Annotated in this window: 55 protein-coding genes (1 of these 55 running past the window's edge); 30 read left to right on the top strand and 25 right to left on the bottom strand. The window is 58.2% G+C overall.

Annotated features, from left to right (window positions below; genetic code table 11):
* The 5 genes from HJC00_RS28360 to HJC00_RS28340 form a co-directional block, all read right to left on the bottom strand.
* Window positions 1-328 carry the 5' portion of a YcaO-like family protein gene (locus HJC00_RS28360; RefSeq protein WP_221164992.1) on the bottom strand. Its footprint begins 860 nt before the window's first position, so only the first 328 of its 1,188 coding nucleotides appear in the window; the start codon lies at window positions 326-328; its stop codon lies off the left edge, out of view.
* 42 nt (window positions 329-370) lie between these two features.
* Window positions 371-583 (bottom strand): hypothetical protein, encoded by a 213-nt coding sequence (locus tag HJC00_RS28355; protein ID WP_085779099.1) that lies wholly within the window; start codon window positions 581-583, stop codon window positions 371-373.
* A 20-nt stretch (window positions 584-603) separates the two neighbouring features.
* Window positions 604-2,448: a peptide antibiotic resistance protein gene (locus tag HJC00_RS28350; protein ID WP_221156456.1), complete on the bottom strand. Its 1,845-nt coding sequence runs from the start codon at window positions 2,446-2,448 to the stop codon at window positions 604-606.
* Window positions 2,449-2,457: 9 nt separating this feature from the next.
* On the bottom strand, window positions 2,458-2,883 hold the full coding sequence (locus HJC00_RS28345; protein WP_210630264.1) for a helix-turn-helix domain-containing protein: 426 nt from the start codon (window positions 2,881-2,883) through the stop codon (window positions 2,458-2,460).
* 164 nt (window positions 2,884-3,047) lie between these two features.
* Window positions 3,048-3,680 carry a bifunctional 2-polyprenyl-6-hydroxyphenol methylase/3-demethylubiquinol 3-O-methyltransferase UbiG gene (locus HJC00_RS28340; protein ID WP_184453866.1) on the bottom strand — a complete coding sequence of 211 codons (633 nt, stop codon included), beginning with the start codon at window positions 3,678-3,680 and terminating at the stop codon, window positions 3,048-3,050.
* A 223-nt stretch (window positions 3,681-3,903) separates the two neighbouring features.
* Between HJC00_RS28340 and HJC00_RS28335 the strand changes: the two genes are divergently transcribed.
* Both HJC00_RS28335 and HJC00_RS28330 read left to right on the top strand, forming a co-directional pair.
* On the top strand, window positions 3,904-4,092 hold the full coding sequence (locus HJC00_RS28335; protein WP_210630262.1) for a hypothetical protein: 189 nt from the start codon (window positions 3,904-3,906) through the stop codon (window positions 4,090-4,092).
* A 116-nt stretch (window positions 4,093-4,208) separates the two neighbouring features.
* Window positions 4,209-5,078, top strand: a complete 870-nt coding sequence (locus tag HJC00_RS28330; RefSeq protein ID WP_247241711.1) for a DUF6030 family protein — start codon at window positions 4,209-4,211, stop codon at window positions 5,076-5,078.
* Window positions 5,079-5,096: 18 nt separating this feature from the next.
* Here HJC00_RS28330 and HJC00_RS28325 read toward each other — a convergent pair whose 3' ends face one another.
* Window positions 5,097-5,471, bottom strand: coding sequence for a hypothetical protein (locus HJC00_RS28325; RefSeq protein WP_210630258.1), 375 nt, complete (start codon window positions 5,469-5,471; stop codon window positions 5,097-5,099).
* A gap of 202 nt (window positions 5,472-5,673) precedes the next feature.
* On the opposite strand from HJC00_RS28325, the gene HJC00_RS28320 reads away from it, so the two are divergent.
* From HJC00_RS28320 to HJC00_RS28265, 12 genes are all read left to right on the top strand, one after another.
* Window positions 5,674-6,747 (top strand): endo-1,4-beta-xylanase, encoded by a 1,074-nt coding sequence (locus HJC00_RS28320; protein WP_221164990.1) that lies wholly within the window; start codon window positions 5,674-5,676, stop codon window positions 6,745-6,747.
* Window positions 6,748-6,778: 31 nt separating this feature from the next.
* Window positions 6,779-7,930 carry a glycosyltransferase gene (locus tag HJC00_RS28315; protein ID WP_210630255.1) on the top strand — a complete coding sequence of 384 codons (1,152 nt, stop codon included), beginning with the start codon at window positions 6,779-6,781 and terminating at the stop codon, window positions 7,928-7,930.
* Window positions 7,930-8,436, top strand: coding sequence for a DapH/DapD/GlmU-related protein (locus tag HJC00_RS28310; RefSeq protein WP_064804382.1), 507 nt, complete (start codon window positions 7,930-7,932; stop codon window positions 8,434-8,436). The genes HJC00_RS28315 and HJC00_RS28310 overlap by 1 nt, the downstream gene beginning before the upstream one ends.
* Entirely contained in the window at window positions 8,433-9,347 is a 915-nt protein-coding gene (pssM, locus tag HJC00_RS28305) for an exopolysaccharide glucosyl ketal-pyruvate-transferase (protein ID WP_210630253.1), read from the top strand. Before HJC00_RS28310 ends, pssM begins: the two co-directional genes overlap by 4 nt.
* Before the next feature lie 130 nt (window positions 9,348-9,477).
* Window positions 9,478-10,980 (top strand): lipopolysaccharide biosynthesis protein, encoded by a 1,503-nt coding sequence (locus HJC00_RS28300; RefSeq protein WP_221146907.1) that lies wholly within the window; start codon window positions 9,478-9,480, stop codon window positions 10,978-10,980.
* A gap of 31 nt (window positions 10,981-11,011) precedes the next feature.
* Window positions 11,012-12,043, top strand: coding sequence for a polysaccharide pyruvyl transferase family protein (locus HJC00_RS28295; RefSeq protein WP_210630251.1), 1,032 nt, complete (start codon window positions 11,012-11,014; stop codon window positions 12,041-12,043).
* A gap of 11 nt (window positions 12,044-12,054) precedes the next feature.
* Window positions 12,055-12,876, top strand: a complete 822-nt coding sequence (locus HJC00_RS28290; protein ID WP_210630249.1) for a galactosyl transferase — start codon at window positions 12,055-12,057, stop codon at window positions 12,874-12,876.
* Window positions 12,877-12,957: 81 nt separating this feature from the next.
* Entirely contained in the window at window positions 12,958-13,896 is a 939-nt protein-coding gene (locus tag HJC00_RS28285) for a glycosyltransferase family 2 protein (RefSeq protein ID WP_221164989.1), read from the top strand.
* A gap of 24 nt (window positions 13,897-13,920) precedes the next feature.
* Window positions 13,921-14,805 (top strand): glycosyltransferase family 2 protein, encoded by an 885-nt coding sequence (locus tag HJC00_RS28280; RefSeq protein WP_221164988.1) that lies wholly within the window; start codon window positions 13,921-13,923, stop codon window positions 14,803-14,805.
* Window positions 14,802-15,785, top strand: coding sequence for a glycosyltransferase family A protein (locus HJC00_RS28275; RefSeq protein WP_221164987.1), 984 nt, complete (start codon window positions 14,802-14,804; stop codon window positions 15,783-15,785). Before HJC00_RS28280 ends, HJC00_RS28275 begins: the two co-directional genes overlap by 4 nt.
* Before the next feature lie 24 nt (window positions 15,786-15,809).
* Entirely contained in the window at window positions 15,810-17,150 is a 1,341-nt protein-coding gene (locus tag HJC00_RS28270) for an O-antigen ligase (RefSeq protein ID WP_210630241.1), read from the top strand.
* 138 nt (window positions 17,151-17,288) lie between these two features.
* Entirely contained in the window at window positions 17,289-18,308 is a 1,020-nt protein-coding gene (locus tag HJC00_RS28265; RefSeq protein ID WP_221164986.1) for an acyltransferase, read from the top strand.
* 252 nt (window positions 18,309-18,560) lie between these two features.
* Here the strand turns inward: HJC00_RS28265 and HJC00_RS28260 are convergent, their stop codons facing one another.
* Window positions 18,561-20,657 carry an acyltransferase family protein gene (locus HJC00_RS28260; protein WP_221164985.1) on the bottom strand — a complete coding sequence of 699 codons (2,097 nt, stop codon included), beginning with the start codon at window positions 20,655-20,657 and terminating at the stop codon, window positions 18,561-18,563.
* A gap of 224 nt (window positions 20,658-20,881) precedes the next feature.
* On the opposite strand from HJC00_RS28260, the gene HJC00_RS28255 reads away from it, so the two are divergent.
* Both HJC00_RS28255 and HJC00_RS28250 read left to right on the top strand, forming a co-directional pair.
* Window positions 20,882-21,343 carry a glucuronosyltransferase gene (locus tag HJC00_RS28255; RefSeq protein ID WP_210630236.1) on the top strand — a complete coding sequence of 154 codons (462 nt, stop codon included), beginning with the start codon at window positions 20,882-20,884 and terminating at the stop codon, window positions 21,341-21,343.
* Window positions 21,340-21,816, top strand: a complete 477-nt coding sequence (locus HJC00_RS28250; RefSeq protein ID WP_221164984.1) for a glycosyltransferase — start codon at window positions 21,340-21,342, stop codon at window positions 21,814-21,816. Before HJC00_RS28255 ends, HJC00_RS28250 begins: the two co-directional genes overlap by 4 nt.
* Window positions 21,817-21,856: 40 nt before the next feature.
* On the opposite strand, the gene HJC00_RS28245 is transcribed toward HJC00_RS28250, so the two are convergent.
* From HJC00_RS28245 to HJC00_RS28230, 4 genes are all read right to left on the bottom strand, one after another.
* Window positions 21,857-22,552, bottom strand: coding sequence for an SGNH/GDSL hydrolase family protein (locus tag HJC00_RS28245; protein ID WP_210630232.1), 696 nt, complete (start codon window positions 22,550-22,552; stop codon window positions 21,857-21,859).
* Between the two features lie 211 nt (window positions 22,553-22,763).
* A complete protein-coding gene (locus HJC00_RS28240; RefSeq protein WP_210630230.1) occupies window positions 22,764-24,071 on the bottom strand; it encodes an HlyD family type I secretion periplasmic adaptor subunit in 1,308 nt (435 codons plus the stop codon).
* Window positions 24,072-24,086: 15 nt separating this feature from the next.
* Complete coding sequence (locus tag HJC00_RS28235; protein WP_210630229.1) at window positions 24,087-25,850, bottom strand: type I secretion system permease/ATPase; 1,764 nt, start codon at window positions 25,848-25,850, stop codon at window positions 24,087-24,089.
* A 478-nt stretch (window positions 25,851-26,328) separates the two neighbouring features.
* Entirely contained in the window at window positions 26,329-27,948 is a 1,620-nt protein-coding gene (locus tag HJC00_RS28230) for a right-handed parallel beta-helix repeat-containing protein (RefSeq protein WP_221164983.1), read from the bottom strand.
* A gap of 687 nt (window positions 27,949-28,635) precedes the next feature.
* Here HJC00_RS28230 and HJC00_RS28225 point away from each other — a divergent pair.
* Window positions 28,636-29,343, top strand: coding sequence for an Ig-like domain-containing protein (locus tag HJC00_RS28225; RefSeq protein ID WP_210630225.1), 708 nt, complete (start codon window positions 28,636-28,638; stop codon window positions 29,341-29,343).
* Between the two features lie 160 nt (window positions 29,344-29,503).
* Here the strand turns inward: HJC00_RS28225 and HJC00_RS28220 are convergent, their stop codons facing one another.
* The 5 genes from HJC00_RS28220 to HJC00_RS28200 all read right to left on the bottom strand — a co-directional run bounded on the left by HJC00_RS28220 (window position 29,504) and on the right by HJC00_RS28200 (window position 36,253).
* Window positions 29,504-30,208: a hypothetical protein gene (locus HJC00_RS28220; protein ID WP_221164982.1), complete on the bottom strand. Its 705-nt coding sequence runs from the start codon at window positions 30,206-30,208 to the stop codon at window positions 29,504-29,506.
* Window positions 30,208-32,484, bottom strand: a complete 2,277-nt coding sequence (locus tag HJC00_RS28215; protein WP_210630221.1) for a polysaccharide biosynthesis tyrosine autokinase — start codon at window positions 32,482-32,484, stop codon at window positions 30,208-30,210. Before HJC00_RS28215 ends, HJC00_RS28220 begins: the two co-directional genes overlap by 1 nt.
* A 51-nt stretch (window positions 32,485-32,535) precedes the next feature.
* The gene (locus HJC00_RS28210; RefSeq protein WP_210631575.1) at window positions 32,536-33,246 is read right to left on the bottom strand and encodes a sugar transporter; all 711 of its coding nucleotides are present in this window, start codon (window positions 33,244-33,246) and stop codon (window positions 32,536-32,538) included.
* A gap of 83 nt (window positions 33,247-33,329) precedes the next feature.
* Window positions 33,330-34,541, bottom strand: a complete 1,212-nt coding sequence (locus tag HJC00_RS28205) for a polysaccharide biosynthesis/export family protein (protein ID WP_210630219.1) — start codon at window positions 34,539-34,541, stop codon at window positions 33,330-33,332.
* A 302-nt stretch (window positions 34,542-34,843) separates the two neighbouring features.
* Window positions 34,844-36,253 (bottom strand): O-antigen ligase, encoded by a 1,410-nt coding sequence (locus HJC00_RS28200; RefSeq protein WP_210630217.1) that lies wholly within the window; start codon window positions 36,251-36,253, stop codon window positions 34,844-34,846.
* A 303-nt stretch (window positions 36,254-36,556) separates the two neighbouring features.
* Between HJC00_RS28200 and HJC00_RS28195 the strand changes: the two genes are divergently transcribed.
* Window positions 36,557-37,156, top strand: a complete 600-nt coding sequence (locus HJC00_RS28195) for a transglutaminase-like cysteine peptidase (RefSeq protein WP_210630215.1) — start codon at window positions 36,557-36,559, stop codon at window positions 37,154-37,156.
* A 266-nt stretch (window positions 37,157-37,422) separates the two neighbouring features.
* Window positions 37,423-38,742 carry a UDP-glucose/GDP-mannose dehydrogenase family protein gene (locus HJC00_RS28190; RefSeq protein WP_210630213.1) on the top strand — a complete coding sequence of 440 codons (1,320 nt, stop codon included), beginning with the start codon at window positions 37,423-37,425 and terminating at the stop codon, window positions 38,740-38,742.
* A 190-nt stretch (window positions 38,743-38,932) separates the two neighbouring features.
* On the opposite strand, the gene HJC00_RS28185 is transcribed toward HJC00_RS28190, so the two are convergent.
* Window positions 38,933-39,724: a metallophosphoesterase gene (locus tag HJC00_RS28185; RefSeq protein WP_210630211.1), complete on the bottom strand. Its 792-nt coding sequence runs from the start codon at window positions 39,722-39,724 to the stop codon at window positions 38,933-38,935.
* A gap of 656 nt (window positions 39,725-40,380) precedes the next feature.
* Between HJC00_RS28185 and HJC00_RS28180 the strand changes: the two genes are divergently transcribed.
* Window positions 40,381-40,623 (top strand): KTSC domain-containing protein, encoded by a 243-nt coding sequence (locus tag HJC00_RS28180; protein WP_064804427.1) that lies wholly within the window; start codon window positions 40,381-40,383, stop codon window positions 40,621-40,623.
* Window positions 40,624-40,800: 177 nt separating this feature from the next.
* On the opposite strand, the gene HJC00_RS28175 is transcribed toward HJC00_RS28180, so the two are convergent.
* The 3 genes from HJC00_RS28175 to ung all read right to left on the bottom strand — a co-directional run bounded on the left by HJC00_RS28175 (window position 40,801) and on the right by ung (window position 43,186).
* Window positions 40,801-41,406, bottom strand: coding sequence for an alpha/beta hydrolase (locus HJC00_RS28175; protein ID WP_221164981.1), 606 nt, complete (start codon window positions 41,404-41,406; stop codon window positions 40,801-40,803).
* Window positions 41,407-41,416: 10 nt separating this feature from the next.
* Complete coding sequence (locus HJC00_RS28170) at window positions 41,417-42,349, bottom strand: VOC family protein (RefSeq protein ID WP_221164980.1); 933 nt, start codon at window positions 42,347-42,349, stop codon at window positions 41,417-41,419.
* A gap of 135 nt (window positions 42,350-42,484) precedes the next feature.
* Window positions 42,485-43,186, bottom strand: a complete 702-nt coding sequence (gene ung, locus HJC00_RS28165) for a uracil-DNA glycosylase (protein ID WP_210630205.1) — start codon at window positions 43,184-43,186, stop codon at window positions 42,485-42,487.
* 230 nt (window positions 43,187-43,416) lie between these two features.
* On the opposite strand from ung, the gene HJC00_RS28160 reads away from it, so the two are divergent.
* The 3 genes from HJC00_RS28160 (at window position 43,417) to HJC00_RS28150 (ending at window position 46,744) form a co-directional block, all read left to right on the top strand.
* The gene (locus HJC00_RS28160) at window positions 43,417-44,880 is read left to right on the top strand and encodes a phosphomannomutase (RefSeq protein WP_221156478.1); all 1,464 of its coding nucleotides are present in this window, start codon (window positions 43,417-43,419) and stop codon (window positions 44,878-44,880) included.
* Entirely contained in the window at window positions 44,877-46,304 is a 1,428-nt protein-coding gene (locus HJC00_RS28155; RefSeq protein WP_020922051.1) for a mannose-1-phosphate guanylyltransferase/mannose-6-phosphate isomerase, read from the top strand. The genes HJC00_RS28160 and HJC00_RS28155 overlap by 4 nt, the downstream gene beginning before the upstream one ends.
* A gap of 134 nt (window positions 46,305-46,438) precedes the next feature.
* Window positions 46,439-46,744, top strand: coding sequence for a hypothetical protein (locus HJC00_RS28150; RefSeq protein WP_210630202.1), 306 nt, complete (start codon window positions 46,439-46,441; stop codon window positions 46,742-46,744).
* A 25-nt stretch (window positions 46,745-46,769) separates the two neighbouring features.
* On the opposite strand, the gene HJC00_RS28145 is transcribed toward HJC00_RS28150, so the two are convergent.
* Window positions 46,770-47,726, bottom strand: a complete 957-nt coding sequence (locus HJC00_RS28145; RefSeq protein ID WP_221123068.1) for an endonuclease/exonuclease/phosphatase family protein — start codon at window positions 47,724-47,726, stop codon at window positions 46,770-46,772.
* 261 nt (window positions 47,727-47,987) lie between these two features.
* Here HJC00_RS28145 and HJC00_RS28140 point away from each other — a divergent pair, with 261 nt between their 5' ends.
* A complete protein-coding gene (locus tag HJC00_RS28140; protein WP_221164979.1) occupies window positions 47,988-49,004 on the top strand; it encodes an NAD-dependent epimerase/dehydratase family protein in 1,017 nt (338 codons plus the stop codon).
* Window positions 49,005-49,015: 11 nt separating this feature from the next.
* Here the strand turns inward: HJC00_RS28140 and HJC00_RS28135 are convergent, their stop codons facing one another.
* Window positions 49,016-49,402, bottom strand: a complete 387-nt coding sequence (locus HJC00_RS28135; RefSeq protein WP_221146891.1) for a hypothetical protein — start codon at window positions 49,400-49,402, stop codon at window positions 49,016-49,018.
* A gap of 183 nt (window positions 49,403-49,585) precedes the next feature.
* Window positions 49,586-49,738 (bottom strand): hypothetical protein, encoded by a 153-nt coding sequence (locus tag HJC00_RS28130; protein ID WP_009988813.1) that lies wholly within the window; start codon window positions 49,736-49,738, stop codon window positions 49,586-49,588.
* Between the two features lie 234 nt (window positions 49,739-49,972).
* Here HJC00_RS28130 and HJC00_RS28125 point away from each other — a divergent pair, with 234 nt between their 5' ends.
* The 6 genes from HJC00_RS28125 to HJC00_RS28100 all read left to right on the top strand — a co-directional run bounded on the left by HJC00_RS28125 (window position 49,973) and on the right by HJC00_RS28100 (window position 56,193).
* Window positions 49,973-50,677 carry a CerR family C-terminal domain-containing protein gene (locus tag HJC00_RS28125; RefSeq protein ID WP_221123071.1) on the top strand — a complete coding sequence of 235 codons (705 nt, stop codon included), beginning with the start codon at window positions 49,973-49,975 and terminating at the stop codon, window positions 50,675-50,677.
* On the top strand, window positions 50,674-51,687 hold the full coding sequence (hlyD, locus tag HJC00_RS28120; protein ID WP_221164978.1) for a secretion protein HlyD: 1,014 nt from the start codon (window positions 50,674-50,676) through the stop codon (window positions 51,685-51,687). Before HJC00_RS28125 ends, hlyD begins: the two co-directional genes overlap by 4 nt.
* A complete protein-coding gene (locus HJC00_RS28115; RefSeq protein ID WP_221146889.1) occupies window positions 51,684-53,429 on the top strand; it encodes an ATP-binding cassette domain-containing protein in 1,746 nt (581 codons plus the stop codon). Before hlyD ends, HJC00_RS28115 begins: the two co-directional genes overlap by 4 nt.
* Window positions 53,426-54,553: an ABC transporter permease gene (locus HJC00_RS28110; RefSeq protein WP_210630189.1), complete on the top strand. Its 1,128-nt coding sequence runs from the start codon at window positions 53,426-53,428 to the stop codon at window positions 54,551-54,553. The genes HJC00_RS28115 and HJC00_RS28110 overlap by 4 nt, the downstream gene beginning before the upstream one ends.
* 1 nt (window position 54,554) lies before the next feature.
* Window positions 54,555-55,667, top strand: a complete 1,113-nt coding sequence (locus HJC00_RS28105) for an ABC transporter permease (protein WP_221123074.1) — start codon at window positions 54,555-54,557, stop codon at window positions 55,665-55,667.
* Window positions 55,668-55,797: 130 nt separating this feature from the next.
* Entirely contained in the window at window positions 55,798-56,193 is a 396-nt protein-coding gene (locus HJC00_RS28100; RefSeq protein ID WP_210630185.1) for a DUF1236 domain-containing protein, read from the top strand.
* 134 nt (window positions 56,194-56,327) lie between these two features.
* On the opposite strand, the gene HJC00_RS28095 is transcribed toward HJC00_RS28100, so the two are convergent.
* Together HJC00_RS28095 and HJC00_RS28090 are read right to left on the bottom strand one after the other, a co-directional pair.
* Window positions 56,328-57,371, bottom strand: coding sequence for a Gfo/Idh/MocA family protein (locus HJC00_RS28095; RefSeq protein WP_210630184.1), 1,044 nt, complete (start codon window positions 57,369-57,371; stop codon window positions 56,328-56,330).
* Window positions 57,372-57,380: 9 nt separating this feature from the next.
* Window positions 57,381-57,671: ThuA domain-containing protein (locus HJC00_RS28090; RefSeq protein WP_221164977.1), on the bottom strand; the 291-nt coding region annotated here is incomplete at its 5' end.

The raw sequence follows: 57,671 nt of genomic DNA, 5'->3' as shown, positions 1-57,671 counted from the left end.
CGAGATCGGGTTTATGCATGGCGATCAGGCAGTTCAGCGTATCGATCTTGTGCCCCATCGCCTGCAGACCGAACGAGGTGCTGCGGACAAGATCGACGAAAGGTTCGCCGGCAACTGCCCGTTCAATGGCCTCCATGACAGTGGACACCTTGGCATCGAGATCGGTCAGGCCCTTTCCTTGAGCAATCACGATTGATCGCGAATTCGGAGTATAGGCGCACCAGACGGGAATTCCGACGTCATCAAGCCCGGTATGTCGCGCAACCCTCGTTATGCCGAACCGAGCCAAAAAAGGCTCGACGCGGGAAAGGGTTTCCCGCGGCGACAGGATCCTGTCGGAATACATGGACCGGTCCGTCAGAATGCCGGCTCAGCCGTCGACGTGACCGGAAAGCGCGACCTGCGCCGACGAAACGGCGACGGCTAAATCGACGCCCTTCACGAATATGCCGCCGGCTTTGCGCAGGCTGCTCGCAGTCGCCAATTCCCCCGTCGGATTGAGCGGCTTGACGGTGCCTGCGTCGAGATCGGCTAGCCAAAGACCTTCCTCGCCCGGTATTCCTATAATGACAGCTTTCGCCATGGTATGCCCCTCAGCTATTGTTAAAAACCAGCCTTCAACAGGCCCTCCCGATATAGCTCTTTTTGCCAGTGCTCCTTGAAGGGAACGATGGCGAGCCACTTCTCGACGTCGAACACCGGGTTGATGCTTTCGGCGCGCTGCCGATGGAAGAGTGCCCGTTTTCGATCGCCGATCATTGCGCAACTGGCCGCGGCGATACGATGGGCCGGTGCTTTGTCTTTCATCGCCTCGACATAGGCGATGGCCTCCTCATACTGTTCCAGGAAGAAACTTGCTCCCGCGGCACACCAGAGATAGGCGTCAGGTGCGATCGGATTGAGCGAAATTGCCTTTCTGATCTTGGCGAGCGCGTCGCCGGGGCGGGATGCATGCACGAGCGTGTCGGCATGACTGTAGATGACATCGGCAAAATGCGGACTGAGCTCTTCCGCCAGATTAAGGGCTGCGACGCTGGCATCCACATCACCCAGATAAAGTCTGGTGACCCCGAGCTCACGATGGCCCGCCGCCGATTCCGGATCTCGCTCGATTGCGCGAAGCGCATGCTGCTCCGCCAGGTGCAGCAGTTCATCGTTTCCCTGCGCCGTCACGAGCCACTCGCTGGTGAACGTTCTTGCCAGCCCCGTAAATGACGGGGAGAAATCCGACCTATGCGACAGCGACAGCCTGAATGCCTTCCTTGCCCGCCGGATATGCGGCAGCGTCAGCTTGCTCATCAGGCTCGAGCCGACGAGATAGGCGTGATAAGCCTCAGGATTGGCTTCGAAACGTAGCCGTTCCTCCTCGTTTTCAGCCAGCTCACGCGCCACCGACTCGGTCAATTGCTGGGCGATAACCCGCCTTTGACGCGGCAATATATCGGGGGTCATCTTAAAGCGATTGGCCCAGACGATCTCATCCGTGGGGAAATAGATCAACTGGGCGAACAATCCCTCTTCGGAAAGTCGGGTATCGAGAAGATAGGCGATCGAGTGCCTGGCGACCACCGCGGCTTTTTCGGAGTCGCGGCGGATCTGTCCGGCCGTGTGCGGAGCGACAATGGAAATATGCCGAAGCGCACAGAGTTCGATTGTGACGTCTTCGATCAGGGCGTTGGCAAGGGCAAGTCCGGCATCGGCGTGCTTCGCCGTCGGGGGAAGCAACACCAGACGGGGAAGGATCCGCGGGATCGGCGATATGCGTTCGATATCGGTCGACTGGCTGCCGGACTCGGGACGCTTCACCTCCACCCTTGCATGACCGCCGCCATCCGGCAATCTCTCGCCGAACGATGAGCCGCCGGATAGCCGATGCAGCAATGCCCTGACCTGCTCGTCATTTGGATCCCGCTCGAGGATTTGCAGGGCGGCGCTGGAAATGATGCGCGCCGCACCCGGCTTTTGCACATCGGGCACCGCCTCCAGCAATGCTTGCCGCAACTGCAGCGCATGGGCGTCACGCTGCGCCCTGATCCAAGCCTCTATCTGCTTTGTCGCCGGCTTGATATTTCCGATGAACCCGCGCTGGGTCGATTCGGCGATCGCCTGTAGTCGATCCAGCGGCGGGCCGCTGGCCCGAAAGACATCCAGATCGCTGGAAACCGCCTGCTTGTTGAGGCACACCATCGTGGCACTGAAATCGAAAGCTATTTCGGTGCGTCCGCCGTCCATCTCGCGGATGCGGGACAGCATTTTGCGCAAATTGAGCCGCGCCAACTCGGGCTCGACGTCGCTCCATAGAAACTGGGCCAGTTCATAACGGCTGAGTTCATGGCTCCCACCCGCATAGATATGGGCCATCATCAACAGACCTTTGATCGGATAGCGAACCGGCTCGCCATCCGATTCAGTCAGCCGCAGATCGCCGAATGTCTGCAGATGAAGCACGGCCCGTCCTCAGTTGTGTATAAAAGGATCCTGCAGGTCGCTGTCGACGTCAGGCAATCCCGTCATCGCCAGAGTTTTGGCCAAGGCGACCAGCTTCTGCCTGATGTTGGGATCCTCGATGGCGATGAACGCTTTATTGAGCGCGAGCCCTTCCTTCGAGGATAAAAACTTATTCAATTCGCTTGTCTCGCCTTCGATCGGCCCGGAACCACCGTTCTCGAAGAAGAAGCCGACCGGCACCCGAAGGATCTCGGAAATGCGCTGAAGGCGGCTGGCGCCGATGCGGTTCGTTCCTTTTTCGTATTTCTGAATCTGTTGGAAGGTGATGCCAAGAAGTTCGGCCAAACCATGCTGGGTCATCCCGAGCGTCTTTCGCCGAACTCTCACGCGGTTGCCAACATAGACATCGATGGAATTCGGCGATTTGGCCTTCATCTGCTTAAGTCTCCCGCTTCATCAGTACGCGCGCTGTATAATGGAGAGTTTAAGCAAGAATGCAACTAAAAGTAAATATTTCGTAACGTTTTTTTTCAGCACAGCATGCAGTAGAAACCAACCCTGAACTACTGCGGCGAACGACACGATGTCGCGCCGACTGGCTAAAGCGGCTTGTCGGCGACGGCGATCATTGATTTGGCGAAGGCAGGAATTCTTCCAACATATTCGAAACGGACGTTATCGAAGCCGGTCTCCAGCAACAGTGTGCGCAACGTGTTTTTCGACCAGAACTTGATATGCCCATGATCCTTCAACGGCATGAAGTGATCGTCCATTTTTCCCGTCGCAGCCAGTGCAAGATTCTTCAGATAGCCGTGATAGGGCGTCGATATCACCGCGATGCCGCCCGGCTTGACGAGATCAAACATCGTCGAGGTGAAGCTCTTCGGATCGTAGACATGCTCGACGACCTCCAGGCTGATAACGGCACTGAAACTGCCATAATCCCGGGACAGGTCGTCATAGGCCGAGCCAACGCTCAGCGCCAGCCCGGGATGACGGATATTGGCCTTTCCGATCCCGTCGCTGGAGGGATCGACGCCGACGACATCATATCCTGCTTTCGCAAGAGCCGCGGCGGCCCCGCCGGTGCCGCATCCGAGATCGAAGACGTCATTTTCCGCAGACCCGTCGAAATGATCCCCCAGTACATCGAAGATTTTGGGCAATATGTAGGAGTGTGCGGTTGTCGGTTTGGCGTGAATATAGGTGGTTGCGTCTAGCTCGATGGACATGGTCTCTCCTTTCTGCTGTTGCGCGCAAACCCTATCGATTAATACGTCGAAAATTTGATCGAATTCACCTAAATTCGTCAGCATATAAATATATGTTCTGAAAAACCTGGAGTTCGTTGGATAATTTTAAATGCTTTGCGCGAAAAAATTGCGGAAATTAAGCTAATTTACCTGATAAAGATATGAAATATCCAAATACTACCGACCGTTAGTTGAAATAAACATGTCAATTCAACAATCTTTTCAAAAAACTCGAATTTATTTCAATCCAGTTCCGAGAATGCCCGTTTATGCGATCACAGAAGCGGCAAGATCAGCGGCTACCTCTCGCGGAATTGCCGAACGCTGTGGTGGAATTCTCGGCTGGAATGCTGTTGAAGCGCTTTCGGCGAACCTGTCGCGCTTTTCATGAGGGCGCGGATGAAAGAGCGCGCTCGGTTGCAGACACGAAGCCAAAGATATTTAACCGGATCATGTATACTCCAGACAGACCAACGAAACCCTTCTCGCGTGCCGGAGAAGACAAGCTTGCCCGATAATTCGTCGCCCGCATATGCGAAACAGCCGGCAGGAAAACCGCGGATTCCCGTGATCTTCTGGTTGTTGCTGACGATTTCCCTCTCGCTGGTCATCGGAACGGTGCTTCTGTCCAACGACATGAAACATTTAAAGGCGGTTGGGCATTATTTCGGCTTCGACCTTTCCCCCCCTGAGGTTAAGCCGTCACCGCCCAAAACCCTTCCCCGACCGGCGCCGCCGGCAGTCTACAAGCTTCCCCTGCATGCCACCGAAGCGCCCATGGCACAGACCGCGTCGGCCTTTCTGCGCACATGGCGCATATCCGGGCCTGCAATGTGCGCGGCGCTGCGCCAAGCTGGCGTTCAGACCAGCGAATGGGCGGCGGCCAGCTTCAACGCCGGCACGTTCGAGTGCTTTTACGAGCACAGCGCCAAGCGCGAAAAGGATCAGCTCGCGAATTCAATCTTCGTCATTGTTCGTGGCGATGCCGCCGGCACGATCAGCAGTATGCGCGTGAAGGTCGTCAATCCCGGAACGGATCAGAACGGCCAGCTCGATCCGGCTATCCTGCGCATTTTCGAAACCATGCTGCGTCAACCGCAATGGCTCGATTTTCATGAGACCCTGAATGCGATAAAAAACCTGAAGGATGTCAAGGAAGACGGCTTCGGAGCCAACATCGCCTTCACCCACGAAGTGCTCAATCCGGAGCGCTACAATTTTACCCTCTCGCTGGATGCAACGTCGGGCCCCCAAAGAAGGGCGAGGAATTACTTTTCCGGCAGAACATGGCTTCCTGCGCCGGAGCCCACAATTGCGGCCAACCGCATGCAGCCGCAACTTCCCCGTCAAGAGCCGCCGGCAGAAAATCGCAATTAGAGCCGCGTGCGGCGCACTTCAGACGATGCGACTTGCATCACCGTGATATCTGGACAGGATCCTGTAAAGCTCCATCAAGCTGACTGAACCTGGCCGTTCGGCCCCTTCACCGCCGGCCAGACGCCAGAGACGCTCCACATTGAGGTCCTGAGTAGCCTGCGCAAGTTCGTCGTTGAGCGAGCGGATGACGCGTGCCGATCGACGCAATCGCAACGAGGTTCTGACGAGCGCGCCGAACAGGAGGAGAATGATGCCGACTACCCCGAGAGCAAACGTCGCGAACTGCCGATCATCAAGAAGGGATACGCCGCTGCGAACAGGCGCCATAAAAAAAGCGGCATTTTGAAATGCCATACAAAAATAGCTCATCAGGTAATTAAACCAATCTTTCATAGCGAGCTTCCTCCCGCAGCGGTTTGATATCTTGGATCATGCAGAAGAATCTGGAAATTACCGTTGTTATCCACATCGCTGAAAAGACATCGAAAGTTGTACCGATATCCTAATTAAGATCGACGTCGATGGATCGCAGTCCGCAAGCTTGACCCGTTGATTCCGCCGCAGACGTTAAACACAGCCAACAGTGAGAGAAAGAGTGAATAGAAGACGTTTCCTCGCCTCCATTCCGCTCGCCCTGTTATATGCCCGCGAGGGTCAGGCTTTGGCGCAGGTGCCGCCGTCCGCGGGGCTGCGCGCCCTTGCCGACAGAAAATCGTTTCGATTCGGTTCGGCGATCGATCCGGAGGATGTCGGCAATCCGATTGCGTCTCAGATATACATCGACAACGTCAATTCGATAACGCCGCGAAATGCGCTGAAGTGGAATGCAACGGAAAGGCGGCCAGGCGTCTTTTCCTTCGGGCCCGCCGATCAAATCGTTGCGTTTGCACGCAAAAACAACATGAGGGTTTATGGACACACGCTCGTCTGGTATCGCACGCCCGACTGGGTGTCCGCCATCACCGACGCTGAGACCATTCGGGCGGCGATGAACCGTCATATAAAACAGATTGTCGCTCGCTATAAGCAGTCGATCGATGCGTGGGATGTGGTGAACGAACCTTTGGAATATGATGCGCCGGATCTGCGGGACTGTATTTTCCGACGCCTTCTTGGCGACGACTATATCCGCATGAGCTTCGACATGGCACACGAGGCCAATCCCGACGCGGTGCTGGTTCTCAACGAGACGCACCTGGAGAAAAAATCCGGCGTGTTCGAACAGAAGCGTGCACGCATCCTGAAGATTGTCGAGGATCTCGTCGCCAGAAAGACGCCGATCGGCGCCGTCGGGCTGCAATCGCATTTCCGCCCCGGTCTTGATCGGATTGATCCGGAGGGAATGGGCCGATTCTGTGCAACGCTGAAGGATATGGGTGTCGGGGTCTTTATCACCGAACTCGATGCGTCCTGCCACTTCCTCAGCCGCGACACGAGCTCCACGCCGGTCTCCTATGCTGAGATTTTCGGTGACGTGATCACCATCGCAGCCGAGCGTGGTGACTTGAAAGGCGCCACCGTTTGGGGCATGTCGGAGAAATATGGCGGGCTTGACGAGAAGGACACCAAACCCGGCGCGACATGCACGAAGCGCGTTAATCTTTACGACGAAAACAACGATCCGAGAAGTTCGATTGACGGCATCAAGCGGGCAATAGAGGCAATGTGATCGCCAAGACAGTGGAGACGCGAACAGATTCATGAGAAAAGCCGTTATTTACGTGGAAAAATTTCTGCCTGCCAGCCAGGCATTTGTTCTCAACCAGGCAGTGGCGTTTCGCTCCTTCGAAGCTGAAATTCTTGCCGGTTCGCGAATCTCTTCCGCCCATACGAAAAAATCCACTGTCCCGGTTCATGACATCCGCCGGTCTCCGGTCGCGCGGGCCGGTGAGCTGCTTCTGAAAATCCCGCAGATCGGGCTGCCCTTCCTGTTTCCCGCGATCAGCCAAGCCGATCTTGTCCATGCCCATTTCGGCAAGAACGGCTATGTCATCGGTCCCCTGGCGCGGGCCGCCGGCAAGCCACTGGTCACGACATTTCACGGCTTCGACGCCACCTATCGCGGCGATCCGAAAAAGCCGGGCGGCTTCAATCAGGTGCGTTTCTTCGCCAAGGGCCGGAGCGAGATGGCAGGCTGGAACAGCTGGAACATAGCCGTTTCCGATTTCATCCGAGAGCGGCTGCTGGCGCTCGGCTTCCGCGCCGACCGCGTCTTTCGCCATCACATCGGCATTGATCTCGATCTCTTCAAAATGGAGCCGCGCCCCCGAAAAAAGGGATTGGTGGTTTCCATCGCCCGTTTCGTCGACTATAAGGGCCACCGCTTCATGATCGACGCGCTTTCACGCGTGGCGGCCGCCGGTACCCCGGTTGAATTCGTCATGGTCGGACAGGGACCATTGAAGGAGGAAATCGAGGCCTTGGCGCGCCGTTCCTTGCCAAGCGTCACGATCCATGAAAATCTGTCTCAGACTGAGATAAGGGATCTGCTCGCCAGTGCGGAACTCTATCTTCATGGCAGCGTGACGCTCGACAATGGTCATGCGGAAGCCTTCGGCCTCGCCAATCTGGAAGCCGAAGCCGTCGGTACTCCGGTCGTCGCATTCCGCTCGGGGGGCGTGGGCGAAGCGATCGAAGAGGGGAAAACTGGTTATCTCGTGGAGGAGCGGGATGTCGCGGGCATGGCGGAAGCGGTCGGAAGGCTGCTCAACGATCAGGCCCTGTGGACAGCCTTCAGCGCGCGAGCACCGCTTCTGGTGGCCGAGCGCTTCGACATATGTCGTCAAACGGGGATGCTAGAGGACTACTACAGTTCCGTTCTAGACGAATTTTCCAGCCGGGGTCGGACTTGATGGTGCAGACAGGAAAGAAGCCGAAATGGGGACTGAACGTATTTCGGCCGCTGCGGAACGGGATCGTTAAGGCCAAGTGGCTCTATTACACGAAATTCTGGGGTATGGACATCGATCCGACTGCCAGCTTTTCACTCAGCGTGCGCTTCGACAAGACCAATCCGAAGGGACTGCACATCGGCGCCGAAACCTACGTCGCCTTTGAAGCCGCCATCCTGACCCACGACCTCACGCGCGGGCTTTACCTTCACACGAGGATCGGCAAACGCTGCTTCATCGGCGCCCGCAGCATCATCCTGCCCGGCGTCGAGATCGGCGACGAATGTGTCATCGGCTCCGGCTCGGTGGTGACCAAGAGCGTGCCGCCGCGCTCGCTCGTGGCCGGCAACCCGGCCAAGATAATCCGCAGCGACATCAAGATCATTTCGCGTTACGGACGCATGGCCCGCGAGGACGAAACGGTCACGCAGATCGTGACGCACTTGCCGACTGGAGAAGCACGATGAAGATGTTTGCCTATCGCGGGAAACACGAGAATTTCGGCGACGAACTGAACCATTGGCTCTGGGAACGTCTGCTGCCCGGCTTCTTCAATGACGATGAGAGCCGACTCTTTCTCGGCATCGGTTCGATCCTCTACGACAATTTCGACCCGGACCTACAGAAGATCGTCTTCGGCTCGGGCTATGGCGGCTACACCAACGCGCCGAAGGTCGACGGCACCTGGACCTTCTACTTCGTGCGCGGAAAGAAGACTGCCGAGGCCCTCGGCATCGATCCGAGCTACGCCATCGGCGATTCGGGCATCCTCACGCGCAGTTGCTGGGATGCAAAGAGCGTTGAGAAGCGCTACCCCGTCTCCTTTATGCCGCACTACGAAAGCGCCATGTACGGCAGCTGGGACAAGGTCTGTGAGCTCGCCGGCATCCATTACATCGATCCCCGCTGGTCGGTGGAAAAGGTTCTGACCGAAATCAGCGCATCGCATAAGGTCGTCTCCGAGGCGATGCATGGCTGCATCATATCGGATGCGCTGCGCGTTCCGTGGCGGGCGATCCGGCCGATCGCACCAAGCAATCGCGCCAAGTGGTATGATTGGGCGAGTGCGCTCGATCTGGAGATCGACTTCGATCCCATCGGCCCTTCCAACCTCGTCGAGGCAGGCGCATCTTTGGTGCGGAAGAACACATATCTGTTGAAGAACATCACGTTCCGTCACCGCCGCATCCGGCAGCTGACCGGCAACTATGTGTTCGGCTCGACCGTCAAGACGCTGCAGCGGGTGGCTGAGAAGCCCGGACAGCTCAGCTCCGACGAGGCTATCGGAAGAGCGCACGAGAAAATGCTGGTCGAGCTGGATCGGCTGAAGCAGGATTTTTCCAACGGCCAGCGCCCTTTGATGTCGCAGACCCCGTGACGAGGCAATAAGGCATGATGCTTTCTAATTCCGCCAATATTCACCGCTCCCGCAAGGGCAAGAAGCACTCCGGATGGACCCGCAGCCCGCTGAAATGGTCAACGTCATCGACCTCAGGAGCCGTTCGCCCATGAGCAGTGTTACCGACCGGCTGATTCAGGGCAGCATGTGGCTGAGTTTGTCCCGCGCCATCGTCAACGGGCTCTCGGCGCTCAGCACCTTCGTGCTCGCCTGGTATCTGGTGCCGGCTGATTTCGGTCTCGTCGCCATTGCAACGACGATCCAGGTCATTCTGAGTTCGGTCACCGAACTCTCGCTCAATCAGGCGCTTATCCGCCACGAGTCGCCCAGCGAAACGCACTTCAGCGCGGTCTGGACCCTGAGCGTGACGAGAAGCGCGATATTGGCGCTGCTGTTTGCCGCCGCATCCTATCCGATCGCCGAGTTTTACAACGAGCCGCGGCTGACGAGCGTCATGCTCGCCTTGAGTTTCAGCCTGCTCTTGAGCGGTCTTGCCAATCCGCGCCGTGTCATGCTCCAGCGCGATCTGATCTTCTGGCAGGAATTCGTCCTCAACGTCTCGCAAAAGCTGGTCGGCTTCATCGTGACGGTGGCGATTGCGGCCATCTATCAGAGTTACTGGGCTCTCGTGATCGGCACCCTCGCCTATCAGGTGACCAATATCATCGTTTCCTATACCGTCCTGCCGTTCTGGCCGCGCATCACCTTTCGGCATGCACGCGAATTGTTTTCGTTCTCGGTGTGGCTCACGGCCGGACAGATCGTCAACACGCTGAACTGGCGGATCGAATATCTGCTGATCGGAAAGCTGCTCGGCGCCACGCAGCTCGGCCACTACACGGTCGGCAACACCCTTTCGACGCTGCCGACGCGCGAGGCCACGGCGCCGTTGAACCAGACGATCTACCCAGGCTTCTCCAAGGTCCGCAACGATCCGGTCCGGCTGGTCGCAGCCTATCAGCGCGCCCAGGCGCTGCTGGCCGCCGTGGCGCTTCCGGCGGGCATCGGCATGGCCGTGGTGGCCGAGCCAATGATGCGGCTTGCCTTGGGAGAGAAGTGGATTCCCGCCATCTTCATCGTCCAGGCGCTCGCATCGGTGTTTGCCCTGCAGACACTCGGCTCGCTCGTCCAGCCGCTCGGCATGGCGAAGGGCCATACGAAGATGCTGTTCATCCGCGACACGCAGATGCTGGTGGTCCGCATTCCCATCATCATCGCCGGCCTCATGATGGCCGGGCTTCCGGGCGTCGTTTATGCCCGCGTGTTGACCGGCCTGATTTCCACCGTGGTCAACATGCTTCTCGTCAAGCGCTTGATCAATCTGCCGTTCTTCCAGCAGCTCGCAGCCAATTTCCGCGCGCTTGCCAGCGTCGCCTTGATGGCCGCCGGCGTCTGGGGATTGTCGCACATTCTGAGCATGCCTACAGACAAGCTGCACTTGGCGCTCTATCTCGCGTTGCTCGTCATCACGGGCGGCATCATCTACGCCGGGTCGAGCTTTGTTCTCTGGGTTGCGATGAAAAGGCCCAACGGCCCGGAAACTGAAGTTCAGCGTATCGCTGTCAAGTTCCTGTCAAAAGCAAAACGTATTGCCGTACCCAAATCGGCCTGAAGTTAAAACGAACATCAACAAGAGAGGCAGAATGACCAGCCAATCCAGATCGGAGCTGATCGCAAAACTCAACGGCATGATCCATGATTGCCTGAAGGACTATGTCTCGCGCGATGAACCGCTTGCGATTCTCGACTTTCCCGACATCCGCAATTGCGGCGACTCGGCGATCTGGCTGGGAGAGATGGCCTATCTCAGGGATCGCTTCGGAAAGCGCCCGGACTATGTCTCCAGGCTTCACGACTTCTCCGCCGACGAGCTGAAACGGCGTGTGCCGACCGGCCCGATCTTCATTCACGGCGGCGGCAATTTCGGCGATATCTGGGTCGCCCACCAGGACTTCCGTGAAATGATCATGGAACGCTTCCCGGATCGGCAGATCATCCAGTTCCCGCAGTCGATCCACTACAGCTCGCCCGAGCGCATCGAGCAGTCCAAAAAGGCCATCGGACGCCACAAGAATTTCGTACTGCTGGTGCGCGACGAAGAATCGAAGGAGTTTTCCGAGAAGCACTTCGACTGCACCGTGCGGCTGTGCCCGGACATGGCCTTTGCCATCGGCCCGCTGCCGGAAAGGGCGACGCAGATTCCCGTCCTCGCCATGTTGCGCGAGGATGCGGAACGCGTCGGCGGCGGTGATCGCAAGATTCCTTCCGATATTCCTGTGGAAGACTGGATTACAGAATCGAAGCGGAAGGTGGACATCGCCAAGAAGTTGGGCGTAGCCTCGGCTTATCTCGCATTGAAGCCGAGCGAAGTTGCCTTGCGCAGGCTGGACGCTGCGGCTCATAACCGCTTCGAGCGTGGCATCAGTCAGATTTCGCGCGCCCGCGCGATCGTGACCGATCGCTTGCACGTCCATATCTGCTCGCTGCTGCTCGGCCGTCCGCATGCGGTGCTGGACAACAGCTATGGAAAGATCCGCCGCTTCATGAATGCTTTCTCCGGCGGTACCGACCTTTCCTACAAAGCGACATCGCTCGAAGACGGAATCGAGTGGGCGCGTCAGCAGGCTGCCAACGGACGCGTCGCGGAGAAAGAAGCTGTGGGCCTGCGGGCTTAAGGGGGAATTCGATGCCACTTGTCACCTTCATCATCCCGGTCCGACATCAGGACAACGCGCGCGATTGGAGCAAGCTGAAGGCAAATCTCAGCCAGACCGTGGCCTCCATTTCCAATCAGACCAATGGAGATTGGCGCGGCATCATCGTAGCCAATGAAGGGGCCGATCTGCCTGATCTGCCGGAGAAATTTTCCGCCGTTCGTGTGACGTTTCCGCCGAACGACATGCACGAACTCGGAAAGGGCAGCAAGGAAGACTTCCTCGATGCCTTCCGCGCCGACAAAGGCCGGCGCGTTCTGAGCGGCATGCTGGCCGCGGCCGACAGCCGCTTTTTCATGATTGTCGATGACGACGATTTCGTCAGCTCCCGTATCGTGCAATATGTATCGGAAAACCGGGATGCCAACGGATGGACGATCGACAACGGTTACATTTGGGACGACGGCGGCAATTTTCTGCTCGGCCATGACGACTTCAGCCATCTCTGCGGCACCTCGCTGATCATTCGCGCCGATCTATATGAACTGCCGCAGCGGTTTGAAGACGCCTCTCTCGACTGGATCAAGTCGATGCTGGGCAGCCACGTCCGCATTGCGGACATTCTTGCCCAGCGCGGAGCGCCCTTGACCAAACTGCCTTTCCGGGGAGCAGTCTACCGGGTCGCCCATGGCGGATCGCACAGCCGCGCGCCGAGCCTGATGCGGCAGTATTTTCTCAATCGTGGCGTACTTCTGAAGCCGCGACGGTTGTTGCGCAATTTTCGCAAGCTGAGGGTTCTCGGCGGCGGTTATCGGCGCGAATTCTTCGGCGGGACGCGGTCGAATCCCGCATAGCAAAACGATCCGTCCAATAGGCATAGGTAGTCAAATCATGAGGCTTTTCTCTTTCGACTTCACCAAGAGGGTTGGTAACTGATGTCGGATCTTTTCGTCAGCGTGCTCTTTTCATCCTATAATGGCGCCAGCCGCCGGCTGCGCCATACTCTGGATTCATTGGTGAGCCAGGAGCTTCCCCATGATCGATGGGAATTGATCGCTGTCGACAATAATAGCAAGGACGATACGTTCGACCTTCTGAAATCGTATAGCGAGAAGCTTCCGATCACCATCCTGCAGCAGCGCAAGCCGGGAAAATCCAGCGCGCTGAATCTGGCCTTGGATCGGGTGAAGGGGGATCTCGTTGTCCTTACCGACGACGACATCCGCGCCGAACCAAATTGGCTGAAAGCGATCGTCGACTGTGCCGCAGCCCATCCGAGCTATGGCGTCTTCGGCGGCAGAATCGTTCCAGATTGGGAGGAGGAGCCGAAGGACCGCTTTATCGACTGGATTCCCATGGGATCGACGTTCGCGATCGTCGATGAAACACAAAGCGGACCGTGCGATCCGACAAAGGTTTGGGGCCCGAACACAATCGTTCGGCGAGAGCTGCTGGGGACAAGCGTACGCTATCGAGAAGATATCGGCCCTCTTCCGGGAAAGATGTTCGCAATGGGTGAAGACGCTGAAATCATCATCCGCCTGGCCGCGGGCGGAGCCAAATCCTATCGTTGCGCCGAAGCCGTGGTTCACCACTGGATCCCGGCATCGAGCGTGACCGAGGATTGGGTGCAGAAACGCGGCGAGCGGCTTGGCTACGGCATGCCGGCACTCTTTCCTGATGAGGTGCCGGAAGGCGTGAGGATAAGCGGCGTTCCATTGCCGACCTGGATCGAAAGCGCACAGTGGGCTTTCCGTGCTGCCCTCCTCTATCTCCTGCCGCGGTCAAAGAAGCGTTTCTGGGCGATTTGGAAATATTACTACATGCGTGGCTATCGTGCCGGCATTCGCCGGTACGCGCCGCTGGGGCGGTAATCGATTGGCCCAGGAGGCGGTAATTTGAAACTTTCGGTGCTGATCAACAATTTCAATTATGGGCAGTTCCTGCGCCCATGCATCGACAGCGTCCTGTCGCAGACCTGTCCCGACTACGAGGTGATTGTCGTCGACGATGGCTCCACGGATGATTCCAGGGAGATCCTCGCTTCCTACGGCGAGCAGATCCGATCCGTATTGAAGGAAAACGGCGGGCAGGCCTCAAGCTTCAATGCGGGTTTTGCGGCCGCGAGTGGCGGCATCCTCTTTCTCCTTGATGCCGATGATGCGTTTCTGCCTGGCAAACTCGCGCGCATCGCCGAGATCTATGACCGCAACGAGATCGACTGGTGCTTCGACCGTGTGACGACCAACGAAGGCGACCTGCCTGCCGCGCAGTTGCAGGTGACGCTGTTCGACAAACGGGACACACTGCGCAGGGGCGGCTTTCCCTCGCTTCCGGTGCCGACCTCCGGCTTGAGCTTCCGACGCGATCTTCTGTCCCAGATCCTGCCAATGTCGGTCGCGAAAGATGTCGTGCTCAGCGACAATTACATCAAGTTTGCAGCCGCCTATCTCGGTCGCGGAGCCATTGTCGAAACGCCGCTGACCTTTCAGCGCATTCACGCCTCGAACCGCTATACGGGCACGAACAGGGCAAAAACACTGCGCCCACGGATCATGATCGCCACAGGATTGGAGCTGGCGCGCCGCTATGATGGGCTGCATGCGCTCGGCAAGAGCCTGGTGGCGGGAGGCATTGCCGAAACGACATCGCTCTTGAAACTGAGGAGCGAAGCCCGCAACACGGTGGCCGGCGGTCCGTTCGGCGATGATGCCGTCAACGAAGTGGCCTTGATGGCAGCGCGCAAGCGTTTGGGCAATATGTTGCGGAGAGGACAGTCATGAACCAGCAGGACACCTTTCCGCATTCATCCGCCGGAACTGATCCGTCAGGGGCGCCGCCGTTGAACATCGCCGTCGGCGTGCTGACTTATCGGCGGCTGGACGGAATTGCCAAGCTGCTCAAAGTGATGACACGCCAGACCAGGCACCCGGCTCGCCCCTATCATCTCACGATGGTGATCGTCGACAACGATGCCGCCGGCAGTGCAAGAGCCACGGTCGAGGCCTTTGGCCAAACGGGCGCCTACGATCTAATCTATGTCGTCGAACCGAACCAGGGCATTCCCTTTGCGCGCAATCGCGCGCTCGATTCGGCCCCAGCCGGCACCGACCTCTTCTGCTTTCTCGACGATGACGAATGGCCGGTCGACGGCTGGCTCGATGCGATGCTGGAGACCCGGGAGAATAATCGCGCCGATTGCGTCTACGGTCCGGTCCAGCCGGTCTATCCCGAGAATCCGCCGGAATATTTCATCAAGGCAAGGGTTTTCGAGCGCAAGAAGAACAAGGACGGTCAGCGCATTTCCTATGCGGCTTCGAACAATGTCATGTTCGATTATCGCCTCATCCGCTCATGGAATCTACGCTTCGAAGAGAAAATGCGCTTCACCGGGGGCACTGACTATCTCTTCTTCAATCAGGCAATTCGCCGTGGCATGCAGGTTTTCTGGGCTGACAAGGCGCTCGTCTATGATATTGTTCCCGCCAGCCGCATGACTTGGACATGGGTGTTGCAGCGACAATACCGGCTCGGCAACACTTTCGCCGTCAGCGAAGTCCTGCACGGCAACCTCAAGCGCCGGCTCTATCGCGCGGCCTATGGCGCCACGAGAGTGATGCTTGGGCTGGTCATGCTGCCGGCGATCCTGGTTTCACCCTATTGGGGCATGCGGGCACTCACCCATGTGCTACGCGGTGCCGGCATGGTGAACGGGATTCTCGGACACGCATACCAGGAATACAGGCCCAATGCCGCCTTCTGATACTGTTTGCAGGAGTACCCTCGGATGAGTCTCGGCCATTCTTATCTTCCGGACCAGGAAATCATCCTGCGGCCAGTCGTCCGGCCGCGGCCACGTCGCGGCATCAGAAAGGAAACGCTTGTCCGCGTCCTTCTCACCGGAATGTTCTACCTAACACTCTTGCGAACAACCGGGATGTGGTACGGCTATCCCTCAAACTTCAATGAAGATGCATCTGTTGATCCGTTTGCGCAGAAACTGATGCTGTATAGCCTCATTCCGTTGATCGGCCTTTACTTCGTATTGGAACCAAACCGTTTCCTTTCCTATTTTCGTAGGATACCGGTTCTGGTTTTCGTCGTTATTATACTGTCAATCATTTCCCTTGGGCTTTCCATCAGTTTTAGCGCATCCGTGCGCGGCATTGCCGCCGTCGCCGTACTGACAGTAGCGCCGTTGCTTTACCGGCATCGATACGGCAGCGTTGAAACCTTCCGGCTTCTGGCGACCTTTGGGATGTTCGCGGCGTTTGCCAACATCCTGTATACCGTGGCCTTGCCAAGATATGCTGTGATGGGAGGATCCTATGCCGGCATGGTTAAGGGTCTATTCTACCACAAGAACGGTCTTGGTCAGTTTTGTGCCGTCAGTTTCATAACCATGCTGTCGCTGGGAATACCAAGAGGACCATTACGCTACAGCCAACTTCTACGCTGGGCGGCGTTGCTGTGTACTCTCCTACTCATCGTTGTTTCCAAATCTTCGACTGCGGTTGTTATGGTGGCGATCGGCGTGGCCACATTGGCCGGCTCACGTATGATGCAAACCGTGGGAAACTCCCTGGCGCGCTCCTTCATTGTTTTCTTCTTCTGCATTATATTGGGGGTGGCGGCATCCTTCGCCTATCTTGGCGTTGCACAAATGATTGCGGACGCATTTGGAAAAGACCTTACCTTTTCCGGACGGACCAACATCTGGGAACAGTTGATGCCGCTGGTGTACGACCGCCCTCTTTTTGGTTACGGTTTTGCCGTTTTCCGTCAGCCGGAAATTATGGAGCAATATGTCTCGCTGACCTTCGACGCGCGCTCCACCCACAACACCTACTTGGAACTTGCCCTCAACATCGGGGTTCCGGGCATGATTGCCTGGACAGCCTTTATTCTTCAGCGTTTGGGCGGCCGTCTAGTAACGATCCAGCGTTCAACCGAGCTTCGCGCCACACACTCCAAGGAAGTTGCAATCATTCTTCTGATCGTGGTTGGCTCAATGATGGAAGCGGGAATGATGCTGGCGCCAGTCATTCTCTGGCCTTACCTGGTTGTTTCGCTTCCGCTAAGCAGAATGAAGCGCGATGGCTCGTCGATGAACACACAGAGTGGATAGAAGTTTTAAATATTTTTTGAGAAACCATACCAAATACACTCGACAGGAAAGAACCAACAGCCGTCACGACAAGGGGTAATGCTGGCGTGCCGGCGGCCCGCTTTCGCGTGAGGTCGCGCGCGAATAAGGGGCAAGGGGATGCTCACCAAACAGAAACCACAAGAGATTTTATCACTTCAATATCTTCGTGCTTTGGCAGCAATCGGAGTGTTGCTGTATCACCGATTCGAGATATTTTGGATCGGGGCATATGGCGTTGACTTGTTCTTTGTTATCAGTGGCTTCGTTATGATCGCCACAACTGACGCGAAAGACAAAAGCCCGTCTGCCTTCCTGCTCGATAGAGTTATTCGCGTGGTTCCAATGTATTGGGTCGCGATTCTTTCCGCCGGCCTTTTGGTGTTGATCGGAATTCCGGTTCATCAATATGAACCCAGTATCGTTCCGGTGATCTTGTCTATGCTCTTTATTCCATACGAGAACATGGACGGAGAGACTTGGCCTGTGATCCTGCAGGGATGGACCCTGAACTACGAGATGTATTTCTATGCCGTGTTCTCTCTTATCCTGCTCATCCGGCAAAATCTCCGCATTTGGGCACTGGCGGGGTGTTTCGTTGCGCTGGTGACATTGGGACAGATCGCACCGCTGCAAGGCGCAGCCTTTAAAATCTATACCAACTCTCTTCTCCTTGAGTTCTTGGCCGGTGCGATTTTAGGGCGAACATACGGCTTGACGCTGCAAAGTGTTTCGGTATTGCGGTCCGTGTTGATATCCTTAATTCTCGCCGCCAGCTTGTTCGCCTGCTCGTACCTGCTGGGCAGGCTAGCATGGAGTGGGCTTGCGGTGCTGGTCGTCGTCGCGGCGTTGACGAGCGAGAGGCTTGGCTGGGCACCTAACATACCGTGGTTGAGATTTTTGGGCGCTGCGTCGTTTTCGGTCTACATATTTCAGCAGCTGTTCTTCACCCTGAGCCGAACGCTGTTCAGTGATCTGACCGCACTTTCAGGCATAAATTTTCGCTATCTTTGGTTCTGGCGCCCGATGGATGTGGCGATTGCTGCCGGTGGCGGTGCTCTGATTTATATGTTCATCGAAAAGCCAGTTGGGCGCTACCTCAAATCCATCAGCCTCAGAGCTAAGGTTGTTGCGGCGTAGCGCCTTTGCCCGAAAGTTGGAATCGATCTTTGGGAAAGCACGATGCGTGGATTGAAAGCGACGCGCTTTAGTCGTGCGTCCCAAACGACGCACGTCATCCGGAACACTGGAAGCCGCCAATCTTTCAACTGGTCGATCCCATGGCGTCGAGGCCGCGGATGACAGCGCATTGATTGCACCGGCGCTCGGGCGCATTCGTTGCGGGATCTGAAGAGGTGAAAGTCACCACTGTTCACAGGAGCTGAGGCGAACTCAGCGCACCGGCATGTCAATATGCCTCACAATACCAGTCACCCGAGACTGTTTGTCGGAAAAAGACGTCGTCCTCATTTTCTCCTCGTCATCTGCCGGAAGGACCGCCCTGGCGGCAACTTCCGAGCCGACCGTCGATAGATGCTGGTTGTCTATGAACAACGGGGCGCCGTCGGCGGTGGAAAAACTGCACCGAGCTCGCGGGCAAAGCGCGCTGAAAGGATCGACCAGGATCACGCCAGGCGGTGATTTCTCCGCGACACGCGTGATGATATCCCTGACCGGATCGTCGAAATTCGCGACAGCTTTCATCGGAGCATCATATGGTGTCAGATTACGATCGCCGTCGAGCCATCCTCCAAACGCAGCTCTGAAGGGTATGGCACGCTGGAGCACGGCGCGGACAGGATTAAAGTTGAACAGTGGAACGTCTTGCAGAAGGACGACATCCTTGTTCATGGCCCGCAATTGAGCGATCTGCGATGCAAGTGCCGACTCCAGGGTCGGCCCATTTTGGTTTTCGGCCTGCTCTGCGCCATTGGCTCCTGGGCTGATATAGCGCGAACCGGTCTCTGCTTCACGCATCGGAGCAGACCAGTACCCGGCCAAGATAACTTTCTTGATCGCGTCGTTTTCGCGCAGCAAACCCAATACTTTGGCATTATAAGCCGAGCATTCTGCAGCATGGAGCGGATGGTTGGGCATATAGCGCGTGGCGCTTGTCAGCGGCGGGCAGGATGTTTTTGTAAAGACGTAAAGCTGGTAACCCCGCTCCTGCGCGATGGCTCGCAATCCGGGCGCAAGGGCAGCCGCATGGCTGTCGCCGATCAAAGCTATCGCAGGCTCGGTATTGCCTGCAGGTTGGCAGTTGCTGCCGAGAGCTGGGGAGGTTGCACCATAAGATACGAGGCACGCTTCACGCCCGCCTGCGATCTGTTCAATCCTGGCAACCTGTGAACCAAATCTCTGTGGAACGCCGGCCAGTAGTGCGGTCAGCGCGAAAGGAAACGCGAAAACCGCCAAGGCCGCGGCGTAGCGCCAAAGTGTGCGGCCATTGGAAAGACCCGGGCGCCGAAACGGTTTCTCCACGAGATAATACGTCAGAACCGCCAGAATAAATGAGGTTCCAACGATGAGCAAAGCCGTCGATTGCGGCAATGGCCAGACGGATGCGACGCTGGCGAAGCTCAAAAGAGGCCAATGCCACAGATACCAGGAATATGAGACAAGCCCGATAAAAACGAACGGCCGCGAACCGAGCGCAAAAGCCACCATCGAGCTTGGGGTCGCAATCAGCAGCGCCGACCCGAGAACCGGCAAAAGCGCCGCAGCTCCGGGAAAAGGCGTGGAATCGTTGTAGACGCAGATCGGTAGGACAACCAATATCGCGCCGATCAATGCAATGGCATTGACGACTGCGCTGCCCCCCCGGTCGAGACGCAAACCCTTTGTCTCCATAACAGCGAGAATGCCGCCAATCCCCAGTTCCCATGCGCGGGTCGGAAGCAGGTAAAAGGTGAAAGCGGGATTGATCTTCAACGCTGCAACGGAAAATATGAAGGAGAGTACGACAAGCGTTGCGATCGCGGGAAGAATAGCCTGTTTAAAGTAGCGGTTCAGGAACAAAATGATCCAGGGAAAGACCATATAAAACTGTTCCTCCACGCCGAGACTCCAGGTCATCAGCATGGGCAGCTGGTCGGATGCCGGCGAGAAGTAGTTGCTGGAAAGCCAATAATAGACGTTAGAAAAGCCTAACATGGCGGCAACGGCACTATGCGAAAATTTCCTGAACTCGCCCGGGGACAGGAGGAGAAAACCGATCAGAAACGAAACGGCCAATACGAAAAACAGCGCCGGCAATATGCGCCGTGCCCGCCGCGCATAGAATCTTGTGAATTTGAATTCCGATTTTAGAATGTCGCCATAAATATGTCCTGTAATGAGATACCCGGAGATGACGAAGAAAATATCGACACCAACGAATCCGCCCGAAAATGACCTCAGACCTGCATGAAATAGCACAACGGAAATGACGGCAACCGAACGAAGACCATCTATATCGGGACGGTAAGCGCGTACGGGATTGTTGTGCATCCGATTGTCCTTTCGAGGTGATACAAGACGATACACTGCCACTCGTGAAGTCAATGCCGGCCGAGCCGCTTGCATTGCATTGCATTCAAAAATGATGCATTGCAATAGGAAATCACACTCTCCAACGCATGGCTCGCAAAATGTGAACAATTCTCAGCGGGCTCTAAATATGCTGAGACACCATAGCAGCGCGAACCATAAGATAGTGCGAGGATGGACCTAATATGACTGACGGAAAAAAACGGAAAATTCTCGCCGCTTCGTCCGGAGGTGGTCACTGGGAACAGATGATGGCTATGCGCGCTGCCTTCGAGGGTAGCGAGGTATTTTTCGCCACCACGATTCCCGGTCTCTTAAAAAAGTACGATATCAGCAATGGCTTGGTTTTGCCCGATTGCAGCCGGGACTCGATCGTTATGTCAATCAAGTGTTTTTTCAGCGCGTTCTACATTGTCTTCAAGCTGAAGCCCGATGTCATCCTGTCGACGGGAGCAGCTCCAGGCCTGTTCTGCCTGTTGGCCGGCAGGCTCATGGGCAAGCGAACGATCTGGATCGATAGTGTCGCCAATGTCGAGAAACTCTCCTTATCGGGAAAATTGGCCGGCCATATTGCAACGCTCTGGCTCACGCAATGGCAACATCTCTCGCGGCCGGATGGCCCCCATTACGCAGGAGCTGTCCTTTGATCCTTGTCACCGTCGGAACGCAGCTGCCGTTTGATCGCCTCGTCAAGGCCGTCGATACCTTCGCCAAGGATCTGACCAGACCGGTGCTGGCTCAGATTGGCAAGGGCACCTATACTCCACAGAACATGAAATGGATCAAGAATATCGAGCCTGCGGACTTCGATAAGGTCTTTCGCGATGCGACTGTCATCGTCTCTCACGCGGGAATCGGCACGGTCCTCACGGCGAAGCGTTTCGGCAAACCGATCATTCTTGTTCCACGGAAGGCGGCTCTTGGTGAGCATCGAAACGATCACCAGCTTGCCACGGTCAGTCAGCTTGTCGGCCGGCCGGGCATCTATGTCGCCCAAAGCGATGACGAACTCAAGGACTATCTCCTGCGGGACCTGGACAGCCCCTCTCATGAAGATGTTTCCGATGCCGGCCGGACGTCGCTGGTCAAGTATTTAAAGGGTTATCTCGCGGCAGGTTGAACCCGCCAACGGGCGCAGACGCCCTCGAGACAGAGGAAATTCATTCTCTGCAATCGCGGCCGGCTATGTGCCGGGCGAGTTGGGGAACGATGATCTTAGATGCGACTTCGGGCCTCGGATGGGCGCCGTCAGGAATTGCAGCGGCCAGATCGTCAGGGGTCAGACGCTCCCAATCGGGCCGATAGTCGATAAACTCCAGGCCGCGTTTCCGTGCTTCCGCCTGATGAGCCGAGATATAGCTACCGGCAAAAGGACGGATTAGCCCCCGCAGTCCCGAAAATGGATTCATCGCCATGAGGATGATCCGCGCCCGCGGCAGGCGTTGACGAAGCTGATCGAGAATGTCGGCAATATTCCTTCGGCTTTGTGCCAGGGACACGAACCGATGCAATGTCGCGTCATTGGCGTAGAGCTCGATCAGAATAATATCCGGCTGCTCGGCAACGACCCGATCCAGCTGGGTCAAAGCCCATGTCGACGTCTCGCCGCTCTTTGCGACGCTCTCCACTCTCACGGATCTCTGCAGGCAGGCAGAAAGCCTTGTCTGGAGGCCGGGCTGCCATCCCCCGCGCGCTGTCAGCGATGTTCCGAAAGCCACAATTTTCAGCGGCGGAAGGTTCTCGGCATCACTCTTTCCAGTCATCAAAACCATTACGAGGCACGCTAAAAGCAGAACCAGAACCGATGCCAGTCGCCTCTCGGTCGGCGCCGCTCGCCAAAGCCGCAAACATATCATGACAGAACCATATCTCGGCGAGAGCTATACGTCGCCCGGCAGGAGAACCTTGTGGAACGGCTGGCAGGCCCTTGGAGCCGACCTTGCAGCAGGCTTGAGACAATATCATGAAGGACAGATTGTCACGTCCGCTTCAGTGCGCAAATCAGCCTCGCATCCAACCGGGATAGCAGCTGCCTCGACATGCCGCAACGACGCCGAGGAGCGCCAATCACTCCTCACGAAATACGTGCTGCATCTGATCGGTCAGAGGTTTTGTGAGATAAGAGATGACGGTCCGGTCGCCGATCTTGATAAAGACTTCGGCCGGCATGCCGGGATAGAGCTTTATCGATTTCAGCTTCGCGATACTTTGAGCCTCCGGCTTGACGCGCAGTGGATAGTAGCTGATCCCCGTCCGCTCATCCTTGACGATATCAGGCGCAATTGAGGTGATCACCGCCTGCACATCGGGCGTCGTGCGCTGATCAAAAGCGCTGAAACGCACATCGACGGATTGGCCGACATGGACCTGGTCGATATCGCGGGTAGCGACCTTCGCCTGGACGGTAAGATCGTCATTTTCGGGAACGACGAGCCCCAGCGTCTGACCGGCTTCGATAACGCCATTGACGGTGTGCACCGACAATTCGTGAACGCGGCCGCTGAGCGGCGCGGTGATGTCGAGACGGCGGAGTTGATCGAGCGCAGTGCCGCGGCGCTCCTCATTTTCGGCGATCTGAGCTTCGACATCGGTCAGGTCCTTTGCGATCTCCGAACGGCGATCCTCATCCAGCTGAATCGACTGTCGGTCGATTTCGATCGCCTTGCCCTCGGCCTCTGCCTTTGCAGCGATTTCCTGACCGCTGTTACCCTGGAGATCGGCGCGGGCGCGCTTGAGCGTATTCAAACGCTGAAGCGTGACCAGACCCTTCTTGTAGAGAACATCGACGGCTTCGAGCTCCTGTTCGATTAAGCCGAGGGAATCGCTTGTGGCGTTAATCTGAACGACCAAGCCCTTGATCTGCTCGCCCAGTTGATCCTTGCGCGACGCCAGCTGGCTCTTCATTCCGGTCAGCGCCGATCTGCGGCTGTCGAACAACTTTCGCTCGCCGTCGAGCAGCTGCTGCGCCGCGGTGCTGGATGTCAGATCGCTGAGGTTTTCTTCGACTTCGAACGACTCGGCGCCGATCCGCTCCGCCTTCAGGCGGGCGCGGCGCGCATAAAGCTGAGCAAGCGTGCTCTCGACAATCGACAGCTGTGCTCTTGTCGCCGTTCCATCAAGCCGTATCAAAACCTGTCCGGCCGACACATGCTCGTTTTCGGAGACCAGAAGTTCCGAGACGATGCCGCCCGTCAGATGCTGGATCTTCTTGACGTCGCCGTCGACGACAACGACGCCTTCTCCGATGACGGCGCTGGAAAGTTCCGTCGTCGCCGCCCAACCGCCAATGCCGCAAACCAACGCAATGGAGAGCGCGCCGACAACCGCCACATGGCGATTGAGGGAGCGTTTGGATTCACTAATAACTTTGCTCACGATCTTCCTTCCGGCCTATTCCGCCGCATTGCCGTCGACCACGACCTTAAGCTGAGCCACGCGCTCGGCAATCGGGGTTCGTGCTGCCTCGGTCCGGCTGACCCGCGCCAGAACTTCTTCCTTAGGACCGAATGCGATCATCCTGCCCTCCTGCATCATCAGCACGAAGTCGCACACTGCCAGAACGCCGGAGCGATGCGCGATGACAACGACAATGCCGCCACGTGCACGCACGCTCATGATCGCAGCACTCAGCGCCCGCTCGCCTTCCTCATCCAGATTGGAATTCGGTTCATCGAGCACGACGAGGAATGGTTCGCCGTAGAGCGCTCTCGCAAGCGCGATACGCTGTCTCTGGCCCGCAGAAAGCGCAGCACCGCCTTCGCCGATTTCGGTCTCGTAACCGTTCGGCAGACGCAGAATGAGGTCGTGAACGCGCGCCGCCCTCGCCGCGGTAACCACCGCTTCCGGCGACATCTCTTTAGCGAAGCGGCAGATATTCTGCGCGACGGTGCCGGAGAAGAGCTCGACATCCTGCGGAAGATAACCGATATGCCGGCCGAGTGCGTCGCCGTCCCACTGGTCAAGCGCCGCGCCATCCAGACGAATGGATCCTCTGACCGTCGGCCAGATGCCCATCATCGCCCGCGCCAGCGACGATTTGCCAGAGGCGCTGTAGCCGATGACCCCGAGAGCGCTCCCGGCTTTCAGGCCGAAGCTGATATCGGAAATGACCAGCCGCTGGCCGGCCGGCGGTCCGCTGGCGACACCTTCAACCGTGACCTGCTTGGAAGGTGCAGCCAGCGCGAGAGGGGCTTGGATCTCCGGAATTGTCTTCAGCAGGTTCGCAAGCCGCGCCCAGCTCTGCTGGGCGGAAACGAAACCGCGCCAATTTCCGATCGCCGCCTCCACAGGCGCCAGAGCGCGGGACGTCAGGATGGAACCGGCGATGATAATACCCGAAGAGGCTTGACCCTGAATGACCAGGATCGCGCCTGTTGCCAGCGTTCCCGATTGCAGGGCGATGCGGAAAATCTTCGACAGCGTCGCATATCCGTTGCCGACATCCGATGCCTGCCGGGTGATGTTCCGGTATTCGCCGTTCTTGCGGTCCCAGATCTCGGCCATGGTGCCTGCCATGCCCATGGCATGAATGACCTCGGAATTGCGGATCGAGCTCTGCGCAAATCCGTTGCGCATGTTGGCGGCTTCCGATTGCCGCTTGGAGAGCGTGCGCGTGCCCTGGTTGGTCAGGAACGTCAGAATGGCGAGAACGAGCGATCCGCCGATCGCGATATATCCAATTGCTGGATGAAAAAGGAAACAGATAACGAGATAGAAAGGAAGCCAGGGCAGATCGAACATTGCCGTCGGGCCCATGCCGGACAAGAACGTTCTTATCTGATCGAAATCCCGCAGCGGCTGAAGCCCGTCTCCGCCGATCTTGACCTTCAGCGGCGCTTTGATCAACGCCCGGAACACCCGCCCATTCACCATCTCGTCAAGCGCACCGGCAACGCGAACGAGCATTCTGCTCCTGAGAACTTCGAACGCGCCCTGGAAAACATAAAGAGTCAACGCAAGTATTGCCAAGGCGGCCAGCGTCGGTATGCTTTTGCTGGGAATGACCCGATCATACACCTCAAGCATGAAAAATGAACTTGTCAGATAAAGTATGTTGATAAGCGCGCTAGCTATACCAATGAAGATCAGTCCTCCTTTGCATTTCCGCAAGGCTTTGGACGGTTCATTGACATCAGCTGCTGAACTTTGAAACACGAAGCAATCCTCTTCTACCGCATCGCGCACCAACGAAATGCTGGTCCACAGTGCAGTTACCGGCCATCAATCCGATCATTGACATGGCTGCCTTCGGATCCCCGGCACCGTTGCCGATCCCGCTTGCGAGCCATAACGTAGAACATAAATCCCACTGAAAATGACCGAAAATACAAACTTAACACGAGCAATTTCAGGGGTCTAACTTCAACACTACGATAAGTAAACGAGCCGAAGCAAGTGAATATCGCAAGACCGCCAATAAGGGTTAAAAGCGGCGAGCATGTGGCAGCTAAAATCCGGCTTTTACTGACGAACTAAACTATAAATGCAATCTGTAGTTTGATTTGGCTTTTACAGACGCGAACTTTTCCGATAAAGAGGGTGCCGTTCGCATCGCCCACTAGCGAAAACTTGGCCGCCTCGCAAATTGAATCCGCCCGCGGCTCGCGGGAATGCGCCAGACTCCGGTACAGCCTCACGCCAGGACGTGCGAGGCGTGACTGCTATGGAATGCGTCGACGTTGATCGACACGCTCAAGCTGTCGGTATCGATATGGGAAGCGCCATCGGAGATTTTGTATTGAAAGAACTCACTGACTTTGCCGCTGAGGCCTGCGAGTTTGGTGGCATCGACCGTATAACTATAATCGCCGTCGCTTTCGACGTGGATGACGCCGTATTTTCCGGTCAGCGTCAGGCCATGCTTGTCCACCGCGCTGTCACCGAAGCGGCGAAGCAGTATTGTGCCGTTAATCGCATTGTCGTTATCAAGCAGATTTCCGTGATAGGCACTGCCGGTATCTTCCGCGATCTTCAAGCTATCGTGGACCGCAACAATTTTCGGAACGACCGCTGCAGGCGCGGTCGTGGCCGGCGTTTCCATGCTGGGCGCCGGAGAACCTACCTGAGGCGCCGGTACCTCCACATGCTCGGAAACCGGTGCGACAGGAGTCTGCTCATTGCTCGACGACGTGTCGCCGCTCGCGCTGCCCGCTGCGCTGTCAAGCTCGGCCTGCGCTTGTTCGAGCGTCTTGTTTTCACCGATGGAGAACGTGTTCTGCGCAGCGATTGCGGCGGGCATCGTCAGCGTCGACACCGAACTATCGATGACATTGTCATAGAAGGAGCCTGATGCAGACCTGTCGACCTTCAGTGCCGACGCGGTCAGGTCGTCGAAGACATTGTCGTGGACAATGATGTTCTCGCGGACATAGGCGGGATTGCCGACAGCGCTGACCAGGACGCCGTAGACGCCGTCGTGCAGGTAATTTCCGCTAATGTCGTAATTTTTCGCATCGCCGGAGTCGCCAAGACCGATGCCGTACGACCAACTGTAGCCGCCATATCCAGAGATGTCGTTGTCATGGATGGCGATGTTCGTGCCCGCCTGAGCGCTCACCCCGAAACCGCCGCCGACAAGGGTATTGCCCTCAACCACGGCATCTTGAGCCCGGATCAGCACCAGGACGCCCTTGGCGCTATTGGTTTCCGTCTGCTCGAGATGATTGTCCTTGATCAGGATATTGCTGCTGTTGTTGAGCTGAATGGCGTCAGCCACGCTCCCCTGACTGTTGGTAACGGTATTGTTGACGAGGGTGACGCCCTTGACCTTATCCATCCAAATGCCATCGGCATGCACACCGGTCAGGGTGCTATTCTCGATCGTGATGTTCTGGCTGCTTTGGAAGCTGAGCGAGCCGGCCTTTCCGGCCTGACCGGTATTCGAGACCTCGACGTTGCGGACGATCCAGTTCGATACACTCCCTGCATAGATCGCGTTGGCGCCAGTATCGGCGATCTTGATGTTCTCGACAATGATGTTCGAAGCCTTGGAACCGTGTATCCCGTTATTGCTGCTGTGAATGACCGGCGCATCACCGATGCCATAGCTGCCGATGGTGATCGGAGCGCTGACAGTGCCGGAATATTTCAGGTCGAACTGTTCGTTGAAGACGCTTCCGGCAGCAAGCAGCACGCTGTCGCCAGGATTTAGTTTTAAGGCTTCCACAGCGGACAACGTCGCAAAGGCTGAACTCTCACCGGTTCCGCTGTTATGGTCGGATCCCGTTACTGAATTCACGTAATAGACGGTCATGCTGCGATCTCCCGAGGTTATGGAAGACCTTCTAACTGCGGACATCTCTCCGGCTGCTAAAATGAAACACTAAAATGCGCGATATCTCGGAATATTCTTACATTCGGAGCATGATTATTCTAGTGTACTCAAAATATTGTACCGCGATAAGGTTGCAGAGCCACCAACGCCCATTCTACCTCGATTCGGCACACTACCGCACTGTGATCCGCGGCAAGCTGAAGCCGGCATATACCCGCTCCAGCGCAGCACAACGTTCCCAAACTGAACCTATATGCGGTAAACGGAAGGGTTATTTTCGGCGATATACTACCAACCGATGGGAGAGGGCCCTGCGACTTTGCAATTCCGCTTAATAATCCGTCGCGATTACACAATAGCCCTACGGGGTGATACACTGTCGGACAAGATTACTACATTTGTCATGGAACAACGATTTTCTAATCGCGAAAGAACCATACAGCGAGGCTGCAACGGCACAGGCGATCACTAATTGTTAAAACTATAATATTTAGGACTTTCATCGACTTATGCACATTGCGCGCGTATACTTGCAGATCAATACACTCTGAAGTGCTTGTCTGTTGTTAACTACACGCTTGACTCCATGTATTAAGATACTCTTAATCATCCGGCTTGCCGAAGTCAAAAGTGACCGGCGAAGAGCAATTTCAAGGAGAGACACAGATGGCTATTCACGCAACCGACGATACTGCAACATTTCTGGAAACCGACGTCATTTCCGGGAACCTGCTCAGCAACGACACATCCGATGGCAACCTTTTCCTTCGCGCCTTCGACCACCAGAGCGTTGGTGCCAAGCAGGGCAACAATCAGATTACCGCAATCGCAGGCGACTACGGAACGTTCTACGTCAAGCCGGACGGAAGCTATACTTACGTATTGAGTGACGCTGCAAAGGTCGGCTTCACCGCCGGTGAGACGCTCCACGAACGGGTTTCCTACAAGATCTCCGATGGCGCCGGCCATACCGATTTCGGCCTATTCACGCTGAATATCCAGGGTGTCACCCAGGTAAAGCCGATTGCTGTTGACGACCATCTCAGCTTCAACGAGGGCGACGCCATCGCCGGCAATCTGCTGACCAACGACATTCCTGGCGACAATGGCCATCTTTTCCTGCGTCAGTTCGCCAACACCAGCGTAAACGGCGACCCGACCGCAACAACGAACATTGCCGGCACCTATGGGACCTTCCATGTCAAGGCGGACGGCTCGTTTACCTATGACCTAGCTTCGGATATCGCTCCAGGCGACCATATCACCGAAACAATCCAGTACTACAAGATCTCCGACGGTGAAGGCCATACGGATGTCGGCATTCTAACGCTCAACATCACGGGCACGGACGTCGTCTCCGGCGCAACCGTCTGATCATCGATAAACCATCGATGATGCAGCGCCCGCCGCTTACGCGGCGGACGTTGTTGATGTTGTATCAAGACCTGCTTTGTCCGCTCTGACAATGTTTCATCTCAGATGCGGGTTTAGGCAGCTTAAGCTTGCTACGCTCTTCAGGAATGGCGGAGAACGATTATCTGCCGCAGCGCTGTCGAAACCGCGCTGTAGCCCCCTCTCCTACGCTCGCCCAAGTTCGATCGAAGATCGGGCGGAGCTGCGGGTTGACCTTCCTTATCGCGGCATTGACCATACAGCGATCGCCAAGTTTCAGCATTGTGGTGAGATCGCTATCAAGCGCAATCTTTGCAGCGGAAAGGGTTACGCTGGTAAAATCGTTCCAGAAATAAAACCGCGATAAAATCATTCCTTGATCGTGGGGCGCGAGCACGACCGAACGCTTCATCATTTCCGCAATCGAGACTGGATCTTCTGCGATTTTCGACTGCACGGCCGCAAGCCGAAGCCAAAAGTTGCTATTTGTCGGCATGCACGAGAGGGCATGCCGCAAATATTGACGCGCATTTGACGCCGCAGCGGCCCAAGCGTCGTAGTTGACATTGACGTTCTGTCGATCGAGCTGCGTCAGAATGAGCGTGACGCCGGCGGCGAGGATGTCAGATCGGCAATAGTGTCCGTCGACCACCTCGACAGCGCGCGCCGCATATCTGGCCGCGACATCGTTCGCGACAGTTTCGCCGCGTTCTATCCTCTCGGCGACAAGCGAAATGCTGGCCGTCCTTATCGAGGCATAGAGTTCTCGGCCGGCCAGCGCCGTAAAGACCACAGCGACGAGGAGGAAAACGATTCTCGTGGGCGAAACATACCGAATGCCGAGCATCAGCTTTCGGTATAGTACCGCGAATAGCGCTTATAATAATACTCGCTGGAACCGAATGTCCGGTAGAGCTTCATCTGCGCCGGATCGACCTTGGTCAATATGGCACCGACGCACTTCGTATAGAGATCCGGTTCGGACAACAGTGTCGACTGAACCACCTTCCGCGAAGTCTTGCCCCACTCGATCACGAAAACGACCGCGTCGAGCTTCGGGTTAATGGCGCGTGCATCCACCACCGGAGCCAGAGGAGGCAAGTCGACGATAATGTAATCGAAACTTTGACGCGCAAGCTCGAGAAGCTGATCCATACCGCGCGACGCGAGCAGCTCCGACGAATGCGGAACGCGATAGCGTGCCACGGTCGGCAGGAATGCGAGCTTTGTTTTGGGGTCAAGGAGAATGAGATCCTTCAGCGGGCGATTGTCGACGATTGCTTCAAGCAAGCCGGCCTCCGCGTGGCGGCCGATGGCCCGCGTCGCTCCCGGATTGCGCATATCGGCGTCGATCAGCAGGCACCGTGCCCCTTGCATGGCCAAAAGCTTGGCAAAATTGATGGCGGTCGTCGACTTGCCTTCACCGGGCAAGCTCGACACCACACCGATGACTTTGCAGCGCTGGTCGGAGGCACTGATATCGATCGCGATCTTCGCGCTTCGAAGCGTCTCGGCGAATGCCGACAGCGGATGCTCCTCGACATAAGTCGTGGTCTTGCCGCCCCTGGCGATGCTTCGCGGGTTCCCGGGATCGACGAGCGTCGGATCCTCGACGTTGTTCTCGATCAACGGCATGACGCCAAGTGATTCGACGTCGAGCATATCCTTGACATCGTCACCGGTGCGGAAGAAGCGATCGCGGAATTCACGGAAAGCGCCAATGCCGCTACCGAACGCGCATCCCAGGAACATGGCGAAAGCGATGACGAGGCTTCTTTTCGGCGCGCTCGGCTTCGTCGGCGTCTCCGCAGTCGTGATGATGCGTGCGGCGGTAATTGGGAAGCTCTGCTGCTGGATCGCTTCCTGATAGCGCGCCAGGAAGCTCTGATAGAGATTCTTGTAAGTATCCCGCGTCCGCTCGAGCTCGCGGAGCTGTACCTGCGTCTCGCCCGCCGTTGCCGCTACACCCGTTGCCTTATCAACGCTGTCGCGCAGCGATTTTTCGCGGGATTGCGCAACCGTGAGCTCGCTCTGATAGCTTTCAGCGATGCGATTCAGCTCGTCGAACATGAGCCGTTCGTATTCGGCCATCTCAGCACGGAGCCGGACTGCCTGCACGTGGTCGGGACCAAGCCGCGCCTCGATCTCGGCCTCGAGCTTCGAAGCTTCCAGATATTTCTTGCGGAGGTCGTTTGAAATCGAGCTGTCAAGCACATCGGTCACGATCGCATCGGTCTGCTTGGCTTCGATGATCGACTTGATGCGAGTATATTTCGCCTCGGCCTGCGCCGTTTCGGCCTGAGCCTTGATCAACTGGCTGTTCAGCTCGGAAAGCTGCTGCTCGCTGAGCAAAGTGCCCGATCCTGCCTCGACAAGTCCATGCTCGCTGCGGAACTTCTGCACTGCGAGGTCGGTGTCCAGCGCCTGCTGCCGGAGTTCTTCAATACGCTCCTGCAGCCACTCGCCGGCCCGGCGTGTCGCCTCATATTTCGAATTGAGCTTATCAACCAGATAAACATCGGCGATGGCAGCGGCAATTTCTCGCGCCAGATCCGGCGACTGCGAGGTATAGCTGACGTCGAGGACGTAGGATTTGCCGACACGCTCGACATCGATATTTCCGGCGACGGTTTCCGCAGCCCATCGCCGCTTCATTTCCGCATCAGGAGCAACGGCCCCGTCGTCGGCAAACCAGGAGCGGAAATTGACCAGGGATTTCAGCGTTGCGACAGAAAAAAGCGAGTTCTTCTGCGCCGTGAATACAGGATCATCGACAAGTTTCAGCTTGTCGACGACCGCATAGGCGATCGTGTCGGACTTCAACAGCTCGACCTGGCTGAGGACCGTGCCCTCGTCATCGTCCAGCTGGCCGAAAGCCGCCAGCTGGTTAATCATCTGATTGTCGCTGCGGTCGATCAGCACTTTGGTCTCGGCCGTGTAGACCGGCACCGCAGTCAGCACATAGACGACACCAAGAATGGCGAAGGCGAAAGCGCACACCGCTACGATCCGCCATTGCCGGCGAACAATTGCGATCAGCTTGTCGAAATCGATGAAATCAGCTTCGTTTCCTGTATCGCGGGAGGCGTCGATACGCGGCGTAAGTTTATCTGGCGACAGCAATTTCGATCTCCAACAAAGGCGTCAAGCGCCAAGATCTACAGGCAATTCCAGCTATTGTGTGACCGGGACGCTCTGACTCGTCGACTCCGTCGTGTCAGCGGACGACTGTCCTCCCCCATTCGTGCTGACAAACGTAGTAGTGGTAGTAGTGCTCGAAGACGAGTCGGAATCTGCGTTCGAAACTATCAGCGTACCGGCAGTCGTCGCAGCGCCGTCGAAAGGCGTGCCATCGTCCGACCCCGGGCCGGTTTGTCCAACCTGCCCATCATTGCCGATGCCGGGTGCTGCGGCGGCGGCACTTGCGCCGGGGCCGAGCGCCGCGGTCCCGCCTTCGGCCAGGACCTTTGCAAAGGCAGCAAGCAGCGGCGCGAGGTTCGGATCGGCGCTCGCCGCCTCGGCGACAGCCTTTTCGATAACCAGCTTGAATTGCGGATCTGTCACCTGGCAACTGTTTGCCGCCCGCGCGAGACCGGAGCCGATGGCCGCCATCTGTGCGGCATTCGCCTTCTTGGCCTGCTCGATCACCGGCGACAGCGCGTCGTTGCTGCTTCCGACCAGCGCACGAACACGCGACGACAGAACCAACGGATCGGACAGATCGAGCAGAACGGCGGGATTGGCCGTAAATCCGCCGACATCAATGGAAGTCAGGTTTGCAGGACCCAGGCAAGCAGCCGCAAAGGCGCCCGACGTCATGCCGACAAAAATTGCCGCGGCAATTCCGCTATATGCAAGTTTACGATGAACACTAAACCTTGCCATAAAAGTGGCTTCCTTCATCAAATCCGCTGTCGAAAACAGGCCGCGGCGCCGATCGTACGCGTTCGGCGCCGGCTCTTTCCCACTTAATTTCCGAGTTCTTGCACCGCATTACGGGTATCGCGTGCGTCGTCCGACACGCCGGCGACAGTGGACGATACCGAGTTTACGATGTCAAGGAACTTGACCAATTCGACAGAGTCCGAATTGGAAATATAGATAATATCCTTGTCTTCCATCTTGAATTGCTGAGCGGCAAACAGGGTGGCCGGATCACGAAGATTGGCGCGGATAATCACGGGAACCGTATCGCCCGCAAACCGCGTCGTATCTACATGCATCGCCGCAAGCGTCTTCCTCGGGAGAAGGCGATAGAGCAGAACCTGGGCTGGGTCCGCTCGGTCGTCGCGCAGGCCGCCCGCCTTCGCGATGGCCTCCCCGAGAGTCAGATCCGACTCTTCGAAATCGAACCGGCCGCTGACGCCGGCGGCGCCGAGCGCGAGATAGGTACGGCGCTCATGATCGACCGAGATCGTGTCATCCGGCGCGACATAGATATTCTCCGCCGGATTTTTCAACAGCGTATTGTAGGCGACGGTCGCCGTTCTGCCGCGGCGCTGCAGCGTCACATTCGTTTCAATGTTATTGGTCGTCAAACCACCCGCGGCGGAAATGACGTCGAGGATGCGCTCACCGGCCGGGCTGATCTGAACGCGTTGCGGATTGTTGACGTCACCAAGCACGGCCACCTGACTGGAGCGGTTGGTTGTCGTGGTGATAACCACCTGCGGCTCGATTGCGCGGCTGGCCAGACGATCTTCGACATCCTGCTCGACGGTCTCCTTCAGGCGACCCGCAGCCGGAACGCGACCCGCATAGGGGATCGTGATCGTTCCGTTTCTATCGATGGTCTGCGCCGGCAGAGAGATATAATTGCCGGGCCGGCTACCGGCGTCGGAGGGAATGAAGAGACCGCCGGACTGAGCTTCGAAAATCGCAACCTCGACGACATCGCCATAACCGAGCGGAATTTCAGGCGCTCCACCGCGCCCACCGCCAAAACCCTTGAAGGAGGTCGGTTGCGGAGAGGTGAAATAGGACAGGACGTTCTTGCTGAGGTCAACCAGGGCGTAGTCGATACCGACGCGACGCTCCTTCGTTGTTACCTTTACCGCGGCCCCTCGATCGACATCTTTGTGATCTGGACCGGATCTTGGCAAGGACGTGCAGCTTGCCAAAATACTCGTTAGCGCTACAACAATGGCGACGCGTGTACTACCGACAGGAAAACAACCCATAGAATAACCCGTGTTGACGCCCTTGAAGCTACTGCTCCGCAATCGGACAAATTACAAGACAATCCCTGATCAATAATTACCGAATGCCGTTTATCATTCTCTAACTGTGGCAGCCCGGCAACGCCGAGCCCTTCAGTAAACGAACGGCTCAGCCCGGCTCTCTGACGCCGGCAATAATCTAAAGGCTGCGTCCGCTATAAAATTTCTTGCGTTTAAGAGTCAACCCGCAGCCCCCAATCAATCGGTATTTTCGAAAAACCTTCATAAATTCCATTCATTTAAAGCCGTTTGGCGCGGATCGATCACCCATATTGCCGATCGATTTCGCCGCGACTGCGGCCGAGGCTGATCGCAACGACGGCGCTCAGGAATGCGGAAAAAAATACCGCGAAACCAGGGATTTGCAGCGAAAAATCGACCGCGGCATGAAGGGCGACCAGAACCGTCCCCGCTATGCCGAGCAGAACATAATGTCGCAGGCGCCGCCTGTCGGAGAGCCCGCGCCGGAAAACTTTCGCAAGCACTGCGAAAACAAGAAACGTCGCAACCGGAAACATTATCCCCAGACCAAGAATGCCTTCGAGGTAGAAATTGTGTGCACGGTCAAAAATCCCGAAGATGCCGCAGGCGGGATCGCGGTAGGCGGAAAACACGGTGCGGAAGGTTCCAAGGCCGGTTCCCGTTAGCCAGTGATCCGAAATGGCACGCCATATGCCGGGCAGAATACAGAAACGATCATCATCCTCGAGCCGCCGTTCCTGCGCGCGCAAAATCGCCTGCCCTGCAAACATGCTCAGCAACAGGACGACGAAAATGACCGCCGAGAGAAACTTCACTACCGAACGCCATTTCGACACCGGTGTTAAATGTTGACTTGAACTCTTCCAATTGAGGGCAAGCCAGGGAAAATAAATGAGCGCGGCGACAAAGGTCGCGAATATTCCGGCGCGTGATCGGCTCAGCATCAACGCGGTGAAACATGCGCATAGGAGCAGAATATAGATCCACGTTCTCAAGAGCAGAAGGTTTCGGCCTGGTTCGCCGGGCGGATGGACTGAGTAAGACCGGGCATTGTCCCTGACCAGCGTCAGCATGAGCAACGTTCCTAGCCCGAGGAAAGTCGCGGCCGTATTGCGGTTGACGAAGACGGCCGTCAGGCTGTCGAGGTAGGCGTGTTTCTCTATGACGATCAGGATGGTGGGAAACATCGAAAATTGCAGCAGGCCGAAAACAGCGATGCCCCCCGCCGCGAGCCCCAGGCTGGTGAGCACTTTCCGCGCTCGTTGATCGGTATCGCACAAGATAAGTCCGGTCAGAAAAGTCACGAAAGGCAGGGCCACCCTGAGTATCGACGCAAGCGTGTCGGCCGGCTCGACGGAGATCGCCGCATATTGGACGCCCGCCAGATCGCGCGCAGCGCCCCAGGCGGGGTTTGCCAGCCAGTTGGCCGGCAGTTCAATCGTTTGGATGAATGCCCAGCTCGCCAGCACGACGAGCAAAAGCAAGGCGATCTTGAACACCCACCTGCTTTGTATTGGCTCGGCAAACAGCAATATCGAAACGATCGCGAGAGCAAACATTCCGATTGCGGCGAAGGCGAAGGGCAAAGGTGTGACACTCCCAAAAGGAATGAGCGTCAATATCACCAGGCCGATGAAGGCAACGAGAATCGTCTCCCGCAAGACCTGCCTGTTGATGAGGTTGGATAACATTTGGGACTTCACTCACCGGCAGGGAAAACGAGGCAATCACAACCATTACGGTTAATATACTCGTACTAACATAAGTTGCATATCAAGCGCTTGCGTGTTAAAGTGCAACAGAATTCCACATCGTTAAAATTGTCGCGAACGGCTTAAGCCAATCGAGACAGGACCCGCTTATGCTCCTTCAAGCAGCAGAAACGGGACAGGCGTTCTGTGCCCAATACTTGGCAGATCACTAAATCGCCATGCCATTGACTGAACCAAAAGGCAAGCCTGATCTCAATCGCTTGCCCTGACGGGGATTAAGAGATGAAGAAAACCTTCGTTACACTTCTGGCACTGGCTTTTACAGTAGGAAATGCCTGCTCTGCACTTGCGGCCGGCCCCGCAGGTTTCGCCCGCGGCCTGACCAGCAGTTCCGAGGTCAGCTATATCTCCGAAAAAGAAAAGATCGTTCCGCCTTTCGCCCAGGTGCTGTTCTGCGCCCAGAACCCCGCCGAATGCCGCGACAACAACGGTCTGGCGGTCATCGCACTGACGGACAAGGAAATGCTGCAGCTGAAGAATGTGAACCACACGGTCAATCGTACCATGATTGGCCGCAACGATTCCCGCAACGAACTGAACGGCGATGTCTGGAAGGTGAATGTGCGCAGCGGCGACTGCGAAGATTTTGCATTGACCAAGCGCAGCCGGCTGATAGCGATGGGCTGGTCATCGCGCGCCTTGCGGATTGCAACGGCCTATACACCTTCCGGCGAAGGGCATGCCGTCCTCGTGGTCAGAACCGACAAGGGCGACCTGGTCCTCGACAACAGGCAAAGCAGCATCAAGAACTGGCGCGATACAGATCTGCGCTGGGACAAGATCCAATCGGGAACGGACCCGTACGTCTGGTACCGGCTGTAGCAGCCGAGCAGCCGATAGAGCAGTTCGCCTCATTCCCGGATTGAAATAGAGCCGGCTCTCACGAACGCTCGACTTGTCATATCGCCCACATAAACCTATGTTTTTGCTGTCGAGCGGGTGGCCGGCAACGAACAGCGGCACCCTCGACACGACTTCCGATGTGGGTATTAAGCGATCTTCGATATTGTCTTTTGGCCCAGATTCAGTATGACGAACGCCATGCTGCGACGCAGCATGACGTTCTACTCTAATGATTTGAGGGAAATATGCGCATCACGATGATTGGATCAGGCTATGTCGGCCTCGTTTCAGGCGTTTGCTTTGCGGATTTCGGCCACGACGTCATCTGCGTCGACAAGGATCTGAGTAAGATCGAGGCTCTTCGCGAGGGCCGCATTCCGATCTACGAGCCGGGTCTCGATCAACTGGTTGCCGAAAACACCAGCACCGGCCGCCTGTCGTTTTCGACGGATGTCGGCGAAAGCGTTCGTGGCGCCGACGTTGTGTTCATCGCGGTCGGAACGCCGTCTCGTCGCGGCGACGGCCATGCCGATCTCTCCTACGTCTACGCGGCTGCGCGCGAGATTGCCACCTATGTGGAAGGCTTCACAGTCATCGTCACCAAGTCGACGGTGCCGGTCGGCACTGGAGACGAGGTCGAGCGCATCGTGCGGGAAACCAATCCTTCGGCTGACGTCGCCGTCGTCTCCAATCCCGAATTCCTGCGTGAAGGCGCGGCGATCGAGGATTTCAAGCGTCCTGATCGGATCGTCGTCGGACTGAACGACGACCGGGCACGCGAGACCATGACCGAAGTCTATCGTCCGCTTTACCTCAACCAGGCTCCCCTGGTCTTCACGAGCCGCCGCACCTCCGAGCTCATCAAATATGCGGCTAACGCCTTCCTGGCCATGAAGATCACCTTCATCAACGAGATCGCCGATCTCTGCGAAAGGGTCGACGCAAACGTCCAGGACGTTTCGCGCGGCATCGGCCTTGACGGCCGTATCGGCTCCAAGTTCCTGCATGCCGGTCCGGGTTACGGCGGTTCGTGCTTCCCCAAGGATACGCTTGCCCTTGCCAAGACGGCGCAGGATTACGACGCACCGGTCCGTCTGATCGAAACGACGATCTCGATCAACGACAACCGCAAGCGGGCAATGGGCCGCAAGGTCATTTCGGCGGTCGGCGGAGACATTCGCGGCAAGAAAGTCGCCATCCTCGGACTGACCTTCAAACCGAACACCGACGACATGCGCGACAGCCCGGCCATCGCCATCATTCAGACGCTGCAGGACGCCGGCGCCCAGGTCGTCGGCTATGATCCAGAGGGTATGGACAATGCCCGCAAGGTCATCGAGAACATCGAATATGCGAACGGCCCTTACGAAGCCGCGGCCGACGCCGATGCCATCGTCATCGTCACCGAATGGAACCAGTTCCGCGCACTCGATTTCAATCGCCTGAAGCAGTCGATGCGCGCTCCGGTCCTGGTCGATCTGCGCAACATCTATCGCAGCGACGAAATCCGCAAACACGGCTTTACCTATACCGGTATCGGCACCAATCTTTACCAGGACGCCTGACGGAGCCTGGCAGCCATGTGAGCCTTCTGACGCCGCGGCACAATCCCGCGGCGTTTGTTTTTGGAGCGTGCGCCACGCTCTCTTCGCCGAGCGCATCGGCACGAAGATCAGAAATGACTCTTGGAAAAATACGATGCGCAAATCCAGAGTGCGGAGAGCGCGTCCTTCGTCTGAAAAATCGCACGGCGCGCTAAAGCAGCCCTACCCTCGTCCCCTTGATCGTCAGTACGGTCAGCCGGCCCGTCGCCGACACCGCGGTGTCGATGCCGATGCGTTGCGGACCGAATGTCGGGGCTCGCCCCGGAGTATGTCCGTGGATCACGAGGACAGGAAGCTGCGGTCCTTCGTCCAGGAAGGGCTGCCGGATCCACATCAGGTCGTTGTCTTTTTGTTTCTCGAGATCGATGCCGGGTCTGACGCCCGCATGCACAAAAACCACCCTGCCTAGGCGCACCATGATCGGCAGCGATTCCAGGAACTGGATATGCCGCTCGGGTATCATATTGCGAATGACGCGGGTGATCGTTTCATTTCCCGCCGCCGACTGCAGGAGATGCTCGATATCGATGCCGTATGAGTGCAGCGTCTCCGTCCCGGCGAAACCCAGCCATTCGAGAATACCAGCCGGTTTGCGATAGAGCTTCACCAGTTCAGCATCGTGATTGCCGCAAAGAACCAGGCGCTGAAATCCTGGCGGCGGGTTCTTGCTCAGGAACTCCAGAACCGCGCTCGAATCGGGTCCACGATCGACATAATCGCCGAGCATGACGATGAGTTTCGGCCCCTGAATGCGTGCTGCATCCTCCTCGATGCGGCGATGCACCTCGACGAGCTCGTTGTAACATCCGTGAACATCGCTCATGGCGTAGACCGCAGCGAAGTCGCCTTCGGCAAAGCTCAACCGAGCGCGCTTCTTACGATTGCCGGCCAGTATCGGTATCTGTTGTCGCCACCGTCCTAGATAATTAGACATGTAACCCATTTATGAGACCCGACCGATTGGCGGGTTGATCGATTTCCCATCCATCGCTGCAATGGCACGCAACTCAGTGTTCATAAGAAGTTGGCCTGATCGCGGCGTTGACAATGTAGCCGCAACTTATTGCCACATTCAAAACGACCTGATCTTTCGCCGCTTGCTGAATCGCCTTCACCAGCCTCGTCTGGGGTCGCGACAGAACGCTGCGCGTCCAACACATCAAACAATGCGGATTGTCCATCCCTGTAGCTCCCAGGTGAAAGCGCAAGGGTCTCCTGCGTGAATCCTGGGTGCGAAGCGAGGCAAGCTCGCCAACGATAGCTAAACGGCTGCCACGGACAACGGCGTTTCTGTACTTATGTTTTCGTTGAGAAGATATCATCATTAATATCAAGTTGTATTTTAGGACATGATGATTAATCGCCGGTTAATCTTCTGTCTACTGGATCGATTCTTTCATATTCGGCTGTGCCACCCAAAGTCTCCAGACCGGGGAGAACTCGAAACCGACGGCTTTCCACAGGCGAGGCCTCCGGAAAAGCTGCATAAATCAACTACAGCGAGAGGCATCCGGAAAAAATGAACGTTAAAGCAGATCACGCTTGACGACCCTGCGACGCCGCTTAAAGATGGTGCGCCGCGAGCGTGAATGACGATTATTGATCAGGAATCTGAGATCCAAAACTGCGGGGTGCAAAGTGGAAACTGCGGTTGATTCGAAACTTATCGAGGCGATCAGCTACGACGAAGACAGCCGGCATCTACGGGTCTATCTGACCAACGGCCAGAGACGAGAATATGAAGGTGTCCCCAAAGGCGTCGTCGTCGGTTTGACGATGGCAGAATCGCCGGGGAATTTTTACATGAAGGCAATAAGGGGCAAATATCCTCATCGCCCCTGAGCATGTCGCGCAAAACTGTGCTGCGGTTTTGCAGCAACGCCATGCCTAATCAGCGACCTAAAGCGCAAGGAGCGAATCTGGAAGATCGCGACGCGCTTCAGATAATTGGTCGATCAGCGACGATGCGGGGCCGGCATTCGCCGGCCCCGTTCGCAGTCTTGGCCACTGTGGCAAAGGTCAATAGCCGCCGAGGAAGCCGCTAACCGCATTGATCTCCGATGGCGCGATCTCGTGCCCACCGGCATGCCAGACCGTCCTGACTTCCGCGCCCCGGCCCTCCAGGTGCGCAGACAGCGCCTGGGTCACCGCGGCCGGAGCGATGGGATCCCGCTGCCCGGCTGTCACCAGAACCTTTCTTCCGGTGAGCGTCGAGCGAGCCTGGGGCTGAAACGGAATGAGCGGATGCATCAAAACCGCCGCATCGAAGATGCCTTTTTCGATCAGCACGTTAGCAAGAATATTCGCCCCATTCGAAAAACCCAGGCCGAGAATGTGGGAAGCCCGATATTCGTCGGCAAACGCCTTGACATAGGCCGCCATCTTCTCCGTCGCGCGTGAAAGGTCGGACATGTCGTAGACCCCTTCGCCGGTGCGGCGAAAGAACCGCGCCGCGCCGTATTCGGAAACATCGCCACGCGGCGAAAGAATCGTTGCTTCGGGCAACAGCCGTCGGCCGAAGTCGAAGAACTGGTTTTCGTCGCCGCCGGTGCCGTGCAGCACGAGCAGAATAGGTTTGTCAGGTGCACCGGCACGCAGCCGGTGCACATATCCGGTTTCGGTCATCTTGCCCTCCCTAAGCTTCGAGCGGCTGCAGATGCTGCTCGAGCAAGGCACGAAGATGAGCGTGCTGCTGCGGCAGCTTCAGCGCTTCGCCGAGATGAGCCGTGTCTTCGTCACGGTCGAAGCCGGGCTCATTGGTCGCGACCTCGAACAAAACACCGCCCGGCGTGCGGAAATAAATCGCCCAGAAATAATCACGGTCGATCACAGGCGTCACCTGATAGCCCGTATCCATCAGGGCCTTGCGCACTTCGAGCTGCTTTTCGCGATTCTCGACGGCAAAGGCGACATGGTGGACGGAGCCGGCGCCGGGAAGCGCGCGGGCAATGTTCGGCATCGTCTCAAGGTCGATGAGGTGCGCGCCGTTGCCGTCAGACTTGATCAGCCGCTTGATGCCGTCCCGCTCCTCAGCCACTTGATAACCCATGAACTTCAAGAGTTCGGCCGTCGCGCCCTCGTCTCTCAGCCGCATGGCGACGGAGTGGAAGCCGCGAATGGCGTGGTCTTCGCTGATGCCGCCATGCGTCCAGGGCTGGCGGGCATCATCCTTGACCTCGACAAGCGCGAAGCCGTCACCGTCCGGGCCGGAGAAGTTCAGGCGCTTTTCGCCGAAGCTTTCCTCAGCCTTCAGACCGCCGAGACCAAGCGTGGCGAAGCGGTCGCTCCAGAAGCCGAGCGAGCCTTGCGGGACAGAAAATACCGTCGTGCCGACTTCCCCGGTCCCGGGCCGGCCCTGCGCCATCTTCGGGAACGGGAAATAGGTCATGATCGTGCCGGGCGCACCGGTCTCATCACCATAGTAGAGATGGTAGACATCAGGCGCATCGAAATTGACAGTCTTCTTGACGCGCCGCAGGCCGAGCGCATGGGTGAAAAACTGATTGTTGGTGCGGGCGTCCTGCGCCATCGACGTGACGTGGTGCAGACCCTTGATCTGATCGAGCATGTGAGACCCCTTTCTTGCCCGCAGTCCGCGGGCTTTTGATGGATCATAAATGCGCCTCAGCCGGCCTCCGGAATAGACCCAGAGACCAAAACGCATTGTCTATTATTAGTGAACGAAGATCGCGCCGCGTTCACATCAGGCGCCGTAAGGATCTGCCGGCAATTGCCAGTCGATCGGCGCCCGTCCGCGGGACTGAAGGAAGGCATTCGCCTTGGAAAAATGTTTGCAGCCAAAGAAGCCGTTATGGGCCGAAAGCGGCGAGGGATGCGGCGCCTTGAGCACCAGATGCCGCGTGGTATCGACAAATGCGGCCTTGCGCTGGGCATAGGAGCCCCAGAGCATGAAGACGACAGATTCGCATTCGTCATTGACTTTGCCGATAATGGCATCGGTGAAGCGCTCCCACCCCTTGCCCTGATGGGCGGCCGCTTGCCCTTCCTCGACCGTCAGCACGCTGTTCAGCAGGAGCACGCCCTGCTTTGCCCAATGTTCGAGAAAACCATGGCGCGCTGGCGCTATGCCGAGATCCGTCTCCATCTCCTTATAGATATTGACGAGCGAGGGCGGTATGCGCACGCCGGGTCGGACGCTGAAGCATAGTCCATGAGCCTGCCCAAGCCCGTGATATGGATCCTGTCCGAGGATGACGGCCTTGACGTTGACAATCGGCGTCAGATCAAGAGCGCGGAAATATTCGCTGCCCTTCGGAAAGATCCGCTTGCCCACTCGTTTCTGCGCGACGAGAAAGGATTTGAGTTGTTGCATATAGGGGCTTGAAAACTCCCCCGCCAGCGCGGCCTTCCAGCCCTCATCGAGACTGACGGATGTATCGCTCATCAGGAACCCTTCAGCATAGGACGAAACAATGGACACACGGTTCTAACAAAATCGATCTACGCTGCAATGCCTGTCGGCAATGGGTCTACGTCTTTAGGATCGGCGGGAGAAGACTGCGAGAGGCTGTCCGAGGCATCGTCGTTCGTGTTTAACTATATGACGGCTTCGGTATTTACGCCGGCAGGCGGCCTGAGTAGAACCTTGATTGTAAACTGGAGGCACCTCTTCAAATGAAATTCGGCACGAGCGGCCTTCGCGGACTTTCAGTGGATCTCAAGGGTCGTGCCTCGGCTCTCTACGCGATGGCGTTCGGCAAATATCTGCTGAAAAGCGGCAAGGCACAGACCGGCGACGTCATTTTGATCGGCCGCGACTTTCGCGATTCCAGCCCCGAAATCTCGGGCAATTGCGCTGGCGCGCTTGCCGCGCTCGGCTTCCGCATTTTCGACTGCGGCAATGTCCCGACGCCAGCCCTTGCTCTTTATGGTCTTGAAAGCAAGGCCGCATGCCTGATGATAACCGGCTCTCATATTCCGGCGGACCGCAACGGCATCAAGTTCTACCGTCCGGACGGCGAGATCGACAAATCGGACGAGGCTGCGATTACCGCCTTGGCCGCCGAAATCGAGAAAAGCGGCGAAGCGGTCATGCAGGCGCCAGCGGCGATGGAAGATCGTGAGGCGATCTGTCGACAGCTCTTTTTCGAACGCAATACGGCCCTGCTTCCGCAAGGCGCGCTGTCCGGCCTGAAGATCGGCGTCTACCAGCACAGCACCGTAGCCCGTGATCTCCTGGTCGACGTTCTTGCCCATTATGGCGCTGAGGTCACCGTTCTCGGGCGTTCGGAAAGCTTCATTCCGGTCGATACAGAAGCCGTTTCCGAGGAGACTATCACGCTGATGAAGCGCTGGGTCTCCGATCACAGCTTCGATACAATCGTCTCGACGGATGGCGATGGCGACCGCCCGCTGGTCGCCGACGAAACCGGCACGCCACTGCGCGGCGATCTTCTCGGCCTGGTGGCAGCCAATTTCCTTGGAGCCGGCACGGTGGTGACACCGGTGACCTCCAATTCCGGCATCGAGGCAGCAGGCTCCTTTACCGTCACGCGCACCCGCGTCGGCTCGCCCTTCGTCATAACAGGCATGGAAGAAGCCGTCGCCGCTGGGCGAGATCACGTAATGGGCTTCGAGGCCAATGGCGGGCTGCTGACCGCAACCCCCTTCGTTATTAACGGCAGAGCCGTGCGCGCCCTGCCGACACGCGATTGCTTCGTCCCGATGCTGGCGATCCTGTCGCTCGCCGCCAAACGCCGGCAGCCGCTCTCTGTTATCGCCGCCTCCTATCGCCTGCCCTTTGCCGCCGCCGACCGCCTGGAGAATTTCGCGGTCGAGACCAGTGCGGCGCTGATGGGATATCTGCGCGCCTCGGATGAAAATCTCTCCGCTTTCCTGCTGCCGATCGGCGAGGTGGCGGCGAAATCCGACATAGACGGCCTTCGAGTGACGCTCGGAGATGGCGGGATCATCCATTTCCGCCCGTCCGGCAACGCGCCGGAAATGCGCTGCTACGTCGAGGCCGGAAGCGAAACTGCAGCTCTGGCCCTGCTGCAGGCAGGGCTCAATCGAATTAGAGACTGGGCAGGCGCCCGACAATCATGCGACGAAAACGTATTTCAAGGAACCCGCCTATGACGCAGAAAATCGTTCCCGTGATCATGGCCGGCGGTAAAGGCACCCGGCTCTGGCCGCTTTCCCGTGCCACCGCGCCGAAACAATTCATTCAGTTCGTCGGCAACAAGACGCTGTTCCAGGACACCCTCGAACGTGTTTCCGATCCCGCGCTCTATGAAGCCCCGATCGTTGTCACCAACGAGGAATTCCGCTTCCTGGTCGCCGAGCAGGCCCGCGCGCTTGCCATTCCGCTCGCCGCCGTGCTGCTCGAGCCCGTTGCCCGCAACACCGCCGCAGCGGTGGCCGCCGCCGCGACGCTCGCCGCCGAGCTCTTCGGCAAGGACACGATCATCCAGATGCTCGCTTCGGATCACGAGATCCTTGCCGACAAGAGCTATTTCGATTGCATCCGCATCGCCCGCGATGCGGCCGCTGCTGGCAAGCTCGTCACCTTCGGCATTAACCCCACCGAGCCCGCGACCGGGTACGGCTATATCGAAATCGGCGAAGCGCTCGGAAACGGCGCCCACAAGGTCAGCCGCTTCGTGGAAAAGCCGGCCTTGGACAAGGCCGAGCAGATGCTGGCCGATGGCGGCTTCTATTGGAACTCGGGCATCTTCATGTTCCCGGTGACAGAGCTGATTGCCGAACTTCAGGAATATGCGCCCGACGTACTGAAGGCGGCAGGCAAGGCCGTTTCCAAGGCAAGCCGCGATCTCGACTTCACCCGCCTCGATGCCGATCATTTCGCAAAGAGCCCTGATATCTCCATCGACTATGCGATCATGGAGAAGACCTCGAAGGCCGCCGTCGTCCCCTCGCCCTTCAAGTGGTCCGATATGGGAAGCTGGGATGCGGTCTGGAAATCAGGCGTCCGCGACGACAACGGCAATGTCGCCGCCGCAAACACGACCGTCGTCAACACCCGCAACTCGCTCGTCATGACCCACGGCGTGCACCTTGCCGTCCAGGGCATGGACGACGTCGCCGTCATCGCCAGCGAGGACGCGGTCTATGTCGGTCCGCTCAAGGACAGCCAGAATGTCGGGCAGTTGGTCAAGATGCTGGCCTCCGCTTCCGCCACGGCGAAATTCACCGAAACCCATCCCACGTCCTATCGCCCCTGGGGCGGCTATACCTCGATCTTCAACGGCGACCGCTTCCAGGTGAAGCGCATCTTCGTCACGCCGGGCAAGAAGCTTTCGCTGCAAAAACACCACCATCGCTCCGAGCACTGGGTCGTCGTAAAGGGAACGGCCGAGGTGACGATCGGCGACAACGTGCAGATGCTGCGCGAGAACGAAAGCGTCTATATCCCGCTCGGAGAAGTCCACCGTCTCGCCAATCCCGGCAAGATCGTTCTCGAGCTCATCGAGGTTCAGACGGGCTCCTATCTCGGCGAGGACGATATCATCCGCATCGTTGACGAATTCGGAAGAACATAAGCCAAGTGCCGGAACGACAGGCAGGCCAGATCAGCCCGCCGGCGCTTCCGGCATGACCACCATCCCTGTTGAATTCCCCTCCGGGATTCTCGTAGAATGAATGAGCCGACAGACCTGACAGGAGATGTCCTCTGATGCGTACCCTGCCCGCCCTCGCCGGATTTCTTTCAATCCTGCTGCCGGCAATGGCCTTTGCCCAAACGGCGAACATGCGCGCCGCAAGCGAGGCGGAAATCCGCCAGCATCTGCCCGGCACGTCGGAGCTGAAAGAAAGCAGCAACGGCTATGAATATCGCGAAGGCAGCAAGAATGGCTACAAGATCAACAATGGCGAGGTCTGTGTCCGGTTTCCCGACAAGTCGACCGACTGCGTCAACGTGAAGACTGACGGCAAGAATTTTCAGATGATCGACCGCAAGGGCGGCCGAACCAGATTCTGATTTCAGCCCGGCTTATCTTGCCTGTTTATTGTGCCGGCGCCGTCTCGCCGCTCCTATCGACAATGAATTCGGCGATCAGGCCGGAATGGTTGGAGCCGAGATTGTCGTCGAGGCGTTTCAATGACGTCAGATGAAGCGGCGCGCGCGCGAATATGTGATCGATGGCGATGCCGTATCGATCGGCCGCGATCGGCCATGTCGCCGGTTCGGGCGCCATAGTCTTCAGCTTCTGCTTGCGCAGGAGAGCCTGAATGCTGGGGGCGATCGACGACGAATTGAAATCGCCGGACAGCACCAGCGGACCTGAGATCGCATCAAGCGCTTTGCTGAGATCTCCCAACTCTTCCATCTGGTAATCGTCGTAATAGGGTTTGGTCAGATGGGCCGATACGAGATTGACGGTTTGCCCGCCGAAATCGACGCTCGCTGCGACCAGCCTGTCTTTTCGCAAGCTGCCGATGCTCGCGACCTGGCGGGTCACGAACGGGCGCTTGGACAGCACCAGTGTATCGCAGCTGTCTTTGCCGTTGTCGCAACCGATATGATACGGATAGACCTTGAACAATCGCTGCAGATGGAACGTCAGCGGCTTGGCTTCGAGCAGATTGACGACATCGGCGTTCGAAGCGATCACCATATCCGCGATGGCGGTCGAATTTTTCCAGTTATCGATCGCAACGTTGAACGACATCAGACGGAAAAGCGGCGCCGTTCCCGTTCCCCTGTCGTCCTCCGCAAATTCACGTAGCATGATAACGCCGTGCGCCGTGAGGAGCAGCGAGACAAGCAGAAGGGCAACGCCGTAAGCATGTCTTCTGACAGCCAGGATGACGAGGCTGGCGGCGGCGTATGTGAGGCCGAGATGGATCTGAAAACTGTAGATGAAGGAGAGCAGCCAGAAATTCGTGAGATAGCGCAGCGACACAACCGCAATGGCCAGGGTCAGAAACGCAGAGAGAATCCAATAAACTATGTTTCTCATCAATCCCTGGTTCCGCCTGAACAGGATGTCGCCCGAAAACCGCTCAACCTTTTCGGCATCGTGCGCGAGACGACCCGTCGCCCATAACATGCAAGCCCCTATGGTGCAATGCAGCATAATGTCCGGAAACGACGACAGCAGAGCCGCGTCGGGTGCTATCTTTCAAAGGCCTATCGACTCGGCCTCTTTTTATCCTGTAAGTGGGTGCCATTTTACGGAACCGGCTTTTGCCGTCGGCAGGGAGCCGAGAAAAAGGTGGGAATGCGCTACTTCATTACAGGCACTGCCGGCTTTATCGGTTTTCATCTGGCCAGGCGCCTGTTGCAGGAAGGGCATGAGGTGACGGGTTTCGACGGCCTCACGCCTTATTACAACGTCAAGCTCAAAGAGATGCGTCACGCCGCACTCTCTCAGTTTCCGGCCTTCCGGCCTGTCATATCAATGCTTGAGGACCGGCCGGCGCTGGAGGGGGCAGTCTCCGCGGCCGCGCCTGACATCCTGATCCATCTCGCCGCGCAAGCCGGCGTCCGCTACAGCCTGGAAAATCCCGAAGCCTATATACATTCGAATGTCGAAGGCTCCTGGAATATCATGGAAATCGCCCGGCGGGTTGAAGTTCGCCACCTGATGCTGGCCTCGACATCATCGATCTATGGCGCCAACGCGACGGTCCCCTTCCGCGAGACCGATCGCGCCGACGAGCCGCTGACCATCTATGCGGCGACGAAGAAATCGATGGAATTGATGGCGCACAGCTATGCCCATCTCCACAAGATCCCGACGACGGCCTTCCGTTTCTTCACCGTCTATGGCCCATGGGGCCGGCCCGATATGGCGCTGTTCAAATTCGCCAAGAACATGCTCGAAGGCCAGCCAATCGAGATCTACGGCGAAGGCAATATGAGCCGCGACTTCACCTATATCGACGACCTCATCGAAGCGATCGTCAGGTTGTCGGCAATTGCCCCGAGCGAGGAAAATCGCCTCAGTGACGCTGGGATCGAAACACTTTCGCACCAGGCGCCCTTCCGCGTCGTCAATATCGGCGGCGGTCAGCCCGTCAGCCTGATGGATTTCGTCGAGACGGTGGAAAAAGCGCTCGGCCGCCCTGCCATCCGCAAGATGCTGGCAATGCAAAAGGGCGACGTGCCGCGCACCTTCGCTGCCCCCGATCTTCTCGTGGCACTGACGGGATACAAACCCGACACGACACTGGACGTCGGCGTCAAGGCCTTCGTCGACTGGTATATCGACGTACGTCGAGAACTGGATGCCTGAAGCGGGTTGCTTTAGCGGAGGAACGTGACCGCTTCCACAGCGCCGACCGCCGTCGAGAATACATATTCGATGGCAACGCTCAGGCTCCGCGAATAGGCCTTGAACTGATACCCCCTGGCCTCGACCACAGCTGGGCCGCGCAGAACGAGGGGAGCGCTCGGCCGCACGAAACCGGCGCGTGTCGTCAAGGGAATTTCAGGCGAACGGCCGATGGCGGAAGTGTAGATCAGGTCGCGGGCGAGGCTCGCAGGCCCGATGGCGAAGGCCGGACCGGCCCCCGCGGCAATGCTCAAGGTCAGGGCGATGGCGGCAAGAGTTTTCTGCATGTCGAAGTCCCCGTTTTCGGATCGGCGGGCTTTCGTTTCACCCGGCTCCAAGCGATCGACGCGTCTGTCCACGCTTCGGCCGCCTTCATGAGAACACTCTACAGGTCAGTATTTGCAGGGCTTTTAAGCAGATCGATCAAATTTTACGAAATTCGACTTTCTATACGGAAGGGCTCGAGACAGGCATGAAAACGCCTTGCCGGCGGCTGGACGGCGGCATCGGCAAAACGTCCATGATTGGACGCTGATCGCAGTCTAGAGAATGCGATCCAGCTTCTTGTTGATATGCAGGTTCGGCATCAATCCCGCACTTTGGGCGGCATGATAGGATTCTCGCGCCGCATCGAACGAGATCGACCACATAATGGCGCTCAACAGCAGCGCGATAATATAGATCTGAATACGCATCGATCTGCCGATACGGAAAGAGCAAGGCAGTTTTGTGTCAGAAAATGAGCGTATAACGCGAAACAATATGCTTTCAGAGCCGCCGAGAATGGCACTTGGCATATTGGGGCCCGTGCGTGGAATTCATCCTGATCCAAGGCAGGGAAAGTCGCAGCTTGCGTCCTCACCCGAAAGTGGTTGCCGCGATATAATCAATCGATTGACTTATTTCACTAACGACGCTATAAAAATGTCATGACCCGAGAACGCGACAAGCCAAACCCGCCAGCTTCAGCCCGCGCCGAGATCGCGCGCCAGAAGATGCTCACCGCCGCTCTCGACGTCTTCGGGCGCTACGGTTTCGATGGCGCCTCGACACGCCAGCTGACCGAAGCCGCCGGCGTCAACCTGCAGGCGATTCCCTATTATTTCGGCAGTAAGGAAGGCCTCTATATCGCCACCGCCGAATATCTGATGATGCAGATCGACGCTCATGTCAGCGGCATGCGGGCGCGCATTGGCGCGCATCTAGTGGCGCTCGACGCAGCCGGCGAGCCGCTCGGGGAAGCCGACGCCCGACTCTTCCTGACCGAGGTTCTGCAGACCATGGTGACGCTCTTCGTCGCCAAGGAATCCGAACCCTGGGCCCGTTTCCTCATCCGCGAGCAGATGGAGCCGACCGAAGCTTTCAAGCGGGTTTATCAAGGCATCATGCGGCCGATGATCGAAATGGGCCGGCGTCTGGTCGGCGCCATTCTCGGCGAGGATCCGGCGTCCGAACATGTGCGCCTTCGCACTTTCAACCTCGTCGGCAGCATCCTCATCTTCCGCTTCGCCCATGCCTCCGTACTCGCCCAGATGGAATGGGACGCCTTCGGCCCGGAACAGGTGGAAATCCTCCGGGGCCTTGCTGCCGAACTGGCCGATGTCATCGGCCCGCCGAAAGGAGGCGCAGCATGAAACGCATCCTCCCCCTCGCGATCCTTCTCTTGGTTGCGGCAGGTGCCGCCGCCTGGTGGTACGGCCTGCCCGAGCGGTTCGGCTGGCTGCCCGAGGCGCGGCGCGAGTTCGTCCTTTACGGCAATGTCGATATCCGTCAGGTCTCGCTCGGCTTCCGCGTCAGCGGCCGCCTCTCCGAACTGCGCGTCGACGAGGGCGATGTCGTCAGGAGCGGCACGGTCCTGGCGAAGCTCGACGCCGCACCCTATGAATTCGCCGTTCGCTCCGGCGAGGCCAATGCCGCTGCCCTTCGCGCAACGCTCGACAAGCTGAAGGCCGGCCCGCGGCCGACCGAGATCGCCCAAGCGCGAGCTGCCTACGACGAAAGCCTCGCGGATCTGCAGAATGCCAACCTCGCCTATGACCGCGCCCGCCAGCTTCGCCCGCAGGGCACGATTTCCGAAGCGAACCTCGACCAGGCGACCGCCGCAAAGGCGATGGCCGCCGCCCGCTCGCAATCCGCCAGCGAGGCACTGAAGCTGCTGCAGGAAGGCTCACGCGTCGAGGATATCGCCGCCGCCGACGCCCAGCTGAAGGCCGCCGAGGCCACACTCGCCTCGGCCCGAACCTCGCTCGCAGACACCGAATTGCGTGCTCCGAACGACGGCGTCATCCTCTCGCGGGTGCGGGAAAATGGCGCGATCGTCTCGCCGGCCGATACCGTCTTCGTGCTTTCACTCACCGAACCTGTCTGGGTGCGCAGCTACGTCGCCGAGCCCGATCTCGGCCGCATCCACCCCGGGATGAAAGTATCCGTCGCCTCCGATACCCTGCCGGATAGACCCTATGAAGGCACCATCGGCTTCATCTCGCCGGTCGCCGAGTTCACGCCGAAGTCGGTGGAAACGCCTGAACTGAGGACCGATCTCGTCTATCGCCTGAGGATCGTCATCGACAAACCCGGCCCCGACCTGCGGCAGGGGATGCCGGTCACGGTGCGGCTGTCCGCGCCACCGGCAGGCGGACAATGACTGCCCCCGAACCCGGTCGAGACGCCAGGCCGCTCGTTCGGATCGACGGCGTCACCAAGCGCTTTGGGGGTGCGCCTGCAGCCCTCGACGCCGTCTCCGGCGTCATCGGCGGCGGCGCGATCACCGGCCTCGTTGGCCCCGACGGCGCCGGCAAGACGACGCTGATCCGGCTGATGACCGGCCTGATGCTGCCCGATACCGGAACGATGGAGGTTCTGGGCTTCGACACCAGAAAGAACGCCGCCGGCATTCAGGCGGCGACCGGCTACATGCCGCAGCGCTTCGGTCTTTATGAGGATCTCTCGGTCCAGGAAAACCTCGATCTCTATGCCGATTTGCGCGGCCTGCCGAAGAGCGAACGCGCCGGCGCCTTCGACGAACTGTTGACCTTCACCGACCTCAAGCGTTTCACCGGCCGGCTCGCCGGAAAGCTCTCCGGCGGCATGAAACAGAAGCTCGGCCTTGCCTGCGCGCTTCTGAAAAAGCCGCGCCTGCTGCTGCTCGACGAACCGGGCGTCGGCGTCGATCCGATCTCGCGCCGCGACCTCTGGAAGATGGTTGAGAACCTGACGAAGGAAGGCATCGGCGTGGTCTGGTCGACCGCTTACCTTGACGAGGCTGAAGCCTGCGACCACGTGCTGCTCTTGAACCAGGGAAAACTGCTCTTCTCGGGAAAACCGAACGAAATGACCGAGCGCGTCAAAGACCGCGTCTTCCGGGTCTCCGACGTCACGGGGCGCCGTCGACAGGTTCTCGCCGAACTCCTGCAGGCCGATGGGGTCATCGACGGCGTGATCCAGGGCGAGGCGATCCGCCTCGTCGCAGCCAGCGGCAAGACGCCCGATATCGGCAAGGCCGGTAACGGCGCATCGCTTTCCCCAGCCCCGGCCCGTTTCGAGGATGCCTTCGTCGATATGCTCGGCGGCGGCCCCGGCGGCCGCTCCCGGCTTGCCGAAGCGCAAGAGCCGCTGAAGGCCGAGGGCGACCGGCCGGTGATCGAGGCCAAGGGCCTGACCAAGCGCTTCGGCGATTTCACCGCCGCCGACGACATCAGCTTCGATATCCGCCGCGGCGAGATCTTCGGCCTGCTTGGGCCAAACGGCGCCGGCAAGTCCACCACCTTCAAGATGCTCTGCGGCCTGCTGAAACCGACCGGCGGCGAAGGCCGCGTTGCGGGTTTCGATCTTCGCCGCGACGCTGCGGAAGCGCGCAATCAGCTCGGCTATATGGCACAGAAATTCTCGCTCTACGGCGATCTTACCGTCATGCAGAACCTGGAATTCTTCGCCGGTGTCTATGGCCTTCGTCGGCAGCGCAGGCGCGAGCGCATCGCGCTAATGGCCGATATTTTCGATTTCGGCCGCCACGCCCGCGAACCCGCCAAGGATCTGCCGCTCGGGCTCAAGCAACGGCTGGCGCTTGCCTGCGCCGTCATGCACGAACCGCGCGCCCTCTTCCTCGATGAACCGACCTCCGGCGTCGATCCGATCACTCGCCGCGAGTTCTGGACGCATATCAACGGCTTGGTCGAAAAAGGCGTCACCGTGCTCGTCACCACCCATTTCATGGACGAGGCGGAATATTGCGACCGCATATCGCTGATCTACCGCGGCCGTTCGATCGCGCTCGGTTCTCCCGATGAGTTGAAGGCACGTGTCGCGACAAGGGATGCGCCGGACCCGACGATGGAGGACGCCTTCATCGCGCTGGTGCAGCAATCGGAAGCGGAGGATGCATCATGAGCATTTCCTCCGGCCGGCTCCGGCGTCTTGCAGCTCTGGTGCGCAAGGAAAGCTTCCAGGCGATCCGCGACCCGAGCAGCATCCTCATCGCCTTTGTACTGCCGCTGATCCTGCTCTTCCTCTTCGGCTACGGCGTCTCGCTCGATACAACGCGCACCCGCATTGGCCTCGTGACCGAAGAGATGACGCCGCTGACGCAGGACCTCGCGGCCAGCTTTCGGGCCTCGCGCTATTTCGACGTGGTGATCGGCCGTGACCGCCGCCTGTTCGAAGAAGATCTCGTGATCGGAAAGGTGCGCGGCATCGTCGTCATCCCGGCCGATTTCACCACCCGTTATACCGCCGGCAACCGCCCGGAGGTCCAGGTGATTGTCGACGGCTCCGATCCGAACACGGCGAATTTCGTCCAGAACTATGCGCAGGGCGCCGTTGCCAACTGGGAACAGCAGAGGCAGGCGGACGTCGCCTCCCACAGTCCCGCCATCGCAGTTGAGCAGCGCTTCTGGTTCAATCCGGAGCTGACCAGTCGCAACTTCCTCGTGCCGGGCTCGATAGCCATTGTCATGACGCTTGTCGGTACACTGCTGACCTCGCTCGTTGTCGCCCGCGAATGGGAGCGCGGCACGATGGAAGCAATGATGGCGACGCCGGCGACGGCCGTCGAACTGCTCGCCGGCAAGATCCTGCCCTATTTTCTGCTCGGTCTCACCTCGATGACGCTCTGCGTGCTGCTTGCGGTCTTTCTCTTCGGCGTGCCGTTCCGCGGTTCGGTCGCCGGGCTTTATGCCCTGTCGGCCGCCTTCCTGATCCCGGCGCTGGGGCAAGGCCTGTTGATCTCGACGGCAACCAAGAACCAGTTCCTCGCCTCGCAGCTGGCGCTGATCTCCGCCTTCCTGCCGGCCTTCCTGCTCTCGGGCTTCCTGTTCGAGATCAACTCTATGCCCAGGATCATCCAGTGGATCACCTTCATCGTGCCGGCCCGCTACCTGATCCCCAGCCTGCAGACAGTGTTTCTCGCCGGCGACATCTGGCCAATGTTCGGTCGAGCAATCTCGGTCATGCTGACGATCGGCGGCGTCATGTTCGTGCTGGCCGCACGCAGCACCAGAAAGAGGATTGGCTGAGATGGGGTGGACAAGGCTTTACGCCCTCATCGTCAAGGAGTTGCTCGCCGTGCTGCGCGACCCCAAGGGCCGCGCCATCCTGATCGGCCCACCGATCGTCCAGCTTCTCGTCTTTTCCTATGCGGCGACGCTCGAAGTGCGCAATGTCGACGTCATGATCCTCAACCGCGATAGCGGCCATTGGGGCCAGGAGCTGATCGAGCGCATCGATGGCTCGCCGACCTTCCGCAATATCGAGATCGCCGCCGAGCAGGCGGAGGTCCAGGTGGCGATCGACAATCAGACGGTCATCGCCGCGGTCGAAATCGGCCCGGATTTTTCCCGCAATATCGAAGCGGGAACGCCGAGCGACCTGCAGGTGGTGCTCGACGGCCGCCGCTCCAACGCCTCGCAGATCGTTGCGGGCTACCTTTCGCAGATCGGCGCGGCGCTTGCCGCCGATACCACGGCCGGCAAACGCGCCGGCGCCAGCATCGTCTCATCCGTGCCGCGCAACTGGTTCAACCCGAACCTCACCTATCAATGGTTCATGGTGCCGAACCTGATCGCCAGCATCGCGCTCCTCATCGGCCTGATCGTCACGGCGCTGTCGATCGCCCGCGAGCGCGAGCTCGGCACCTTCGATCAGCTGATGGTCTCACCGTTGCGCCTGCACGAGATCCTGATCGGCAAGCTCATCCCGCCGATGTTGATCGGCCTCTTCCACATCACCGTCTATATCCTCGCCGCCGTCTTTCTCTTCGAGGTGCCGCTGCGCGGCTCGCTCTTCCTGCTTTACGGCAGCGCGATCTTCTATCTCGGCTCGGTCGCCGGCCTCGGCCTCTTCATCTCGGCGCTGTCGATGACGCAGCAGCAGGCGATCCTCGGCGCCTTCCTGTTCATGGTCCCGGCCATGCTGCTCTCGGGCTTCGCGACCCCCATCGAAAACATGCCGGGCTGGCTGCAGCCGATAACCTACGTCAATCCGCTGCGCTATTTCCTGGTGATCGTCAAAGGCGTTTTCCTCAAGGATATCCCGTTGAGCGAGGTGGTGAACCAGACCATCCCGCTGGCGCTGATCGCCACGGTGACGCTCAGCGCCGCCGCCTGGCTATTCCGCCGACGCCTGGAATAATCCAATCCGGCGGATGCCTCAGCCGCCTCACAGAATATGAACCGGCCTTCCAAAGCGTGACTCTTTGCTGCGGGAACCTCGATTTGGCGTCGTCGTTACCCAAACGCAACCCCAGCAAAGGAGAAGCAAAATGTACAAGATCCTACTTGTCTCCGGCGCCCTTGCGCTGTCGTCGCTTGCTACCAACGCTCTGGCTGACGGAGCCGTGACCGGCGCTGCCGGCGGCGCCATCACCGGCGCGATCGTCGGTGGCCCCGTAGGCGCTGCCGTGGGCGGCATAGCCGGCGGCGTTGCCGGTGCCGTGGTCGATCCGCCGCCGCGTGAGGTCGTCACCTACGTTCAGCAGCAGCCGGCCCCGACCTCCCGCGTGGTCGTCGAGCAGCCGATCGTCGTCGGCAAGCCGCTTCCGGCCGATGTCGTCGTCACTCCGGTGCCCGACAACCCGAAATATGCTTATACGGTCATCAATGACCGCCGCGTGATCGTCGAACCCCGCACCCATCGCGTCGTGCAGGTCATCGAATAATCAAACCGCCGAGGCCGCATGCTGCGGCCCGGCCACCTCCGGCCCCGCCTCGGCGGGGCCTTTTTCGTGCGCATGCACCAGCGGCTGGCCAGCTGGTTGACCGACCGTTTGGTTTCATTATTTCGAGGCGCTGATCAGACCTTCAGTTCGCGCCGCTCGCGCTCCGTCTCCATGGCGAGGTCGAGCACCTTCTGCAGATTGGCGGCGTGGCGGAAGTTAGGGTCGGGCTGGATGCCGCTTGCCACCGCCTCGGCGAAGCGCTGGTAGTTGGTCGGCACCGGCGCCACCTCGATGTCCTTCCAGGTGGCGGTCTCGGCATCGTCTCCAAGGCAGCCGCGCAGTTCCGATCCGGCCGGCCGGTGGATGACCTCGAGGCTGCCCTTTTCGCCGTAGATGCGCAGTTTCAGCTCATTCAGGTGGCCCGTCGCCCAGCGGCTGGCATGGATCACGCCGAGCGCGCCGTTGGCGAAATCGACCGACATGGTGAAACTGTCATTGGCGTCGAGCATATATTCGCCAATCTGGCCGCCCGGCGCCTTGTTGAAGGTCTTCAGCCGCGCAAAGACATGGTCGATGTCGGTGGCGGCGCCATAGGCGGCGAAATCAAGGATGTGGATGCCGACATCGCCGAGCACGCCGTTCGAGCCGTGGCCGGTGGAAAGCCGCCACAGCCAGGTCGATTCGGTGCGCCAGTCGCCCCAGGCGCGCGATACGAGCCAGCTCTGGAGATAGGACGCCTCCACATGTTTGATCGTGCCGAGTTCGCCTGATAGCACCATCTCGCGGGCGCGCTGCAGCGGCGCGACGTTGCGATAGGTAAGGTTCACCATGTTGATGACGCCGGCCTTCTCGGCCGCTTCCGTCATCTCCAGCGCCTTCGGATAGTTTTCCGCAAGCGGCTTCTCGCAGAGCACATGTTTGCCGGCCGCAATCAGCGCCATGGTTGTCGGGTGATGGATGCGATCGGGTGTGATGTTCGTCGCCGCCTCGAACTCGCCCCAGGCGATCGCCTCATCCAAGGAATGGAACCGCTTTTCGATATTGAACTTGTCGGCAAAGGCGGAAAGCCGGTCGGGGTCGGTGTCGACAGCGCCAACCACCGTCACCCCGTCGATTTTGCTGAAGTGGGTGAGCTGGTTTTTCGCCATCACGCCCGTGCCAAGAACGAGTAGTCGCATGAATGCTCCTCAGCGATAACCGGCTTCGCCGGCTTGGTGCAGTTTCGGGCCGCGCTCGACGATCGGCTCCAATACCTTTTCCACGGGCACATTTGGAGCGTCGGTAATGCCAGTCAACGCGCCTTCAGGGTTGTAGGCCCACTTGACGCCGTTGATCAGCACCTTCTGCACCGTGGCGTCGTGATAGGTCGGATAGGTCTCGTGGCCCGGGCGGAAATAGAAGATGTTGCCGGCGCCGCGGCGCCAGGTCAGGCCCGAGCGGAACACTTCCCCGCCCTGGAACCAGGAGATGAACACCGT

This window comes from Rhizobium sp. NLR22b (assembly GCF_019685295.1).
Classification (GTDB): Bacteria; Pseudomonadota; Alphaproteobacteria; order Rhizobiales; family Rhizobiaceae; genus Rhizobium.
This window is presented reverse-complemented; position numbering and strand designations above follow the sequence as displayed.

Bases quoted from the DNA above. Each gene is read 5' to 3' on its own strand.
- HJC00_RS28295 (WP_210630251.1), top strand. From the start codon at position 11,012: ATGACCAGCCAATCCAGATCGGAGCTGATCGCAAAACTCAACGGCATG.
- HJC00_RS28345 (WP_210630264.1), bottom strand. From the start codon at position 2,883: ATGAAGGCCAAATCGCCGAATTCCATCGATGTCTATGTTGGCAACCGC.
- HJC00_RS28255 (WP_210630236.1), top strand. From the start codon at position 20,882: ATGACTGACGGAAAAAAACGGAAAATTCTCGCCGCTTCGTCCGGAGGT.
- HJC00_RS28145 (WP_221123068.1), bottom strand. From the start codon at position 47,726: ATGAGAAACATAGTTTATTGGATTCTCTCTGCGTTTCTGACCCTGGCC.
- HJC00_RS28210 (WP_210631575.1), bottom strand. From the start codon at position 33,246: ATGGCAAGGTTTAGTGTTCATCGTAAACTTGCATATAGCGGAATTGCC.
- HJC00_RS28325 (WP_210630258.1), bottom strand. From the start codon at position 5,471: ATGAAAGATTGGTTTAATTACCTGATGAGCTATTTTTGTATGGCATTT.
- HJC00_RS28275 (WP_221164987.1), top strand. From the start codon at position 14,802: ATGAACCAGCAGGACACCTTTCCGCATTCATCCGCCGGAACTGATCCG.
- HJC00_RS28125 (WP_221123071.1), top strand. From the start codon at position 49,973: ATGACCCGAGAACGCGACAAGCCAAACCCGCCAGCTTCAGCCCGCGCC.
- HJC00_RS28200 (WP_210630217.1), bottom strand. From the start codon at position 36,253: ATGTTATCCAACCTCATCAACAGGCAGGTCTTGCGGGAGACGATTCTC.
- HJC00_RS28155 (WP_020922051.1), top strand. From the start codon at position 44,877: ATGACGCAGAAAATCGTTCCCGTGATCATGGCCGGCGGTAAAGGCACC.
- HJC00_RS28130 (WP_009988813.1), bottom strand. From the start codon at position 49,738: ATGCGTATTCAGATCTATATTATCGCGCTGCTGTTGAGCGCCATTATG.
- HJC00_RS28195 (WP_210630215.1), top strand. From the start codon at position 36,557: ATGAAGAAAACCTTCGTTACACTTCTGGCACTGGCTTTTACAGTAGGA.
- HJC00_RS28115 (WP_221146889.1), top strand. From the start codon at position 51,684: ATGACTGCCCCCGAACCCGGTCGAGACGCCAGGCCGCTCGTTCGGATC.
- HJC00_RS28140 (WP_221164979.1), top strand. From the start codon at position 47,988: ATGCGCTACTTCATTACAGGCACTGCCGGCTTTATCGGTTTTCATCTG.
- pssM (WP_210630253.1), top strand. From the start codon at position 8,433: ATGAAGATGTTTGCCTATCGCGGGAAACACGAGAATTTCGGCGACGAA.
- HJC00_RS28315 (WP_210630255.1), top strand. From the start codon at position 6,779: ATGAGAAAAGCCGTTATTTACGTGGAAAAATTTCTGCCTGCCAGCCAG.
- HJC00_RS28225 (WP_210630225.1), top strand. From the start codon at position 28,636: ATGGCTATTCACGCAACCGACGATACTGCAACATTTCTGGAAACCGAC.
- HJC00_RS28100 (WP_210630185.1), top strand. From the start codon at position 55,798: ATGTACAAGATCCTACTTGTCTCCGGCGCCCTTGCGCTGTCGTCGCTT.
- HJC00_RS28270 (WP_210630241.1), top strand. From the start codon at position 15,810: ATGAGTCTCGGCCATTCTTATCTTCCGGACCAGGAAATCATCCTGCGG.
- HJC00_RS28340 (WP_184453866.1), bottom strand. From the start codon at position 3,680: ATGTCCATCGAGCTAGACGCAACCACCTATATTCACGCCAAACCGACA.
- ung (WP_210630205.1), bottom strand. From the start codon at position 43,186: ATGAGCGATACATCCGTCAGTCTCGATGAGGGCTGGAAGGCCGCGCTG.
- HJC00_RS28095 (WP_210630184.1), bottom strand. From the start codon at position 57,371: ATGCGACTACTCGTTCTTGGCACGGGCGTGATGGCGAAAAACCAGCTC.
- hlyD (WP_221164978.1), top strand. From the start codon at position 50,674: ATGAAACGCATCCTCCCCCTCGCGATCCTTCTCTTGGTTGCGGCAGGT.
- HJC00_RS28285 (WP_221164989.1), top strand. From the start codon at position 12,958: ATGTCGGATCTTTTCGTCAGCGTGCTCTTTTCATCCTATAATGGCGCC.
- HJC00_RS28185 (WP_210630211.1), bottom strand. From the start codon at position 39,724: ATGGGTTACATGTCTAATTATCTAGGACGGTGGCGACAACAGATACCG.
- HJC00_RS28310 (WP_064804382.1), top strand. From the start codon at position 7,930: ATGGTGCAGACAGGAAAGAAGCCGAAATGGGGACTGAACGTATTTCGG.
- HJC00_RS28205 (WP_210630219.1), bottom strand. From the start codon at position 34,541: ATGGGTTGTTTTCCTGTCGGTAGTACACGCGTCGCCATTGTTGTAGCG.
- HJC00_RS28245 (WP_210630232.1), bottom strand. From the start codon at position 22,552: ATGATATGTTTGCGGCTTTGGCGAGCGGCGCCGACCGAGAGGCGACTG.
- HJC00_RS28190 (WP_210630213.1), top strand. From the start codon at position 37,423: ATGCGCATCACGATGATTGGATCAGGCTATGTCGGCCTCGTTTCAGGC.
- HJC00_RS28355 (WP_085779099.1), bottom strand. From the start codon at position 583: ATGGCGAAAGCTGTCATTATAGGAATACCGGGCGAGGAAGGTCTTTGG.
- HJC00_RS28300 (WP_221146907.1), top strand. From the start codon at position 9,478: ATGAGCAGTGTTACCGACCGGCTGATTCAGGGCAGCATGTGGCTGAGT.
- HJC00_RS28335 (WP_210630262.1), top strand. From the start codon at position 3,904: ATGTCAATTCAACAATCTTTTCAAAAAACTCGAATTTATTTCAATCCA.
- HJC00_RS28290 (WP_210630249.1), top strand. From the start codon at position 12,055: ATGCCACTTGTCACCTTCATCATCCCGGTCCGACATCAGGACAACGCG.
- HJC00_RS28105 (WP_221123074.1), top strand. From the start codon at position 54,555: ATGGGGTGGACAAGGCTTTACGCCCTCATCGTCAAGGAGTTGCTCGCC.
- HJC00_RS28175 (WP_221164981.1), bottom strand. From the start codon at position 41,406: ATGACCGAAACCGGATATGTGCACCGGCTGCGTGCCGGTGCACCTGAC.
- HJC00_RS28220 (WP_221164982.1), bottom strand. From the start codon at position 30,208: ATGCTCGGCATTCGGTATGTTTCGCCCACGAGAATCGTTTTCCTCCTC.
- HJC00_RS28160 (WP_221156478.1), top strand. From the start codon at position 43,417: ATGAAATTCGGCACGAGCGGCCTTCGCGGACTTTCAGTGGATCTCAAG.
- HJC00_RS28150 (WP_210630202.1), top strand. From the start codon at position 46,439: ATGCGTACCCTGCCCGCCCTCGCCGGATTTCTTTCAATCCTGCTGCCG.
- HJC00_RS28110 (WP_210630189.1), top strand. From the start codon at position 53,426: ATGAGCATTTCCTCCGGCCGGCTCCGGCGTCTTGCAGCTCTGGTGCGC.
- HJC00_RS28260 (WP_221164985.1), bottom strand. From the start codon at position 20,657: ATGCACAACAATCCCGTACGCGCTTACCGTCCCGATATAGATGGTCTT.
- HJC00_RS28170 (WP_221164980.1), bottom strand. From the start codon at position 42,349: ATGCTCGATCAGATCAAGGGTCTGCACCACGTCACGTCGATGGCGCAG.
- HJC00_RS28265 (WP_221164986.1), top strand. From the start codon at position 17,289: ATGCTCACCAAACAGAAACCACAAGAGATTTTATCACTTCAATATCTT.
- HJC00_RS28230 (WP_221164983.1), bottom strand. From the start codon at position 27,948: ATGACCGTCTATTACGTGAATTCAGTAACGGGATCCGACCATAACAGC.